Source organism: Flavobacterium algoris (genome assembly GCF_048158525.1).
Classification (GTDB): domain Bacteria; phylum Bacteroidota; class Bacteroidia; order Flavobacteriales; family Flavobacteriaceae; genus Flavobacterium; species Flavobacterium algoris.
On the sequence record NZ_JBLNKT010000008.1, the window covers coordinates 57,672 to 115,342 of the forward strand.

The following is a 57,671-nucleotide window of genomic DNA, read 5'->3' on the forward strand; positions in this document are numbered from 1 at the left end:
CCTCAGTTAGAGCTGTTTTTTTAGCCGTATTTTGTCCATAACAAATACTTCCAATGCAAAGTAGCAGATAAACCAGCCATTTATTTAACATCATAATTGTAAAATATAACGGTTTTGCCTTCAATTCTGTAACTTAATTTAAGCGGAATTGTAACTGCTTGAAGGGCTATTTTTTTGTCAGTATGTGTAAAACTACCCGTAAAGAGTTTTGAAGTATCCACACCTTCTACTTTAATTTTTATATCATACTGACGCTCTAGTTCTGCAATAACCTGATCTAAAGGAATTCGATTAAAACTCGATTCTTGTTGAATCCATGAAGGGTTTTTGGCATTAAAATCTTCAACATTTTCAATAGAGCCATTTATAACTCGGAATGTTCTTCCAGAAGGCAATTTAACGGTTTTATTATTGTAAGTCACACTTACTAATCCTTCATAACAATTTACTTCAAAATAGTTTTTACGTTCTTTTACATTAAAATGTGTTCCCAGAACTTTTACTACTCCAACCTTTGTATTTACACTAAAAGTTTGCCCTTTTTGTACCTTAAAATAAGCTTCTCCCTCTAAAGTCAAATCTCTTTTGTCTGCCCATTTTTTTTCATTAAAAGTCAACTTTGAAGCGGAGTTTAATATTACTTCAGAATTATCAGGTAGTGTAATCGTTTTTGTTTGTGCTATTTGAGTTTCGAAAGATTTAGTGTTATTAAAAAATAAGAAATAAGCGGAGGTTAACATAACAACCAGAACAGCGGCTACTCTATAGAATGTTTTGAAATTTAAAGATCTAACTTTTGTTTTCTTTTTAGAATGGTTTTTGGTCTTAAAAGCTTCCAAGGCAGCTTGGGCATCTACTTTTGGAGTTTCCAATTGTGATGCATAATGAGCAATTTTTTCAAGTGTTTTCAAATCTTCAGATTGTTTTAAATCTTCAATATCTTTGCTTGAAAGCTCATTATTTAACCATTTTAATATTTCTTTTTCATTTTTCATTTTATATCTCTATGTTTATAAGACAACTAAGGTTTAGATTACCCTACAGCTGAATGACTAATTTATATATTTTCTATTTGAGCTTTTAATATTTGTAGTGCACCAGACATTCTTTTTTCTACAGTTTTTTGAGAAATATTGAGTAATTCAGCTATTTCTCTGTACTTTTTTCCATCTATTCGATTCATTAAAAATACTTCTCGCTGAGCTTCACTCAATGACGCAATAGCTTTTGTAAGTTTTTGTTTGAATTCTTCTTCTTCGAATAAATATTCAGGACTTTGATTATTGGTGTCTAAATTTGGAGCGTCTTTAGCATACCTTAATACCACTTTTTGATGCTTTATAGTATTTAGAAATAAATTATTAATGCTGGTAAACAAATACGTTTTTACTTTACTAAAGTCAATTTTGGAACAATTCTCCCAAATTTTGGTAAACGCATCTTGTACTAAATCTAATGCAGCGTCATCATCACCACATTTGTAATACGCAAAATTATTTGCAGATTGCACATGCTTTAGGTAAAAATCCCTAAAGTGATTTTCGTCGCAAAGTGTACTTTTTTCGTCGCTCATGGAGTATTAATTCATTTTTTGTAGGCTGTAAATGTAAATTATTTTTTCAAAAAGCAATTGCGTTAATTACAATTGCTTTTTATGAAAAATAGTTTAAAACATAATTGTTTGATTTGTATTGTTTTATGGATTTATTTGTAAAATTTTATATTTTTTTTAAAATTTTGGTAGGGTAAAAATAAGCGTAGTTGTCTTACCAATAGAAAGGCGCTAAAAAACATCGCTTGTAAATATAAAAATACATTAAATTTGAAAATTATGAAAAAATTAAAAATTGTTACAGGAATTGCATTGATGGCTATCTTAGGTTTTACATCATGCCAAAGTGAAGTTGATGATGTACAGGGAGAAAATCCAAATACGAATTCGGCGAACTCCACTACAACAACTAACCTGAAACGTACTTCGATGTATGATGGTTCATTTGATAATTTCTTGGACGGGGCATCATGTTCTTCTATTGTATTGCCGGCATCCGCCAGAGTAAATGGGATTCAGGTTACTCTTTTAAGTCAATTGGATTACCAACAAGTTATTACTATTTTAGGACAGTCTAATAATGACCAAGATACCGTTGTATTCCAATTTCCTTTAAGAGTTAGATTAAGTAATTATACAGAGGCCACCGTTAATAATCAAACCGAGTATAATACTATTCTTAATGCATGTACATCTGCGGAAGCTTCTGGTCAAGATGCTATTTCTTCTGTAAATATTAGCTTCCCAATTACAATTTTAACGTATAATTTAAGTTTACAACAAACAGGAAGTGTGGTCATCACATCCGAACAACAATTATATACGTATATGTCTAACGTAAGCAGTACGGAATTATTTTCAGTAAACTATCCAATTTCAGCTACAATTGCTGATGGAACGAAAACAACTGTTTCGAGTGATGCTGAATTGCAAGCAGCTATTACTGCATCTATAAAGACAGAAGCAGCGATGAAAGCAGCAGTTGAAAATTCAAAAAAATTAGAAACGATTTTAGTTAATGGAAAGTTTAAAGTAGATTCATTTATTAGTGCAGGAGTTAACTCGGCAACAAATTATAAAGATTTCACGATAGATTACGCAAGTAATTTATCAGTAACTGCCACAAATCTATTGGGTACAACTGTGAGTGGAACTTATGCGGTAAGCTCAGAATTAGATGTTTTTCTAAAACTAAATTTTTCAGGAAATGCTACGTTTGCTTTATTGAATAATAATTGGAAAGTAACAAGTTTTACTGCTACAACAATAACATTGCAAAGTTCAACTAATGCAGCAGTTACATTAGTATTAAAACAAATATAGGCTATATCTCAGTTGGAACTTTTTTAAAGAACAGCTTCTGAACTTAATGTAGCTGTTCTTTAAAAATAAACATATAATACAAAAGGGAATAATGAAAAAAGTAATTATAATTCTAACAATGGGTTTAGTCCTATTTGTGTCCTGTTCAAAAGATGATGCTCTTGATACCAGTGAAACTATAAATCCTGTTACTAATAAACAAACAACCGGAAGTTCTTCGAACGATTTATTATCGGATAAAAAGTTTACCAGCATGGTTGTAGAAGTGGTTTATGTTCAGGGCTTTGAACCATCAACAACTGCTATTAATAATTTTGTGTCTTTTCTTAATGCTAGAACTTATAAACCAAACGGAATAAGTATTGTAAAAAGGGCTATTCCTTCAACTGGTAAAGCAACTTTTACCGACAAGGAAATTGTAGCAATCGAAGATGCTAACCGAACAAAATTCAATACATCAAATCAAATTGCAGTTTGGTTATTTTTTACAGATGGTAAATCCATTAATGATACCAGTACATCCGTTATTTTAGGTACAGCTTATAGAAATACATCTTTGGTTATTTATGAACAAACAGTTCAAGGTTTGAGCGACAGCCCATTTGAGCCTAATAGAAGTTTATTAGAGACTACAGTCATTAGCCATGAGTTTGGACATATTTTAGGGCTTACTAATTTAGGAGCACCTTTACAAAGTAACCATGAAGATACTTCACATCCAAAACATTGTAATGTAGAAAGTTGCTTGATGTATTGGTCATCGGAAACTGGCCATGGTATTGCTAATATGGTTTCTGGTGGTTCAGCTCCACAACTGGATGCACAATGTCTTGCAGATCTTCGTGCCAATGGAGGAAAATAATTTAATGAAAAATTAAAAAAAATATGAAAAAGAAGAATTTCACAATAGCATTATTTTTGGGAATTGTATTCTCAATAAACGCACAAATGAAAACAATGCATAAATCGAATGCCGGTATAAAAGGAGGATATAATTTAGCTGCGGTAAGTTTTGATGGAGATGGAGAAACAGAACAACGTCATAGCTTTCACGTAGGTATTTATGGAGAGGAATTTATAAGTGAAAGCTTTTCTATCCAACCTGAATTGTTGTATTCTCAACAAGGATATGTAATTACAAATAGCAGTGGGACTTTTACCCAAAAACTGAATTATATCAATTTACCGCTAATGCTGAAAGCCTATCCTTCTCAAAACTTCTTTTTAGAAGCAGGACCACAAATAGGATTAGCTGTTTCGCATAAAGAAGAATATGACGGACTTTTTAGTAGTTCACAACAGTATGATCCTAATAGTTTTGATTGGGGAGTTAATTTTGGAGGAGGTTTTAAAACGGATTCTGGAGTAAGTTTAGGCGTACGCTACCATTTAGGTTTGGGAGATTTATATGATGACGGGAAAGCAAAAAACAGAGTTTGGCAATTTTCAGTAGGTTTTGATTTATAGGTTTACAAACAATAAAATTCAAATGCCCAAGAATTTCTTGGGCATTTTTTTTAATATATTTGAAAGTAAGCTTAAAATGAAATTTTATAAATTAACCCAGCAGTAAATTCTCTGGTCAATCCGTCAGGTCTAATATCTCTCACAACAAATGGTGTTGCCAATGATAATTCGAGGCTGTTTTTAGAATTAATCCTATACACACCAATCAAATTTCCGTTAATAGTCAATCCATTGGAGCCTATAATGGTTTCCCTTTTTCCAAAAGCATTTTCAAAACTGTCTTCTCCTAAATGATAAATGAATAGTACATTAGGTTTGAAAGTAAATTTTTTATTAATTGTTTGAATCGTATAAGTAGTGCGGAATAAAGCATCTGATTTTCTTTCGAATAAATTAGTGGAAGGAAAATCATTTGTATCAGAAAACTCCTTGAAATAGGAATTTTTATTGTTATTAAAAACAGGAATTTGGATTCCAGTATTAAAATCCCATTTTTTATAATTGAGATTAGCACCAACAATCAAGTCAAAAGTTCCTAAACTCGATTGATAATCCAATGGAAGAGAAAAGCCATTAATTTTTTGATTCGAACTAGTAAAAGGTATTTTAAATCCTAATAGCGTACTCCATTGTGTTTTCATTTTTTTTTTTCCAATTGTAATTCCCAATCAAATAGCCATCACCCAAAGCTCCTCGTTTACCAAAACTTCCGCTTGCGACTGAATATGTGATTTTAGAACTCAGTGATAATCGTTCATTCACAGTTTTTGCATAGGTTATGTAAGGTGAAAAATAAGTGACATCGGCTTCTCCAGCGCCAAAAATACTTCCTATTTCAATCCCATTTTTGAATTCTTTCTCTGATGTTTGAAAACTATGTCCAATAGAACAAATTCCAGCATCACTACAACCTTGTGAATAAGATAGCGTATTGCTAAATATTGCTATAGCAACACTAAATAGTAATTTTTTCATGAGTTTGGTTTTAATTTTTAGATAATTGTGCTATTGCAAAAAGATGATTGTATTGCTGACAATGAATCAAGACATATTTATAGGCCGATACGTCAACTTGTGAAGGAATAACATACACTCTTATGGAAGTCAAATTTCCTAAATTCACAAAATCCGAAGGTGTAGCTGTTTTGGAAAGATATACTTTTAAATCAGGTCCATTAGAAATGCTAAAGTTTTTTAATAGTACTTCATTTTTATCGGCATTCAAATAAATTTTGGCTGAACCAGTAACAGTTATTACTGAGGTTGGAGTGAAATTACCTATAAATATAGGAGGTGTACTTTCAGGAATTGGAACACTTAGTTCAGGATTATGTGTCAAATCACCTTCGACTTCACAAGAAAATAGAATTAGAAAAAGCGGGAGTATAAAAACAAATTTTTTCATTGTCAAAATAGATTTTAATTCATTCGTAATTGATTACTCAAATATAAAATGAATCAAAATCATACTTTGTCAGCTACTTTACATTTTGTGGAATTTATATGGAAGATGATTTTGAACTGTATTATTAAGCTTTATTGTTTTTTAGGGAAATAAAAAATACGGGTATTATTTTATAATTCGGACTCTGTTTTAGGAATGTGTTTCATACTCTTTAAATAAAACTCGATGTTAATTTTTAATTTATTGATACGAGAATAATCATTTCCATTAAAAATGATGTAAAGTACTGTAAGAGCAGTAATTATGTAAATAACCACACCTGATGTTTCAAAAATATTAAAGGATATTATTGAGATAACGATACAAAATAATAGTCCAAATATTTTTAATGAATTTTCAGGATTTGATTGGGTAGTATTATTTTCAATAATTTCAGGTAACTGGTTTAATAATGAATCAATATCGGGTTCGCAAATTTCATTTTTTTTTAAATCGGCAATCAAATCTTCAACAGTTTTTATTTTCTTGTTTTTAGAATAGAGATAAGGGAATATCTCCGAGATAAAATTTTGATTTCGTAAATCCTGGATATTTCCAATCAACATTTTAACTTCATTGGGTAAATCTTTTCTTATAGCGATTTCTTTTTTCAAAGCACTGAAAGTTGGTGTCGTTAATGAATCTACGTTGTTATAAATATATTGAGTTAATTCGTCCTCTGATAAATGATGTAATTTTTCTTCTAATGCGCTGTTATCATTCATAATTTTGTGGTATTTATTGATGAATATTGGATTGATTTCTATTTATTTTACAAAAGTATTTCCTTTGTTTATTATTACTTTACGGGAAACCTCATTGACAATAAAAATTATTTTAAAATCTTTAAAAAATAGCCGAAACTTAGAAATAACAAACCTTCAAATTATAAATTCAATAAAATAATAATATCTTTGATTCAAATTAAATAATGATGATCACTATCGAAAAGCCAACTCAGTTAGAACTTTATTTCCAACAGTTTCGTGAGAATATAATTGGAATTAATCAAGAGTTTGAATCACCTTACGGACAAAAACAAATTATCTATACGGATTGGACCGCGAGTGGTCGTTTGTATCGTCCCATTGAAGAGAAATTGATGAATGAGTTTGGTCCTTTTGTGGCCAATACCCATACTGAAACTACTGTTTCGGGAACAGCTATGACAAAAGCCTATCATCAAGCTAGACATATTATTAAACATCATGTACATGCTAATAATGATGATGTTTTAATCACTGACGGAACGGGAATGACAGGTGTTGTCAATAAGTTTCAACGTATTTTGGGTTTGAAAGTCCCAGAAAATTTGAAGGATTTTATTACTATTCCTGCCGAAAAGAGACCTGTTGTTTTTATTTCACACATGGAACACCATTCCAATCAAACATCTTGGTTAGAAACTATTGCTGATGTTGAAGTAATTCCATCCACTGAAGATGGATTGTTCAGTATTGTAAATCTACAAGTGTTATTAGAAAAATATAAAGACAGAAGCTTCAAAATAGCTTCTATTACTTCTTGTTCAAACGTTACTGGAATCAGAACACCTTATCACGAAGCCGCAAAGTTAATGCATCAACATAACGGACTTTGTTTTGTCGATTTTGCCTGTTCAGGACCGTATGTGAAAATAGACATGCATCCTGAAGATTTGGAAAGTTATTTAGATGCAATTTTCTTTTCGCCCCATAAATTTCTTGGAGGACCGGGAACTTCTGGTGTTTTGGTTTTTAATAAAAAATTATACCAAAATTTGGTTCCAGATTGTCCAGGCGGAGGAACGGTAAGTTGGACTAATCCTTGGGGTGAACACAAATACATTGATAATATTGAAGATAGGGAAGATGGTGGAACTCCAGGATTTCTTCAGGTGATAAAAACAGCTTTGGCTATTCAGTTAAAGGAGAAAATGGGAATTGAAAATATTTTGAAAAGAGAACATGAAATCGTTGATTTTGTTTTTGAATCTCTTGGAAATATATCAAATATTAAAATTCTTGCCGGTCAGCATCGAGATAGGTTAGGAGTAATCTCTTTCTTTGTAGAAGATTTACACTTTAATTTGGGAGTGAAATTATTGAATGATAAATTCGGAATTCAAACTCGTGGCGGTTGTAGTTGTGCGGGGACTTATGGACATTTTTTATTGCACGTAGATCAGGAAACTTCGCATAAACTCATTGATGAAATTACCTTGGGTGATTTAATTAGAAAACCGGGTTGGATTAGAATGTCAATTCATCCTACAACCACTAATGCCGAAATTGAATTTGTTTGTAATGAAATTAAAGCATTAGCTGAAAACCATAAAATTTGGGCTTTAGACTATAATTACAATTCAACTACAAATGAGTTTGTACATAAACAAGCACAGTCTTTAGAAGATGAATTGGTTAAAAATTGGTTTTCATTATAATACGGAGGTTCTAAGGAATTAGACCTTTAACAAATAAAAAAATCACTTATTCAAAAGCAATGTAGTTTTTGAATAAGTGATTTTTTATTTTCAGGAAATTATTTTTTTCTGTGTTTCCATCTTTTATGTGTCCAAAAATAATATTCAGGAGCTTCAAGGATTTGCTTTTCGACTTCTTGAATAAAAGTATGTGTAATCCCAAAATCCGGAATTGATTTAGGATCATCAGTAATAGGAATCAATGTTGCTTGATAATAGCCTCTTTTTATTTTTTTTACTTTTGCAAAAACAACATTCAGATCATATTTCTTGGCTAACATTTCGGCCCCTGTGTGAACGGGAACTTCAATACCCATGAAAGAGTCCCAATGAAATATTCTATCGGCTTTTGGGGATTGATCACTGGCTAAACCATATACAGAAAGAATATTTTCTCTTTGGTTTTGTGCAATCAATGGAATAGTTTTATTGGTGACAACTAATTGTGTATTGTATTTTGATCGAATATCTCTAATGAGTTTGTCAAAATATTTATTATTTATTTTTTTATAAACTCCTACACCCTGATATGCTATTTTTTGGTTAAGGGTAATCAACCATTCCCAGCTCGCATAATGGGAAGCCAAAAGCATTATGCTTTTTCCTTTCTTCTCATATTCTTCAATCACTTCCAGATTTGTGATTGTAAATCTCTTGTTCATTTCTTCAGATGAAATGGTCATGGTTTTAATCATTTCCAAAAACATATCACATAAATGGTGATAGGATTTTTTCTCTATAATAAGACGTTCTTTATCACTAAGATGAGGTAGTGCCATCGCTAGATTTGCTCTTACTGTCTTTTTTCGGTAGCCAATGATGTAATAGACTAAAAAATAAATAGCATCAGATAATAAATAGAAAATTCGAAAAGGAAGAATAGAAACAATCCAAAGAAAAGGATATGCTATAATAAAAATAAGAAATTGCATGCAGTAATTTTTTTTACAAATATAATGCAAAAATGAACATCCGTATAAATTTTGATTAGTAACTGTATGGTTATTTGAGAATGACTATATTTACGATTCACAATAAACTAACTTTATGAATGTCATTTTAATTGCAATAATTGTTGTAAATATTTTAATTAGTTACAAGGGATTTAATGATCTTTCCTTTTTTAGAAAATACGAATTTCATGTTGGAAGTATTCGCTCAGGCGAACAAATAAGAATGGTTTCGTCTGGTTTTCTTCACGCAGATTTGCCACATTTGATTTTTAATATGCTTACGCTTTATTTTTTTGCACCAGTTGTTATCGAATATTTAGGTAGTATCTCGTTTGTGTTAGTTTATTTTGGGAGTTTAGTTTTTGGGAGTTTGTTGACCATGCTTTTTCATAAAAACGATTATAGTTATAGAGCAGTTGGAGCTTCAGGGGCAGTAACGGGAGTTTTATATTCAGCAATATTATTACAACCCGATATGATGTTAGGAATATTTTTCATTATTCCAATTCCTGCTTATCTTTTTGGAATTTTATATTTATTGTATTCTATCTACGGTATGAAAGCTAAGAATGATAACATTGGTCATACGGCCCATTTTGGGGGCGCTGTAGGCGGATATTTGATTACACTTATAAAAGAACCCCAATTGTTCATAGATCACACTTTAATGGTCATATTACTGGCTATTCCTATAGTTGTTCTTTTTGTGATGGAAAAAATGGGGAAACTATAATGGCACAACTTTTGAAAGAGAATTACAACAAAAAACAATTAAAATAAAATTAAGATGAAAAAAGCTGTACTAATTCTATCTATCATGTTCATGTCTATGTCATATGCGCAAGAAGTTAAGCAAGTTCCACAAATAAGTGTAAATGGAGAAGGGAAAGTAAAGGTTGTTCCGGATCAAGCGACAATATTAGCTACTATTGAAACAAAAGGAAATAATGCCAAAGACGTTAAGAAACAAAATGATCAAAAGATTGAAGCCGTTTTGAAATTTATAAAAAAAATGAACTTAGCTCCTGCGGATTATAATACCCAACGTGTTTCTCTAAATCCAGAATATGACTATGAAAAAAAGAAACACAATTATAATGCTACACAAACTATCGAAATATTATTGAAAGATTTATCAAAATATGATGAATTGATGGAAGGATTGGTAGACGAAGGAATTAATAGAATTGATAATGTTACCTTCCAATCTTCAAAATTAGTACAATATCAATCAGAGGCAAGAAAACTAGCTATGAAAGATGCTAAACTAAAAGCAGAGGACTATGTTTTTGTTTTAGGCCAAAAAGTGGGGCGTGCGATGACTATCTCTGATAATTCTCAAACCTATTATCCGCAACCTATTCGATATGCTGCTATGAAAATGGAAATGAGCGATGCTCAGGCTCCAAGAGAAACGCTTGCTGTTGGTGAAATTAATATTACTGCTAATGTTAGTGTGAGTTTTATTTTAGAATAGAAATAGTAGTAAAAATCATAAATTGAAAAGTCCCGTGTCATTCTAAAAATGAGACGGGACTTTTTTTGAAATAATATTAAGTCTATCTTAATCGAATTTCATTTACTAGTATTTACTAAAAAAAACTCTTCAATTGCTTGAAGAGTTTTAGTGGGGAGAGCAGGATTCGAACCTGCGAAGTTTACACAGCAGATTTACAGTCTGCCCTCGTTGGCCGCTTGAGTATCTCCCCAAGACTCAACAAGCATTGCTTATTGTGCTAACCGGGTGCAAATATAGAAACTGTTTTGAAGTTTCCAAACTATATTTACACTTAATTTTAGTATTATTTTTAAAGTATTGGTATTGAATAAAATAAAAAAATCTCCACTAGGGAGATTTTTTGTTTTATTCAATTAAAGGAAGTTATTTTGCTAAAAGTGCTATTATTTTTGCTCTTAATTCGTCTCCTCTTAAATCTTGTGCTACTACATTTCCTGAAGCATCAAGAATAAAAGTAGCAGGAATAGATTGAACTTTATATTGAGCAGCTATAGGCTCATCCCAAAATTTTAAATTAGAAATATGATTCCAAGTTAATTTATCTTTTGTAATAGCTTCTTTCCAAGCCTTGGCATCTTTATCTAAAGAAACACCAACGATGTTAAGTCCTTTAGAATGTAATTCTTTATATATAGCAACAACATTTGGATTTTCTTTGCGACATGGTCCACACCAAGATGCCCAAAAATCAACTATTGTAACTTTTCCTAAACATTCTTTCAGGGAAATTACTTTTCCATCAGGATTAGGTCCAGAAAAATCTGCTCTTCATTTAGTTTCAACAGCAGGAGCAGCTGATGGAGCAGTAGGGGCAGCAGCACCTACAGAAGGAGATTTCATTTCCGCAAGTTTAGCTTTTATGGCTTTACCTGGTTTTGTGTTTTTTAATGACTCTTCTAAGCTTTTGTACATTTTTTCTGATTTTTTAGTATCAGCACTTGGATCATTAAGCATTCCTTGGATTATTAAAGCAGAAATGAATGATTTTGGATGTGTTTCAGCATAAGCTACATATTTAGCTTTAGAAGCTGTACCTACTTCTTCTTGAATTTTACCAAATTCTTTCATCAATCCATTGATTAGGGCTGTATCTTTAGTTTGTTGAGCAGTATTCATTGCTTGCATGTTTTTCGTCTGAAAATCCATTAATTTTTTTTGAACTTTAGTGATTTCTTCATTGAAAGCAACATATTCATCATTATTATAAGTTCCAGATACTTTAGATTTTTGTATGCTGTCTTTGTTTACAACTATGGTAATATCTCCATTTTCTAAAATAAAAGGTATTTTTCCTTGAACTCCTTCTACTTGTATTGTGTGAAAAGAAGGTTCTACAGCTTTTCCTTTAATTTCAAATTTACCATTTTCAATTTTTACGGTATCAATTGCAGTTAAGCCACTACCATTTTCATTTGGTGTTTCTAGAATTACTGTTTTTCCATTTTCAAATCCAGTTGCAGTTCCAGAAATGGTGTATTTATCTTTGGTACAAGAAGTCAGCATTACAACAGCCGAAAGGAATAAAATTATTTTTTTCATTATTAGTTAATTAAGTTAAGTGTGCAAAAGTATTTAAAATTATAAATTATATATAATTTTACTACCTAAATTTTTGTTATAATTTTTTATTCTTAATAAGTATTTAGGACTATTAAAAATAAAATAATTTGAATTACTGTAGTAACCCTAATTTGAAATTTTTTTAAATTATTATTTCTAAATAATAAAATATATAATTTGTTGATTGTCAATATCTTTATTAACTATAAAATTAAAGTTCAGGAATTGAAAGTCAATATAATTAAAAAACTAGACTGAGCAGAATAAAAATTATCAGCTACATTTAATATGCCTAAGGATTATTTTTTTTTAGGATTAATGTATTTAATTTCACACTTTTCAATACTATAATCGGCATGTTCTAATTCATTTATAGTAATCTTAATATCTAAATTGATTTTTCTCAATTTTTTGTTTAAATCAGAAGATATTGGATTCGATTCCAGATTTAATTCTATTTGATGTTTTTCTTGTTCCAGAACATCTAGCGTTTCTTTTGCTTTTTTATGTTGGGATTTAAATAATAGGCAAGGATCATTCATAATTTTTACTTTGTAGGTTTATAATTACTAAGAAACGCTAAATTATTAAATATAAGTAAATTAAGCAAGCTTATTTTTTTACATTTTTGTAATATAAATAAACTGTTTTAAAATAAAAAAGCATCCCAGTTATAGGATGCTCATGTTTTTTTATTGGAAAAAAAAACTAGTCTTGATTAAGAGTTTTTCTCCATGTAAAAGAGTTAAGGATATGTCTTTTAGCAAATCTCCCAGGAGAATCAGCATTTACCATTTTCACATAAGTTGCTTTAGGAACACTAATGTATTCATAAACGCTTCCATTTGAAAAATTGATAATCAATCTACCTTCAACAAATTTATAATCCGTGATAGTGGAAGTTGAAATAGTTTCAGTGTATTCCGGTAAATTTTGTTTTATAGTTTCAGGATTGATACTTACCAAAAAGTGATAAGCTTCAATAATTTTTTTACTATTTTCTTCTGCAGCTTTTAATCCTTCATCATTTCCTTGAAATTTGTCAGGATGCGCTTCTTTCATCGCATTACGATAAATCGTTTTTAAATCTTTAAGCTCAGCAGTTTTTTCTACATTTAGTAGTTTGCGGTATTCAACTATTTTTTTCATAAATAAGGTAACTACTTGTCTTTTACTATAAAATCAATATGATTTGATTTCAAAAGCGACAAATTTTTTGCAAAGGTACACTTTTTTTTAAATTTTTAGTTTAGGACTAAAAAAAAATCAAAAAAAGGATTGCTTTTTTTGATTTTATATCAGTTTAAACAACACATTAAGAGGTTATTGTTGTGGCTTATTGTTTGCTTTGTCAAAGTTTTTTGACTTTTTTGGATATTTATTATAACTAATATCGCTTGGATTTTCTATTATGCTTTTAATGGTAATCCAATCACCAACAGCATGTTTTTGAGCCATTTTATAATCTAAAAGATATTCACCACAAAAAAAGTTGTTGTTTTCATCTTTTTCCATAATTCCGGTGTAAACACCTTTTTGTAACATTCTTTCTTCAGAAGCTTTGGTCATAATCAATTTATTTAAAATAATTCTAGTTGGCAAAGTTAATCAATTATTGTTTGTCTTGTTCTATTTTAGACTTTCTGATTACCTTTGTTTCATGCAAAAAATATTTCGCCCTAATCCTAATTCATTCAAAAACACCTTTTGTGTATTTCATGAGGAGTCTTTAGATTCGTTAAAAGGATTGTCTGTTCAATACCAAAGCAAGTCTGGAAGTAGTTATTATTATACAACATTAGGAATGTATCGCTTGTCTAATCATTGGGGAAGATTAGCTAATAGTAAATGGCGATTAGAACCTTTGGAACCTGAAACCGAGTCTAAAATTAAATTAGGTTTTGCTTTTTGGGCTAATTTTTACCCAGATAACGCAGTTGAGGAATTGTATTATTTAGAAGCAAATTATGTAAAAAAAACGGTTAGCTATCAACATAAAAATAATCCGAATTATGATAATAAGGCAATCCTTCGGACTAGTTTTGAAACTACTAAAAGAATCAAGCAAATTCGAAATTTACTTACCTTGACTTCATGGGCTAAATATTTTGAGTATGATGACTTGGATTTTTTGCGTCAACAAATTATAAATGAACTAATTTTTACTAATAAATCTTTAGATGAAATAAAAAGAGAAATAGCTTAATCATTTGTTGCCACTAATATTAAGTCATCAGTTGTTATGGGTTTTGATAAATAACCCAAAATATCCGGATACGTTTTAGTTTTGTTTTTATCTTCAACAGCTATAGAAGAGCTTACAATATAAATATTTATTTTTTTGTTTATTTGAGATTTTATCAATTCCATTTCTTCCATGAATTCCCATCCATCCATAATGGGCATATTAATATCCAATAGAATAATATCAGGATATATTCCTTTGTTTTTTAATGTATTATGCAAGGTGTCGATAGCTTCTTTTCCGTTTTTAAATGAAAAAGCGGTTGAAAACATCTCTGATCTTTGAATAATTTTATTAACTATAATTTGGTAAATAGCATCATCATCTACTACCCATATTACTTTTTTTGTCATTGAATATAAATTTTAAATGTTGTGCCTATATTAGGTTCGCTTTCAACGGTTATATTTCCTCCCATTGCATCAATTTGATTTTTTGTTATAAATAAACCAATTCCTTTTGAATCTGCATTGTTGCTAAATGTTTTATACATCCCAAAAATCTTATCTGCATTCCTTACAAGATCAATTCCAACACCATTATCTGATATTTGAAGGACATTCATTTTATCTTCCATAAACCACTTTATTATTATTTGAGGTTTTCTTTCTGGGTGTTTATAGCGAATGGAATTAGAGATGATATTATAAAGTACGCTTTCCAGATATGCAGGATTATAATTTACCATAATATCCTCTGGCATAATAGTTGAAATGGAAACTTCATTTGATGTGATTTGATCTGAAAGTACTTTTTGTACAGTATGAATGTATTCTTTTAAATTTAGGGATTCAGAAACTAAACCAATATTTGTTCTTATATTTATTACTTCATTCAGGTGAAGCATCGTTTCACTTAGAGAACTTGAAACTGATTTTAATAATTGTATCATTTGGTTTTTTTCATCCTCTGATTCAGAAGATTCAATTAAACTCATTATAGATGCAATGTTACTGGTATGTGACCTTAAATTATGGGAAACGATGTAAGAAAAATTAAGAAGTCTTTTATTTTGTTCTGTAACTAAATTGAAGGAATTATTTAAATCTTTTTCGGCTTCTTTAGTTTTGGTAATATCAATCATGATACCCCTTAAACTTACTGCTTTACCATCTTCAAAAATAACGTTTACAATATCTCTTAACCATACAACAGCTCCATTTTTAGCAATCATTCGATATTCAAAATCATGATTTAAACTTTGGCTACTTTTTGTTATACAATAGTTTAAGGTCCATTCTTTATCTTCGGGATGAATATGGTCAGCCCGAAAAGTTTTACTTGCTAACCATTCTTCTGGACTATATCCTAATATTTTTTCTACTTTTTTACTGATAAAAGAAAAAGAAAAGGTGTCAATGTCACATTCCCATACAATTCCGTCAATTGTATTAATAAGAGACTCAACTCTTTGTTTTGTATCAAGTATAATTTTTTCGGTAGCTAGGCGTTCTGTGATATCCTCAGTAGAAACAATAATTCGTTCGAATGTTTTTCTATAACCTCGAATTACATTCCATCTTAAATTAACATCTCGATATTCTCCTTCGGTGTTTTTTATTCTGGAGTCTATAATAAATTGTTTTTTACCTTGAGTAATTGCAATTAAATGTTTGATGAAATCATCTGTAGATCTGAAATCAAATAGATTAGATTTGTTATTGATTAATTCTTCTTTGGTTTTGACTTTATGAAGTTTAAGGCAGGCATTGTTGATGTTAATTAATTTAACTAATGAATTGCATTTTGTAACTACGTCTGGGTTGCTATAAAAGTAGTTAGAAACGATTTCTGCTTTTTTATTAATTAGATTTAATTCTTGAAGGTATTTTTTAATTTCCGAAAAATCTTCTTCTCTTAAAGGCAGGGGTGAGTCATCAAATAAACTTTTAAATCGTGTTTCTGTTCTTTTTATTAGTTCTTCTGTTTCTTTTTTTAACGAAATATCTTCAATTATTACGATATGGCTTGTTACTTTTTCGTTTACTTTCCAGAGTGGAGACACCGTAAGATTTACCCAAATAACAGTGCCTAATTTTGTCACATACCGTTTTTCCATAGCGTACGTTCTGATTTTTCCTGTCCTTAGTTTTTCTAAATTGATCAAATCATCTTCTAAATCATCGAGGTGAGTAACGGATTGAAAATTTTTCTCTTTCATTTCCTGCTGTGAATATCCTAATAAGTTGCAATATTGTTTGTTAATCTCAATAAAATTACCGGAATAGGAATCTATATAGGCGATTCCGACAGCTGCCTGGTCAAAAATAGCTTCAAACTTTATCTCAGAATTTAAAAGTTTTGTGGTTTGGGTGCTTACTAAAGACTGAAGTTCTTCGGGTATTTTTAAAAGACTAAATATTAAAATACCAAAAAGTGCTGCTAAAATAAATCCTATAATTGCTGGAATTAAAATTTGATAATAAAGATAATTTTGATGCTTAGATATCAGGTATAATTTCCAGTCACCATCGGGAATAAAGGTAGAGATGTTATATTTTTTAGAAAAATCACTTTGATTGGGTAAATAAAAAACTTCTTTTTGGTTAGCAGTGTTTTTCTTTGAAAATTGAAAATAATATTTTGAATCGTCAACATTATTAATTCCCGAACATTTTAAAAAAGTATCTAATTTAATAATAACAGCTGAAAATCCCCAAAATTTATTATTTCTAAAAACAGGAAATCTACCTACAATTCCCATCCCACCTTGTTTTAATTTTAGCGGACCAGCAAAATACATTTTTTGATTTTCAATAGATTTTAAAGCTTCTTTAAGATAAGGAGCTTGTAAAATATTTAAATTCATAGCTGCTTCATTCCCTTTAATAGGATAAATATATTTTATCACCCCTTTAGGAACTAATTGAACAGCGCTAATACTATTGTTTGATTCCATCAGTTTTGATCCTACGTAATCAAAATTTTCAGGAACTCCTTTGTCATTAATTGTTAGCGCTAATGTCAAGGTAGTTGTATAACAGTTTTTAAGCGATTGCTCTATATTTTGATTGACAACATGAAGGATCGTATTCATTTCTCGTTGCTCATCTTCTTTTATAAGTTTATACTGTTGTGAGACTATAAAACAAGCAATATAGCTTAGAAATAGAAATGTAAGTAACCCTGTAGTCTTAGGTCTATTTAAGAACCAACTGATGAATTTAGGGTGTTTATTATGATCCATTTATGCTATTTAGAAGATTGACGAAGTTGAGTTATTTAGAAAATAAATGTATAAAAAAATAGAATAAGAGCATAATGTTTTCTTAATTACGGCCATGTTATTGATTTTTAATGCATTATATTGCTTTTTTATGATAAATTGTACTTATTGAAATATTATATTTAAGATAAAAACTATTAATTGTAAAAAATTGTATGTGCAATTGTATTAAATTTCAATTTATAATGGAAAAATCGAAGAATTGAAAATACTATTTAAAAAAATGATTCCTATTAAAAAACAGAAATTATCAAATTAAAAACAATTTGAATTTCAATAAATAACCCGAACTTTGCATCTGGTTTTAAATCAAATAATTGATTTAATAATTAATAAGGAAAAGACAATGAGTAGAAATAACGAAAGAAATATAAAAAAGCACAACGATAAATTGCATAAAGCACAAGATAAAGTAAAACAAGCTGAAATGCTTCGCAAGGAAAAATTAAAACAAATCGTAAAGAAGTTCAATGAAGATAAGTCTTCAGAAAATAATTAAAGATGGAAAACAATAAATTTGCAGATTTAAAAAATGGTGTTCAAGAAATAATTGATTTGATTGCCAATAAAAAAGCCAAAGAAGCGAACAATAAATTAGTTGAAGTTAGCGAGGAATTAGACGAATTACTTGACTTTGCAGAAGAAGATGAAGATTTAATTGAAATTAGTAAATACCAAGTATTATTGAATCAATTACACCAAAAAATAATTGCGCTTGACGGACAAGCAACGGGTACACTTTAAAAATTATTTTAAAAAATGATTGTAAAAAAATGCTACTGCGGTTCTCAAAAAAACTTTCCGGAATGTTGTGAGCCTATTATAAAAGGAATTCAAATATCCCCAACTGCTGAATCCTTAATGCGTTCCAGATATTCAGCTTATGCAACACATGAAATTGATTATTTATTGGCAACAACACATAGCTCTGAACGGAAATACCATTCTAAAGTTGAAATTCTAAATTGGGCAATTTCTAACCAATGGCAAAAACTTGAAATTATAAATGCTACCAAGAATACAGTAGAATTCAAAGCCTATTTTCTGGATAGTAAACTTCAAAACCAAATTCATCACGAACTATCTACTTTCAAACTCGAAAATGAGAATTGGTTTTATGTTGATGGTAAATTTTTCAATTAGCTTTCTTTTTAATAAATAGCTTACTTATTCTTGTCATTATGTTTTTAACTAAAAATTAATAAACGTTTGTCTAGACTACATTTTAAAAAGATGTAATTTTAAAGTCTATGAAAAATGACAATAAAAAAGGATTTTATTTCAAGCAATACGAAGCCGCATTTCAGTCTCCGTTTGATAAACTCTTTGGTATTTTTAAAGAGTTAATCACACATACTTCAGGAGATTTTGATGAAGCAATTGACTGGTTGCGAGAATTAGACAAAGAATATAAACTCACCGATGAACACTATACCATTGATGATTTTATCGAAGATTTAAAGAAAAAAGGCTACATCCGTGATGAACTCAAAGATGATGGTACTTCAGGAATTGGAATTACTGCCAAAACGGAGCGCGCCATTCGGCAACAGGCTTTAGACAACATTTTTGGAAATCTAAAACGATCGGGAAGTGGCAATCATAAAACCAAGCATTCCGGAAACGGAGACGAGCATACCGGAGAATTTCGGGAATTTCATTTTGGTGATGGATTGGAGCGAATCTCCTTAACGGAAAGCTTGCGTAATGCCCAAATCAATAACGGTGTCGATAGTTTCATGTTGACCGAAAATGATTTGGTGGTAGAAGAAACGCAGTTTAAATCCCAAATGAGTACGGTTTTGATGATTGACATCAGTCACAGCATGATTTTGTATGGTGAAGACCGAATCACGCCTGCAAAAAAAGTAGCGATGGCTCTTGCTGAATTGATTACGACGCGTTACCCAAAAGATACTTTAGACATTCTGGTTTTTGGAAATGATGCCTGGACGATCGCAATCCGAGATTTGCCATATTTAAAAGTAGGGCCATTTCACACTAATACTGTTGCTGGTTTGCAACTCGCCATGGATATTTTGCGTCGAAAACGAAATACCAACAAGCAAATTTTCATGATTACCGATGGAAAACCAAGTTGCGTTCGGGAGAAAGATGGCTCCTATTATATGAACAGCAATGGACTCGATGAATATATTGTCGATAAATGCTACAATCAGGCGCAACAAGCTCGAAAATTACACATTCCGATAACCACTTTTATGATTGCCAATGATCCGTATTTGCAGCAATTTGTAAATCGGTTTACCGAAGCCAATCAAGGAAAAGCATTTTATACCGGACTCAAAGGGCTTGGCGAAATGATTTTTGAAGATTATGAAACAAATCGTAAAAAAAGAATAAAATAAAGGACTAGAAAGAATACAAGAAAAGATAATTCACATTATGAAAATAGAAAAGATAAAAACACTCGGAGAATTAATAAAATCAGGTTACACAAGTAAAAGCATCAAGGATGAATTGCGTTCCAACCTTAGAGACAAAATAAAATCAGGAAAAGCTACTTTTGAAGGCGTTCATGGATTTGAGAATACCGTAATTCCAGAATTAGAGCGCGCTATTTTATCGCGTCATAATATCAATTTGTTGGGTCTTCGGGGTCAAGCCAAAACGAGATTGGCACGCAAAATGATTGAATTGCTCGATGAATACATTCCATTTGTAACTGGTTCCGAAATTAATGATGATCCTTTAAATCCAATTTCGCGTTTTGCCAAAGATATAATCGAAATCAAAGGGGATGAAACTCCAATTTCATGGTTGCATAGAAGTGATCGTTTTTTCGAAAAACTAGCTACGCCAGATGTTACTGTTGCGGATTTAATTGGCGATGTTGATCCAATAAAAGCGGCCAATTTGAAATTATCGTATGCGGATGACCGCGTGATCCATTTTGGGATGATTCCAAGAGCGAATCGTTGTATTTTTGTCATTAATGAATTACCCGATTTACAGGCTCGAATTCAGGTTGCATTATTTAATATTCTACAAGAAGGGGATATCCAAATTCGTGGTTTTAAGTTGCGAATGCCACTGGACATGCAATTTGTTTTTACCGCAAATCCCGAAGATTACACGAATCGTGGGAGTATTGTAACGCCATTAAAAGATAGAATTGGTTCCCAAATTTTGACGCATTATCCGGAAACCATTAAAATTGCTCGAACTATTACAGAACAGGAAGCAAAATTGGATGCAGTACAAAGCGACATGGTTTACGTACCTTCATTAGCGCGAGATTTATTGGAACAAATCAGTTTTGAAGCAAGAGAAAGCGAATATATTGATAATAAAAGTGGCGTAAGTGCCCGATTGAGTATTACCGCTTTAGAGAATTTATTAAGCACAGCAGAAAGAAGAGCATTGAAGTCTGGAGAAGATAAAACAAGTTTGCGTTTATCTGATTTTATGGGAATCATCCCTGCAATTACCGGAAAAGTCGAATTGGTTTATGAAGGAGAGCAGGAGGGAGCAGCCGCTGTGGCGCAGCATTTATTAGGTGATGCAATTCATACTTTTTTTCCTGCTTATTTTCCAAAAATTGAAAAACTAGAAAAGCAAGACGAAAAAACACCTTATACCGATATCATCGAATGGTTTTTTGCCGAAAGTGGGTTTGAATTATTAGATGATTGTTCCAATGAGGAATATGAAAGAATTTTAGGAAGTATTGTTCCGCTTGAAATATTAATCAAGAAATACCAACCAAAATTAGAAAAGGAAGATAAATTATTTATGAAAGAATTTATTCTTTGGGGATTAGTTGAATATAAAAAACTGAGTAAGGACCGCTTTTCGGAAGGTTATCAGTTCAAGGATATTTACGGTAGCTTTATCAGTAAATTATAAAATAAAAAAGGGTTTAGATTTTTTTCTAAACCCTTTTTTGCTAGAATTCAGCTATAATCCTGCAAGGTTTCCAAAACCTTGTAGGTATTTTTTTTTAGATTTACCCTACCTACAAGGTCAAAAAAGACCTCGCAGGAAAACCATTTAATACAGTTTATTGGTAAAATAATACTAATTCGGGGTATATAAGTAATAGCTAAAATTTAATGGCGTATTTTATTAAAACTCTAAATTTCTTTGCCACAGATTTCAAAGATTAGCACGGATTAATTCGTCACGTAGCTTTAAAAATCTTTTAATCCTTCCAATCTGTTGCAAAAAAACTCTTTTTAATACTTGCAAAATATCTTTCGTTCTACTTAAATGCCTTATTAGTATTAAAATTGATGCTTTAAGGAGACGAGTTTACAATATAATTTTTTATTTATTTCATAATGAGGTAATAACGGTTTTTATTAGTCTACCTTGTCCCGTTGGCAGTCTAAACTGTCAATGAAAACAGACATGGAAAATAGCTTTGAGGATTTGATTGCGACTTATATTGAAAATAAAGTAGGCATATCCGAACATTTTTTGAGTACCGATTTGGCCAATAATTTAAAACAAAACCTGCTTACTTTGAATCAGGAAAGTTTATTAATGGCTGCCGGAATCGGGAATTCTGAAAAACTTTCTTATGATGGTGCGATACGAAGCGATTCTATTTATTGGTTGGATAAAAAACACAACAATGCATTCGAAAATGAATTCTTTGCTCAAATAGAAGCATTTATTCTTTATCTGAATCAAAGCTGTTACGCGGGAATAACGGGTTATGAATTTCATTATTCGCTGTATGAATCGGGTGATTTTTATCTAAAACATTTGGATCAGTTCAAAAATAATCCAAGCCGAAAATACTCCATGATTAGCTATTTAAACAGCGATTGGCAAGAAAGTGACGGTGGCGAATTGCTGATTCATCAATTGGATAACAATCAGAAAATTTCGCCTACTCAAGGAAAAACCGTTTTCTTCAAGAGTGATGAATTAGTTCATGAAGTTTTGGTTACGCAAAACACTAGAATGAGTATTACAGGATGGTTGAAGAGTGATTAATTTCTAAAAAAGAGTTTCTTGTATGCCCTCTGATTGTGAATTGTTATTGAATTTAAAGGTGTTGATTACAATAAACTGTTTTATAGTGTCTTCAAACTTTCGCAAAACAATACTGTCACACAAAAAATCTATAACTATTGAGGTAAATAAAGTTTTAGCTCTTTCGAGATTTTCCGGAGTTAATCTTCGCGCAATGGAAAGATGCGGATCATTGCTTTTTTTCATATTTTGAATATGAAGTGAGTCTTGAATTCGTTTCATTATGGGTTTCAAAATACTTTTAGAATCTTTGTGGGGCGAAATAAAAAAGGCGCCATTTGGATAGGAGCTGAATTCATTTAAACATATTTTAACTGGTTGTAAAGTGTCACAAAATCGATTCAGTTGATTTTTAATAATTTCAATTTGTTTATCAGTGGCCTTAAATTCACAAATGGTGATATGGCCAATAGAATTTTTACTGTGAAACCAACCCACTTCCTTGGCCAATTGTTCTTTCATCGATTTAACCAATGAAATAATTGCCTCGGAAGGATATATAGCAACAGAATACTCCTTTTCCATAATTTTAATGATTTATGCAAAAGTAAAGAAATAGCTATTGGAATCTTTTGAAGATTTTATAAATCTAGAGCGTGCATTTTTTTTAATCGATATTTTTTTAGTTTACAAATAGAATTTTTTTTAAAGCTTTTCTTTACTTTAATAAAAAGACAATGTAGAAACATAAAATAGTAGTTTTACAGTCAAAATATTGTCTATGTTATTTCTAATTCTAAGCATCATATGCAGTGTGACTGTTGGTGTACTATTTAAATTTTCACGCAAGTATGCTGTAAGTAATACTCAAATTATAGCTTCAAATTATGTAGTTGCTCTTATTCTTTGTTATTTGTTCTTTAGTCCAGAACTTATTGATGTGGGAAATTCAGCACCTTGGAGTATTTATATAACTATTGGTATTTTGTTGCCATCTATATTTCTTTTTCTGGCTGCATCCATAAAACACATGGGTGTCGTAAAAACGGATGCTGCTCAACGACTTTCGTTGTTTATACCTATTTTGGCTGCTGGGCTACTTTTCAAAGAAGATTTTAATGTGTTAAAAATTGGTGCGCTTGTGGTTGGTTTTCCGGCATTATTGCTTATTCTCGCTAAACCTTCTCAAAACACCGAAAATAAATGGATATATCCAGCAGTTGTTTTGCTTGGCTTTGGAGTTATAGATATTCTTTTTAAACAAATTGCCCTTTATACAAGTTTGCCATACACTACTTCATTATTTGTTGTTTTTGGGATAGCACTGCTAATTATGGTTGGGGCTGTTATTTATGAATTGGTAATCAGTAAAGTACCGTTAAATATCAGAAACATTCTTTTTGGGGGTTTGGTTGGTATTTTCAACTTTGGAAATATTCTTTTCTATTTAAAAGCACATCAAGCATTTGTTCAAAATCCGTCAACTGTTTTTGCAGGGATGAACATGGGTGTAATCATTATTGGAAGTCTTGTTGGGATTTTTATTTTTAAGGAAAAATTGACCAAAATGAATTTCGCAGGTCTTTTTTTAGCTTTGGTAGCGATAATTTTAATTGTAATCTCACAGACAATTTAAAGGAAACCAATTCAATCTATTACTAAATTGGGAATGAAGGCGTCTATTATATTTGGTTTTCGTTGTTTAAAATTTACCGTAAATACGCACAATATAATTTCCATTTAAAAATTGTTTTGGATCAATTTGGCTTTGTAAAACAACTCCGCTATGAGGAGTTTCGAGCAATAATTGGGCTGCTTGGACTAATGGTGCTGCGGTAGTTGTTTGGATGGCTCTCAATTGATGTTTCCCTATTTTTTGAGGAAGTATACATTTTGCAATTTCTCGTCTGCGCAAAATTCCAGCTGCATCTTTACCTTCTACTGTAGCATACAAAACGATTTTATCGTCTTCAATATGAGGAATTACAGCTTCCATTTTTTCTTGCAAGCTTTTAATGGTGTCCGGAGTATTTCCTAAATTAATAAGTTGTTCTTGTACCCAAGCATAATGCCCGGGATGTCGTAAAGTCTTGTAGTCAAGCGAACGCACTTTCCCTGATAATGCCTCCGGTAAATCTGCCGCACCGCCCGAAGTGAGATCCTCTTCATAAGCAATGCCGTCAATAATAATAGTGGCTCTTTCTGATAATGCAGGCAGCGTAGTTTTTTTAAAATCTCTTAAGACGATGGTTTCTTTAATATATTCTGTAGCGACTCCCACCGGACTCCAAGTAAAGCCATAATAATGGGGAGTAACGGCATGATTGGTCAGCGCGCCAACTTTAAATTCTAGCTTATCCACTGTATTAACTTTAAAATCAATGCAAAACTGTTGAAAAAGCCCATTGGCCAGCAAGTCGATGTAGCCGGGAGCCAGACCAGTTTGAAGTACAAAACCGGTTTTGGCCTCTTTTGCCAAAGCTATAATTTCTTCGGTTTCTAAAACATATTCTGTAAGGTTAGCATAATGCAGATTAAAATCTTTGGCAAACTGAGCCATCCTTGGTGCTTGGCTGCCCGGCAGGCAGTCGAGAATGATATCTCCTTGGCGCAAAATTACTTTCATTTCATCCGTTAAGCCATTTTCGGCAAGGTGGAAGTCCTTAATGAAACCCGATTTTGTTGTTCCTTCTTGAATCCAATGTGCTACTTTTTTTGCTTTTGAATGGGTTCGGTCACCAATAAAAAGAGTAGGGGGTACTTCACTCCATTCCATCAATAACAAACCAACTGCTTCGGCAATTCCACCGGCTCCAGCTATAATAATATTGTGATGCTTTTTCATGTATTAAAGGTACTATTTTTTCTTGATTTAGTATTTGAGATAATATAGTAATTTGTTAGTTGTGGAAACGATTTCCCTGTCAAGGATAGCAACGAAAAGTACGCAAAGGAAAAGGCCTTTTATAAAACAAACCCTGAAACAGCGACCAAAGGAAGCTCGTTCCGGGGTTATGTTTTATGGGCAACTTCCTCCGGACTTGTAGTGAATAGCCTGCCCGGACAGCATAATAATGCAAAAAGGACTGTATCCGTATTAGTATAGTTGAGTTTACTAAGTTACGGTGTCCTGATTAGTAAATTCGCTATTTTTATTTGTTAAAATAAATCTTCTAATATAATTCTTTGATATTGATGCAGAATGGGTGGTTATGAAAAATTGAAAGCTATTGATGAAGAGAAAATCATCATTTGCTTTTCTTCAAAGCCTCAATTAATTCTGCCAAATCTACCACACCGTAAGTTGATGAATAGTCTGATACGGCATAAGGCAATATAAGGCTGTTGTTGTGAATAATCGAACCGCACGAATAAACCACATTTGGGACATATCCTTCCCGTTCATCTTCCCGTGGTGAAAGCAGGGGGTCTTTAAGTCTCCCAATTTCCTTGGATGGATCATCAAGATCAAACAACGAAGCGCCTATGCAATATCGTCTCATGGCACCTACACCATGAGTAATTACCAACCAGCCTTCTTTGGTCCAAAGTGGCGACCCACAATTTCCAATTTGTGTAAATTCCCATATATATCGCGGCTCCTGGAGGATTACTGGATTATTCCATTGCGTAGCTCTATCAGAATACATAAGGTAATTGTTGACACCATCAATTCTGGATAGCATTGCATACTTGCCCTTGATTTTTCTAGGGAATAATGCCAGATTCTTATTTTGAGCACCGGCTCCATACAAGGGCATTACGCGGAACGTATAAAAGTCTTCAGTAGAAATAAGTTTTGGGAGAATGACATGACCATTATAAGCTGTATAAGTAGCCATTACTCTATCTGATTGATCATCATCCACAAAGCGCACAAAACGAGCATCTTCAATACCACGACTTTCAGAATCTGATATTGGAAAAATAACACGTTCGGTGATATCGGAATCGTGTTTGAATTGTAAATCATAAAATGAATCCGCCAACCACATCACTTCTTCGAGTGCAGTTCTCCTCTCCTGACGAATCATAGGATCGCTTAATGCTTTATTTATCACATTTTTTAATGCGGCATACTCAAATTCATCGGGCAGGTCTTGCATAATACGGGTTGAGTATTTATCCGAAGTATGCATCTCAGCCAATTTCATCAGAAAGCGTTCTTTGTTATATAACGATTTGTGAACAATTTCTGCTTTATCAATGTTATTGCCAATTTTCATGATATGCAGATCATTATTCTTATCCAAGATTCCCCTTCTAAAAACAATTGATGAGATATGACCTTCTCCAGTAGCTCGGAAAGAAATGATAACTCGTTTCTCCCCATTTTCGAGGTCTGATTGATCAAAATCTTCCACAATAGATGGGTTGAAAAAAGCTGCAGATTCTATAGCATACTCCATTGTACAGTAAGAACCAATGAGCATTTTTCGTTCCTCTGACAGACCGTCGTAATTGATTTGCATCCCTTCAATTATCCCTCTAATTTTTTCGCAATGCGTGAAGAAGACGCGTGAAATATTTCGATGCCTTCTTGCAAATTCCCGAAGTGTATGTTCTAGAGTGTCTATGACTTGTTTTTCATCCAACAGCATTATACGGCTCACCATCTGTTGGGTTCGCTGATCACCATTCATAAAATATCGAGCTACAACTCTCCTGGAATCAGGTGTGAATATTATATTTTTTCGGATTACTGGAACTCGCATAGTTTTATTTTATAATTTATAATAAAATAAGTGCGCCTTTTTATGTAGTAATAAAAAGGTGTTTAAGTATTTTTATTTCATAGCTCAGCTCTGGTTTTAGATTACCGTCAAGGTATCTTTTTTAAACGTATGAATTCCCGTTCCGAGTTGTTCTATTTCTAAACTTGTTCGAAGAGTTTTGCTAATCAAGTTTATTCACTTAAGAAATTGGGAATTTTAAAAGCTCAAACTTCAATTAAGTGATTAATTCAAAATTACAAAAATAATAATGAAATAAGTGTTAATGTTTAGTTTAGAGTGTTAAAGCTTTTTTAAGAGTGCTGGTTGATGGGAACCGAATTTTAAATATTGATCTCGATTTTGTTTTGATGAGCTATTTGTGCGGGTTATTTTCTTTGTTGCAATTTTGTGTTTTACTTCCCGATGCAATAAGTAATAATCGTTGTTTTTAAAGGGATTAAAAGGGTAGAGGTGTACAAAAGAAGTACGGATTTTGATTAAGTAGCTATCTTTAGTGTTAATAAAAACAATTTATATTTTTTATTCATTCAAAAACTGCTGGGTTATATACTTTTTTTTATGATAAAAAACGTTCTTTTTGTGATGGAAAGAAGATTGAAATGAAACGCTTAGCTTTTAACAACTTTTCATCAATTCTGTTATGTACAAAGCGAAGTTGCTTTTCATTCAACTCCAATACATGTACAAATTTATCATTTATATTTTAATTAATTTTTACTGCCTTAACAGTAATTAGGTTTTTTTTTTCTAAAATTATATACTTTGTTGAGTTTTAGTAATATTTTTACCGCTATAACAGTAAAATAACAAAGTTTTTTAATGATTTAAACCGTGAGTATTATTAAATTGTATATTTTTACCGTTAAAACAGTATATAATGGATGATTTTGATTTAGGTGCTTTAATTAAAAACCATCGAAAAAAAGCAGGATTGACACAACTTGAACTAGCCGATTTAGCTGGAGTAGGTAAGACCACTGTTTTTGATATTGAAAAAAATAAAGAAACAGTTCGTTTGAATAATCTTTTTGCAGTACTCCGAGTGCTAAATATTAAAGTGGAATTTAAAAGTCCTTTAAATAAATAATTATGAGAAGAGCAATTGTATTTGCACACGGAAAAAGAGCTGGAATTTTAACGGAAATTGCTGCTAACGACTACCATTTTGAGTATGATGAAAATTATGATGGTGAAGCGGTTTCATTGACTATGCCTACAAATCAGAAAAAATATAGCTATACATTCTTTCCACCCTTTTTTGAAGGGCTATTGCCTGAAGGAGTAATGTTAGAGGGATTACTACGAATTGTGAAAATTGATAAGAAAGATTATTTCTCTCAACTGATTGCAACTGGAAATGATTTAGTAGGTTCAGTAACGGTTAAATTGATGGAAGATGAATAGATGTCCTATTACATATGAATTGTGCGGTATGGATAAGTACAGTGAAAAAGGACTTCGAATGATAGCTCCTAAACTGACTTATTTAAATGATTTACCCTATACAGCTGTAGAACTTCGTCAGGAAGCCGCTAATAGAGCTAAAAAGCTATCCATTCAGGGTGTGCAACCAAAGCTTAGTGCAGCTATTTCAATAGTTGATCAAGAATTTAAAATTGTGGATCAATTTGGAACCTATATTATAAAGCCTCAAAATGATTTATTTCCACAATTACCAGAAAATGAAGATGTGACTATGCGAATGGCTAAAGTGTTTGGTTTGGACGTACCATTTCATGGTATGGTATATGCTAAGGATGGCAGTTTGTCTTATTTCATTAAGCGTTTTGATCGTTATGGGAAAGGAAAAAAACTGGCAACAGAAGATTTTGCTCAATTAACAGGAAATACAAGAGATACAAAATATCGTTTTACGATGGAGAAACTCATTCCAGTAATTGATGAGTTTTGTTCGTTTCCTGCTATTGAAAAAGCTGATTTTTTCAAAAGAATACTTTTTTGTTATGTTACAGGTAATGAAGATATGCATTTGAAAAACTTTTCCTTGATTACCAAAAATGGAAAAACAACCCTTACACCAGTATATGATTTTTTAAATTCTACGATAGCTGTAAAAAATCCTGAAGAAGAAATTGCATTGACTTTGAAAGGGAAAAAAAATAATTTAAAAGCTTCAGATTTTACAGAGTATTATGCAAAAGAAAGACTCCAACTCAATGATAAAACGGTAGCAATAATCTTAGAACAAATGCAACAAGCAATTCCTAAATGGAAAGAACTACTTGAAATCTCTTTTCTATCAGAGGATATGAAAGAAAAGTATTTGAATTTATTGGCAACTAAAACACAAATGTTCAAATAGTCTAGATTTAAAAAATGCGGTGATTAAGTTAATTATTCACCGCATTTTTTTATTCTAAAATATATCTTTTAAAAATTACTTCCAATAGGATAGTGCTCATCCTCATAATGACCAACTATCGCAGAAACCTTTTCTAATTCTAAATGCTCTTTTGGTGTCAAAAAATCAAAACCACCTTTTTGCGTAGCAGTATTTAATAAATCATTCATTCTTTTTTCAGCTACTTCAAAATCTTTATGGGTTATTATATTTTTCATCTTGGTGATTGCTGTTTATATTAATAGCAAATTTAACTTTTATAACGGTGGTTTTATTTGATTTTCCTAAAATGTATCTTTTAAAATATAATGCGTACTTCTTCCACCTGAATTGGCTTTAACCAAGATACCTTTATTTATTAAATCGGTTATATCTCTAAGAGCAGAATCTTGGGAAGTTTTGGTTATTTTTGCCCATTTGCTAGTGTTTAAGTTGCCTTCAAAATTATCCATCAATTTATTAAGCATTTTTTGCTGACGCTCATTATTTATTAGGCCAGCATTTTTAAGCCAAAAATGATGCTTTTTAACTACTTTGTCAACTATTATACTTGAGTAAAGAATACTGTTTTTTAAACATTCTAAAAACCAAATGATCCATTCAGTTATATCTAAATCACCTTTTTGAGTTCGCTCTAATATGGTATAATAACTTTTCTTTTGTTTGTTTATTTCAGTTGACATACTGTAAAACCTTTGATTTACTCCATCGGCTTTTGAAAGTTGCATATCTGTAATAGCCCTGGCTATCCTTCCATTCCCATCGTCAAATGGGTGTATAGTAATAAACCATAGATGAGCTACAGCGGCTTTTAGTAACGATTCTACATTTTGTTCGCTATTGTACCAGTCTATGAATTGTTTCATTTCTGATGCTAATTGCTGTGCTTTAGGAGCTTCATAATGCACTATTTCCCGACCCATACCTCCTGAAACCACTTCCATAGCACCTGAACGCCAATTGGCGACTTCAATTTTATGCATACCACTTCTTCCTGTTGGGAATAGTGCAGCATGCCAACCAAACAAACGCTCACTTGTCAAAGTTTTGTTGTCGTTTTGAGTGGCATCTAGCATTAATTCTACAATTCCATCCACGTGTCTATCTGAATGTTCTAGACCGGAATATTCTAATCCGAGTCTTGTTGCAATTGAGGATCGAACTAGTTCAGGATTTAATATTTCCCCTTCTATTTCAGACGTTTGTAGTACATCTTGAATCAAGGTTTCTAAATTGGCTTCGCCTTTTAATTCGAAACCGAGCAATTCAACTTTGCCCATAAGTTTGCCTTGCAAGTTCCTAACTTCGCTTAATAACGAAATAAAATCTTGCTCATTCCACTGTAAATTAGGCCAATTTTTAAGTTGATGAATGTAGATTGCCATTGATTTTAGATTTGTGCGGTAAATATAGTAATTATTCTCCGCAATAAATGCGGTGATTAAATTGTTTTATCACCGCATTTATAGATTAAATGTATTATTAAGATAATGGTACATTCGTTCTCATATTCTTACTTCTCCAGGCTATTATATAACTAATAAGGAAATCTAGATAAAAATTACCATTAAGTCTCTAACTCTCGAACTATCCCAAACAAAAGGGATTTATATTTCTGGAATGGTTATTTCACCTGATTTAACCAAAGTTAAAAAAGTCTATATTAAATGCTGGTTGACTGAATATTTTTTACATAATTAATAGTGTTATTTTAATTTTATTTAACGTATTATTTTTATTTACGTTATAGTGACTAAGCGGTAACATGTTTTTTCAGTTTACCAAAAGTCTCAAACTCTATATACTTTGAATTAAATAATTCAACAGGCATTTTTTTCTGCAATAACAAGTGAAAATTTTCTTCGTGAGTTGAAACAATTAATTGTTTACCTAAAAATAAGATCATACTTCTAAATAAATCGATAAATGACAAAATGTTTATAGTATCCATTGATTGAATTGGGTCATCAATAAAAATGCAATCTATAAATTTTCCAGATTGTGGATTTTTAGTTTTTAAAGCTCTTGCGAGAAATATACTTAAACTTAAAATGTTAATTTGAGCAGTACTAAAATACAAAGACGGTATAGATTCTACTCTTTTCCCTTCAATATACTTTATAGTGTAAATTTGAAGACGTGGGTTTTTATCTGCAAAATCACATTTAAACTCAATTTCACTATAATCGGGATGTGGATCTATTTTGCTGTAAATTTTATTTATTAAATCTTTGTAGAAAAAACTATTAATTGTTTTTTCTAAATATTTTTTCAAATTGTTTTTTTCATTAATTATTTTTCCTTTTACAATTACTAATCTTCCAATTTCATCATAAAGATCTTTTATTTCTTTTTGATTTTTTTCGGCTTCAGTAACTTTTAGACAATCATCTTTTAGTTTATCAACAATCATATAATTTTCGTTGATACTTGATAATAATTGTAGTTTTTCTTTTTCAAAATTTTTGATTTTTTCAAACTCAATATCAACTTGATTTTTATCGATACTAACTAAATCAATTTTAAATTCTGATTTAATATATTGTTCAAAATTTTGAATATTTTTTTTGATTAGAGTAATTGCAGTATCTACTTCATTATACTTTTTTATAGCCTCTTCTTCGGTTAGAGTATTTGCCAATAGTTTAGAATCTATTTCGCTAAAGACTTTTAAATTTTCTTCAACTTCATTTTTTAGTTTATCAAGATATTCATTACTATTCTCAATAGTTTCTTCTAAAATGACTAGGCTAATTTCATTTGTTTTAAGAGTATTAGAATAAAATTTTATTACTTCATTGTAATCATCAACGGTTTTTAGCTCTGCAATACTTTTTAAAACGATATCCTTATTTGCAATTGCACTTTTTATTATATTCTGTTGATCATTTAACGTAGTTTTATTCGTGTTCGTGACATTACTGATTTCTAATATTTCTTTTTCATAAACGGTTATCTCTTTGCTTACCTTTTCTTCAAAATCTTTAAGATTGATATTATTTTCAAAAAATTGATTGATTTCTTTTATCTCATTTTCAGATTTAATTAACTCCTGAATTTTTTCATCTTTCAATTCTGCAAGTCTAATTAATTCATTTTCATTTTTTAATTTATCTTTCTCAAAAGGCTCAATTACTTTTTTTAGATGTTCTTTTAGAATAGATTTATTTACAGAAAGATCATCAGAAAACTTATTAATTTCATTTTCTAACTTTAATTTACTTTCTAAACTTTCTTTTACTATTTTACCTAATAATTTATTTTCAGTGATTTTAGTAGATAGTTCATTAAACGATTTATAGGTATGATTACATAATGGACAATCCACACTATTGTTTTTAGAAACAATTTCTAAACCTTTAGAAACAAAATCTTTTAATTCATTGTTCAGTTCATTTTGTAAATTAATTTTTTCATTAATCGTTATGATCTCTTCTTTTGCTATATTAATTTTATTCTCAATTGCAATTATTGAAGTTATTAAATCTTTATTGTCTTTGAATTCTTCTGAATCAATCAAAACCTCAATGTCAGTATCGATTTTATGGTTAAAAAAATGATGTTGAGTTAACTTAAGTTTTATCCCCTCAATTAATCTTTCTTTTTCTGAAATAGATTCATTTAAAACGTTAATTTGTGGTGTTAATTCTTCATTATTTTTGTTTAAAGTAGCAAATCTTTCTATTTGAAAAGGAATGTTTTTTAACGTAGTTTGTTTGACAATTAACTCTTTTTGTAATCTATCTAAATCAGTAACATTTTTTTGATTTATTTCATTAAGATCATTTATTTGTTTTTCACTTTTGAGTTTTTCACTGTCATAATTATTATAAATCTTATTTCTCTCATTGATTTCATTCTCAATGGTTAAATATATTTTAAATTTTTCTTTGAATAATAAATATAATTTATTCAATTCTAACTCTTCGCTAATTTGAGTTTTTAGCTTATTATCTTTTAATTCGCAATTTTCCTTATATTTAATTTTAGTAACTACATCATTTAGATCATTCTTTACTTTTTCTAAATCAACAATTTTATTTCGATTATCAAAATAAGTAAAAACTCCTTTATTGTTATCATCAGTGCTATCTGGAATGCCATTATAAACAATGTCAATATTTCCAATTCTTAATTTACCTGTCTCAATTTCTATCTCTAAACTTATTATTCTTGACTTAATTTTCTGGTCTAAAAAATCATATTTTGTTTGAGTAAATGTGTCTTTTTCAATTAAATCGATTTCTTCTTTTTTGTCCTTTAAAAATTGAAGTGCTTTATTTATTTCATCAAATTTTTTGCCCTCTTCGTCAAAATCAATTTCTAATTGATTTTTTTGTTTTTTTTCAATTTCTGTATTTAATTCTTTCGTTTTAGATTCAATAAAATCAAATAGTATTGTTAAGTTCTTTAATGAATTATTGTAAGATTTAATTTCGGGATTAAATTCCACAAATTTATCGTACCGTAATTCTGCTTTTTCTTCTTTAATAAATGTGTCAATTAAATCTTGGCTTAATATAACTTCTTTAAAATATGCATTGTCTGGAATTCCTTTTGGGTTATAAACTCTTCTAGTATTGATTGTGTTTTTAAAGACACCTTCTGTTGTTTCAACAATGACTTCTCCTTTACTAGAAACATTATTTAATAAAACATCACCATTATTTTCTTTTCTACTCTTATTAAAATCGGGCATTCTATCAAATCGTTGAATTTGATGAGTTACCCCCCATTCGACAGCATCGTAAAAGGAAGTTTTTCCAAAACCATTTGGTGCATATATGGATATAAAATCAGCTGTTGTATTATCAGGAAGCTCAAAATTAAATGTTGAGTTTTCAACTTTATTAAATGCTCTAAATCCTGAAATTTGAACTTTTTTAATTTTCATTTTCTAGTTGTTTTAATAATTCTATTAAATCTTTTTGCTTACTAGTATCTCCATTAATAATTTCATCTTTTGGGATTAACTTCCATAAATTCTCATTTATTGGCGAATAGTCCTCTTGAATTGAATCATTTGTATCTGCAATAACTTTTATTAAATCAGTATTTGTAATATGCTTTACAATTAACCCATATGCTTTTTCATCTGTTAACTCCGTTTGGAAATTATCTTCAACAATCTTTCTATTTGAAAATCTATTATTTTCAATTTTGTTTTTAAGTTCTTTTGTGGCAATGTCTTGACATAAATAAATGATATAAATATTCCATTTATCAACAGTATCACTAATTTTACTTTGATATTTAAGAGCAACTTCTTCTGAAATTTTCTCCCAATTGTCGTTTTCTTCAAAATCTTTACTTAATCCGTAAGCAAAGAGTACACTAATATTAATGTTTATCTTTTCTATGATGAATTTGAAAATTAAACTTTTATAGGTTTCTGATAGATCTTTTAGTATGTTTTCTTTATAAGCTAAATAATTCTCCATATATGCTATTTAATTTACTTAATAATTCTGCTTGATTGGTGCTGTCAAAATCTTTAAACTCTTCACTTTGTTCTACTATTAGAAATTTTTTTAAAAACTCAAAATGAATGAATGTATATTTGTCAAAAACAAATTCTTTCGCTTCTCCGGCTGCATCATCAATAAAAACATCTCCAAAATTACCATTTTGATAATCCTTCTTTAAAGTGCCAATACTAGGAATAATACTGTCTTTGTCTATTTTGTAATGTCCAATTCTTTCTTTTGCAGGAATATCTTTTGTATTAATTAATACTGTTCCATTAACTTGCAAATCTCTTAAATCACAATTCATACATTCCTTTAAAAAGTCACTTCCTTGCCATTGTGAATTAGTGTTTTTATAAATTAATCTAACCTTGTTGAATAAATCTTCTAAATCTGAAAAGCTATGGACTTTATTTTTTGCAATATTCATTATAACTAAAAATTCTAACCAAGTAGCATAAATTATTTCATCATTTAAGGTAGCTAAATCCGCATTGTTTAAAACAAGTCGTTCTTTAAAAAAATCTTTTATACCAATAGGAGTAATATCACTATTAATTATTTGATTAGCCTTATTTTTTAAAAAGTTTCGTGTAAAAACAATATCATTGTCATCAGGTCCAGCATCTATATTAAATACTTTATCTTTTACGAAACTGAAATTTGCTAAATAAGGAGGTAGTAGAATATTTAATCTATCGCTAAATTCTGTGACGATTTCATTGAAATAAATAATTGGCAAAAAATCAATTTCATTTTGTTCTGAAACAGTTTTTGTCATTTGACTTTGAATTCCAATTAATTTGAAATAATTATCCTTTAATTTTACGATTCCACCGCCAGACATTCCGACAATTGTATTTTGTGTTTGATGATCTAATAATCTCACGGATTTTTTAAAATCTAAATCATTAGAATTTTGAGAAATTGTATAATTGGTAAATTGCTCTAGAAGGTTTCCTTGATTAGCTTTTCTTTTGTCGTCAGGAAAACCACATAAGTAAGTATCGTTATTTATTGTTGTGTTTTCTGAAATATAGAGGTCTTTTATTTCAAATTTCTTGTATTCATCAAATCTAATTTTTAAAATAGCAGCATCAATATTTTCGTTTGAATGAGGGAAATAAGTTTTACCTTTAATTAATTCAAAAGGTATTTCTTCTGTTTTCCAACTGTTTTCAAATATAAATCGAGTTACCTTAATTGAAGTATTATCTACTTTGTCAATATAAGTATCGTCTTCTCCTTTATTTTGTAAAATGTGTCTTGCAGTTAGAATGTAAAAATATTCTTCAGTCATGGGCTGGAACAACACACCAGTTCCTCCATCTACAATTACGCTGTATTGTTTAAAATTTGTTATTTCCATTTTATATGTATTCCGATATAGAACTTATTTTTAAATTAGGAAAATCTTGTCTGTCTTTATCTAAAAAAATAAATCCTGGTAATTTTCCGTAATTGAAATAAATAGTGGCATTAGGGTTCTGATTTACAATTCTAGAAAAAGTTCTTTTATTTGGTAGATTATCGCTTGTGCCATCACTACTTATAATGTAATTATCAGTTTTAATAATTTCAAGTAATTCTTTATTTGTATTTCTACAACTACCATGGTGCGATACTTTTAATATTTCTGAAATAAGTGGATTTTCTTTGTTAAATCCTAAATCGGTTAAAGATTCAATTATATCAGTTGGATGTGAATCTCCAAGAAACACATAGTTTTTTTTATTGAAAGTTAAAATAAAAGTAATTGAGCTTCCATTAGGTACACTATCATCTTCATCGAATTTATATTCTTTTAAGCTTTCTTCAGTTATGAAATCAGAAAGGGGAATTACCCAATCTGACTCTTCTCCACTTGTAAAGTAGTTGTGTTTTGGTTTTTTAAATTCATTTAATAACTTTTCTAAGTTTCTTTTTGTTGGTGTGAGTATTTTAATTTTTAAACCATTTATTTCACTAGTTAGTTCTTTTGAGATGATTTTTTTATCCCAAATATTTTTTTCTATTAAATAATCTTCGAATTTTTTTGCTTGAGGTACACTCGTAAATGAATTGTCGGAAATATCTAAAGTTAGTTCTAATTCTTCATTTTCCTTAAGATTAAAACATTCAGCAATAGTCTTTCCAGAATTAAACCAAACTTTATCAATTAATTTGAAAGCATCTTTATCTTTGGCAAACCATCTTAAAATTCCTCCGATGTGATCGTCATCAATATGAGTAAGTATAAGCAAATCAATTCTTTTGTTTTTGTTTTTGATCGATTCTATCAACGTAAACAAGTCGCCTTTTATTTTTGTCCTATTTTCATAATAAGTTGAGCCTGTACCACCATCAATAAGTATATTTCGTTCTGATTTTTCAGAATCTAAAAATGACAATAGTATTGAATCTCCCTTAAATGCTTTTAATATCTTGATATTCATGTGATTTATTGTTTCTCTATAATCTTAATCTCTTCCTCACTCAATCCATACAACGCATAAATAATTAAGTCAATTTGTCTCTCAAATGAACTTATATTTGATTTAGAATCTATTTTCTTTAACTCCATTATTTCATTTATAAGGGGGATTATTTTTTCTACTACATCTTGATTGTTTTGTGGGAAAGGAAAATATTTTAAATCTTTTATTAAAATTTTTGGAAATACATCTTTATTGGAGTTCCCAGAAGCTCTTAAATGATAGAAACAGGCAAATTTTGAGTTAAGAATTGCTAAGAGTATTTTCAATTCAGTAATATTATTTGATTTACTTTTTATAACATCGACAGAATTTGAAAAAACAGCTTCGTGAGATATTAATGAAGCGTGGATTTTTCCTTTAGATGTTACTTCACGAACTACTAGTCTGTCAGACTGATCAAACCAATCGGGTTGTCGTGGTTCTGCAATCCATTTGCCGTAATTAACATATCCACCTTTCCAATTTGTAAAATAAGGAAATATTTCGCTACCTCCAATTAGAGGCTTATGGGTTGATGTTAATTTTTCAGATGAATGAAAAGATTTTAATTTAGATTCTTCACCTGTTTGAGGAGGAAATCCAATCCCTTTTTTATATATTTTAATTCCCCAAATTACATTAAAAAAATTCATTACAGGAGGATTTGAATTCCTAAGTCTATTCAAAAATTCAACTTCTGTTTGATCTGATTTGACATTTAAATTATATCCTGTTTCTTGTGAGATATTATTGATTTTAATTTCATTTACAACTTCTCTTTTTAGTGAATAAATTGGTAAATATGTCGCAATTGTTTTGTAACACTCAATTATACAAGTCTCTACAACAGCTTCTTCAAATGTGTTTTTCGGGCAATTTGTTATCGAATTAAGAAAACCATTAGTTATTAAATATTTTCTAAAATTAATATCGTAAGTTGATGCATACCAAGCGTTAGGAATTATGTATGAAAGCGTTGATATTTTATTTCCTATATTTATTCCAAGTTCTGTAAATAAAGTATATGATTCAATTTGATAGTTAGATACTTTATACCGATTTCTCAAATATGCGTCTTCTAATTTATTAAAAGCAACTCCATAAGGCGGATTTCCAATCACCATATCAAACCCTAAAAAATCACCCTCATCATTCAAAACATCAGGAAACTCAAAACGCCATTCAAAAGCATTTTCATAAATCTTGTTACTTTTTATTTCCTCAATTTCGGTTTCTTGTTTTTTTATCTTTTCGGCTAACTCTTTCTTGTATTTTGTTTGTACTTTATTTAAAGTTACGTCAAATAATTGTACAGATTCATATTTTGTATAGTATTCATTTTGATTTTTAATCAAATCTTTTATTTCTTTACCATGCTTGTTTATTTCGCTTCTAAAGTTAGTTTTTATATCTGCAATTAGACACTCCATTTCACGCTTTTGTTCTTTACTTTCGGCATTGCGATAGGTGTTAACGGCATTTTTATAAACTTTTATAGAAAGTTTACTTTTCTTTAATGCTTCTTTTAATTCGGCATCCAATCCAAAGCGGGAAATTAAAGAATTCCCACATTTAATATTGATATCAATGTTAGGTAAGGTTTCCAATTCATTAGAATTGGTTTTATAATACGCATTTTTCAATAATTCAATCCACAAACGCAGACGGCAAATTTTGACTGAGTTGGGGTTAATATCCACGCCAAACAAACAGTTTTCAATAATGGTTTGCTTTTCGTGAAACAAAGTTTCCTGTATGCGTTGGCTTTCTTTATTCTTAGGATTGTAGGAGAAAGGGATGCCATCTTCGTCAGTAACGATCAATTCATCATTGACTACTTCAAAATGGTATTCTTTCAGCCGGTTGCCATTATGGTCTTGCAAAACCCGTAAATCATTTTTTATGGCAATGATTTCATTCAAAGCTGAAACTAAGAAGTGTCCGGACCCCACTGCAGGATCACATATTTTTAGGCTATTTATAATTTCGTTAGCTTCTTTTCTATCCTCAATTTTATCATAAAGGGAATCAAAATCGTTACAATCCCAATTTTTGGTTTCATTGAATTTTTGTATCACGGCTCTACGAATCGTTTCTTTACACATATACATCGTAATGAAACTAGGGGTGAAGAACGAGCCATCTTTGTAGCCATTGATTTTTTCAAATATCAATCCTAATACTGAGGCATTAATAAGGGTTTTGTTGTCTTCCTGTATGTCCTCACTTCCCTCACTGGCAAAGTCATAAGCATCAAGGAATGAAAAGAAATAATCCAAAGCTTTTTTAGTACCTGTATTTTTTTTGCCTTGATTGTCTTTAATTACTGTTGCTGGGAGTAGAGGTAAGGTGTTGTTATCTTCCAGTTGTGAAATAAACAACGTTTCATGTTCTAAATCTGTTGGTTCAAAAAGAGAACTGTTTAAGTAGGGTACTTTTGCAAAATCAGTGAATACTCTTTCATTTCGGTCTTCTGGTTTTTTTGCCAAAACCTGAAAGAATAAACTATTAAGGTTGTCATAGTCTTTTATTAAATGGGAATTCAAAAAAGAATAACTTTTGTCTCCTTTATGGTAGGTTATCAGTTGCGCTTCCAGTAATTTTAAAAACAAAATCCGATTCACCCATGTAATAGTTAGTTCTAGTGCGACCGTAAAAAGCCGTTCTTCATTAGTCTCTCCGTATTGTTTTGGGTTTTGTAATCTAGATATTTTATCCAAACTATCCAATTGCTCAATAGCATTCTCTAAGAGGGAACCTGAGTTTCTTTTTCCTTGTTTGTGGCGTTCAATTAGTTTTTTACCACCTTCTTTTACTTCGGTTAAACCAATGATATGCAGTAATTCACTATAAAAGTTTTTATCTAGTGAATTGCTGTCATTGGCGAAAGATAATTTTAGTAGGTGTTCAGGCGAAAGTAATTTAAAAAGTGCAACAAGCGATTTGTCGTCCTCTTTATCAGCGTTTCGCAAAGGTTTATCATATTTACGAATATCAAAATGGGCAAATTCAATAGTGTTTTGCAAAGCTTCAATAAAAGGCTTTGCAATCTCTTTGTAGAAATAATCTGTTGTTTTGCCGGATAATCTTCCTTCCTCAAAATCAATAAATTGTTTTGCAAAGGGTTTATTTTCTGCAAATAACTTATTGAAGAGTTGGGCGTCAAAAACAAACCATTCGTGAATATTAGTAACAACTAAATGTTTTAATTCGGTGTTTTTATGAGTGATGCGTTCCCGCATGTAATACAAAACTAGCTCTTGTAAGGCTTTTCCATTCAGGTTTGCAACAGTAATCATCTCTGTTTTGTTGACTGGACTTTTGGCTTCAATGATTACTCCAACATTCGTTTTGGCATTTTTCCCGTTGTGAATCACTAAATCATTACGTCCTTTTGTATTCACAGAATAGCTGGGATCGTAATAAGTTTTCTTCAAGAAATCAATCACTAAGTTTTTATGAAACTCTTCGCTTTCCTTTTCATTGATTGAATCTAAAATCTGTATCAAATTCGTTTTAAAACTCTCAATGTGAGTACGGTTTGGTTTGATTTTAAGAAAAGCTTTGTTCAGTGCTTTACGAGGTTCTAGAAGTATTGTATTCATGGGTTTTTTGACTGTTCTTTGTTTTGTTCCACTGCAATGCTGCAACAAGTGATTTTTTTGTATTAAAATATTTATAAATGCTAAAGTATCGAATATATATTGAAGTGTAATGAGGAAAAACGTAAATAGTAAAGAAATATCTTTCTTTTAGTATGTTTTTAGTTGTTATTATTTATTCTGGGACTATAAGCTAGTAGCCGAAGTCGGTTTCCTGAAAATAAAGGCAATACATTTTAATTAAAAAACATTTATACATATATACTTTTATACATATATACTTTTATCCATACATATATAAATATATACTTTTATACATATATATATATATAAATATATTACCCTTTTGTTTGACTATCTTATTCTTCTATTTTACCTGAAATTCTGTAAGTTTGTTTTTCTCCAAATTTTGCTTCAGTATTATAAAACAAACCCGAGAAACTTCCGTCTTCTTGAAAAACTATTGTATTTTGGTGTTTGCATAGTAAATCTAAATATCTATTACGATCAGATTCAAATTCGGCTTCAGTAACAACAATAACTCTTATTTTAGTATATGGATCCATATTTGTTTTTTATAATAATTTTAAATTACATAGATAAACTTAGAATACAGGAAAATGTATTTTTTCATAAGTTTCAATAATAGAAGTTATTTCCAAAAATTCAATTGCAATAGGGTCGTTGCTTTCCATTTCGTCAGTAACAATTTCTATAAGTTCATTTAAACGAATATTAGAATTAACATAAGTTTGGAGTGTGATGTTTTCCATTTTAAATTAAGTTTTTTAATGATGTGTACAGAGTAATACCTTTCACCAAAATTGAATAGCTATTTGATTCTCAATTTTTTGGGTTTTCTTTTGCTAAATCATAAGAACTTTGTAAGTTAAGTAAATGACTTGCTGTTCCTCCAAATACTTTTTCTAATCTTAAAGCCATATCGGGAGTAATAGAAGTCTGACTATTTATGATATTTGAAAAATTAGCTTCGGTAGTTCCAAGCAGTTCAGTAATTTTGCGAATAGTCAATTTTCTACCCTAGACAAGTTCCATGTGTAGAATTTGTCCGGGATGTATTTTTTTCATTTTTCTTTCCATGATGTATATTTTTGACCCAAATTGAATAGCTATTTGACTTCTATTTTTCCTAATTCTTCAAAAACATGGTTTGCAAATTTTTTAGAGTCATAATCCTCAATGCATGCTACCTCTTTTTCTAAATAGTTTTTCACGATTTCTTTTAAGAGTTTGTTAATGTCCATACCGTAATTCTTTGGAAATAATTCTAAACATTTTGCTATTTCGTTTAGATCATAAGTTATAATTTCCATGTAATTTTTTTGTGCTCTCCAATAGTTTCGCAAAAAATCGTCTGTAACATTTTTGTATTCCATATTTTTATTTTTTTAGAGATTGATTAAAATTAATACTTCTGATAGATTTCGTTTTTTGTATTGCATCTATTTGATAAAGAAGTTCAAATTTTTCTTGAGGGCTTCCATTTTTCAAAATGTTTTGATTTTTAAATTTTTCAAGTTCTTTCCGGTTATACTTGAAATGTTCGTCGAATGTTTTTTCATTCATATTAATCCATTTAACCCTATCGAATCCAACTTGATACTCATTGTCACCAATTGTTCTACTAGTTGATTTTTCGTTACAGGTAGGGCTTAATTTCAATCTTTGCGTTTTATCTTTTCTGGAAACGATAATGTGTATGTGAGATTGTAAGCCTATTTTATATGTGCCTGAAATTGTTTTTCGATCAAGAACTTCTTTGTCTGTTCCTTTAAATTTTCTAAAATGCTCAATTTTGGCAAAATAGACTAAATCATCTCCCGTGTTAATTCCTTTATCTTGCCGGTTGAAATTTAAAGCATAATTGTCCATTATTTTTCTGCCATATTCTCTAATAAGCCGATTAAATTTTTCGAGTTCTCTCAAGTTAAAATCCCAAACACTTGTAATTTCTCTTTTTTCAGATGCCAAAAAAGCAATATGTTCTAATTCATTTTCGCTAAAACTGATTGTTGGAGCAAAATATTTCGCATCATTTGCACCTAATTTTCTTTTATTGTTATCAATGGAACTAATAGCTTCTATTGTACTAATATTTATTTCTGAATCATTAAAAAAACCTTGTTTCCTGCTCTCTAGTTGATAAACATCATTCGTTGAAGAAGTTTTTTTAATGATTTTGTCTAAATCTTCATTTTCTTTTTCTAAGTAAATAGCTAATTTAGAACAACTCCCTTTATTGTCAGAACCGAGTGAACTATGCGGTTTAGATATTGGCATTATGAAAAGATAGATTTAAGTTTATCAATGGTACCGGACTTGTTTTTCTCATCTAATAATAGACAAATAGCTACAATTGCTTGTCTATTTTTTTCTAATTCAATTGCTATAAGTTTGTTTCTATCAGCATCATTTTTTTTAATTTCATTCATCCTTTCTGAATGCTGATTTAAGAGTTTATTTATTGCATTTATTAATTTAAGAACTTCCTCTTTATGGGAATTTTGATAATTGAAAATATCTTGCCTCAATGGTTTCAAAATATCTCGTTCCTGTACTTTAAGAAAAGAGACAATTCTTTTGTCTAAAGTAGAAATCATTTCAGAAGGATTTTTGTTTGCAGCATCTTTAGGATCGATACCTGTTTTTTTGAAATAATAAATCATCTCTTTAACAAGTGAACCCAAGTTCATTCGCAAACTTTCAGATAATTTTCCAAGTTCTGTATGCGCTTTTTCATCTATAATGATACTTTTTTTAGTCATAATTATAATTTTCAAAACTGTAAATCAGTTAGTTATATTTTTATTGTATTTAGATTATAAAATCTTATAAATTTCATTCTTAAAGAAAGCCTTATTTTCAAGGCTTCGGCCTCGCAGAGCAAGTAGGATAGGGGTTTTTCCGCCCCTGTCCTACTTGCTACTCTTTTAGAGACAGTGAGATTGTGTTTCCATAATTATCTCTAAGGTCAAAGACATCAATCAGAAGCTTTAAATTTTTGTTTTTTTGATATAGTAAGTTTATTAATCTATGTTCATTTGAATCAAGTTTTTTTGGAGTGTAATTGATGTTTTCTAAAAAATAGTCAGCAATATCGAAACCATTGTTTCTATCCTCAACATTGCCTTTTAATTCTAATAAATTTGAAATTTGAATATCAAATCCTTTACTTTTAAAATACTCACACTTAGATTTCCAAATACTGAACGGACTTCCATTAGGACCACATACACCCAAATCTGGATATAATATAATTTTTCGTTTTTTTAGAACTTCCATTTTTGTTTCATTTAAGCCATTTAGACTACCTGCAGCCAACCAGATATATTTTTTGAATAAAATGCTCATTATACAAGCGGTTTTTTCGGATTCAACTATTGCAATGCTATTTTCGTTACCGTTTATTAAATGTTCGCCGAAAAAGCATTGGCTGAGTTTAAAACCTTTTATTTCATCCCATTTTATTTTTAACGAGTGTACCCAATTAATGTATTTAGTCCTTTTTCCGGATTTATTGTAAATAATTATTTTTCCTCCTCTGATAAGATTTTTTTCATCGATCTGCCAAAATACAGTTCCGAAATGCCAGAAATTTGCAGTTCCTATTTTATATTCATCAACTATTTTTTCTACCTCTTGAATATCAAATTTTGAAAACAGGAAGGATATGAAATTATTTTCTGAATGGTATTTAAAGGTTTCCAGTAAGTCCTTTTCATTATGATATGAAATTTGCTCTTGTTTTACTGATTTGGCTTCGTAGGGAACATGAATTTTATATTCTATGTTATTATCAATAAAATAAGATTTAGGAGTATAGTGATACCCACAATTTATTTCTCTGTCACATCTTCCGACTATCAGAGAAACATATTCCTTTGATTCTACATCAATATAGAGCACCATTGTTTTTTTATTACAGTTTGGACATGGATGTTTTGTTGATTTTTTATGTAATGAATATTTATGCATAATTTACTATGGTTTCACTTTCTTCACTTTCTTCACTTTCCAGTAATAGCAAGGGCTTAACAATGCTACATAGCTTCACTTTGGCTTCATTTTGACTTCACTTTGAAAAGCAATAATGAAATACTAAATTGCACTTTCTTCACTAATTTTGCACAAACTAGTGTTTTTAAAATACTGTAATTCAATATTTTAGTATTGAAAGTGAAGAAAGTGAAGAAAGTGAAGTCTATACTGTTTTTTCATAACTTCCGTGTGCAAGCCGTTTGAATAATTTGAGGTCTTTTAAGTAGGTTTTAAATTGTCTGTCAGAAACTCTGGGCTTGCCTTCAATTAATTTACAAGCTATTTTTATCCCTTCTGCAGTTGTAAAAGTTTTAGGGAGTTCGTTTAAAATATTTTTTTGAAGTTCTGTAAGGGTTTCGAAATAATTCTTTTTTAAAATCTCTGCTCGTACTTGAATAGCATTGTGGTAGAAATAGTCAAATAATTTGATGGCACCTTTAATAGAAGATACATCTACTTGGTTTTTTGATTCGCTTTGTACTGTTGAATGAATTAATTGAAGAATTAATGCAAAACGCAGCACATATTGTTGCAGTTTTATTTCTACGCTTCGTTCATAATCAAAGAAAAACTTGTCGGGTCTATTATTTTGCCATCGGAATAAGTACTCTTTTGCATCAGTTTCCATTGTGAAAACATTAGATATATTAGGATCATCGTCCCCTAAATCAATTAAATTATGAATAAGTGTAGTGTAATTATTGAAAAGCACTTTATTTACTTGTTCTATATTCCAACGTAATATTTTCTCCTCGTTTGGATAAACAAACAGTAATCGATCCATAAAGCCATTAGTTGATCTTCCATCTTTTCCAAAATCCTTTAAAACCGAAATTTGAGTGCTACCAATAACGCTTAAGCAAGGATCTTCTAATCTCAGCGATTTCCCCGAAGCTCTATCGGTTGTAATCTGTGTTCCGCTCCATAAACTTAAATAGGTTTCGGCTTCTCCGGAACTATTGTAACGGTTAAAATTCTTTAACCATCCATTTAATTCATCTACATAAATGCAAATACCTCTCTTGTTAGAACTGTGATGAAGTATTAATGCTTCGGGAGTAAAATCACTTAATAGATACCTCTTTAAGATTGGTTTTTTTTCCTTGTTTTTATGTTCTGAATTTTCAGAATTACTTTTTTCGTATTCAACTAATTGATTTTCATAATCTGCAAATAGTTGACTCTCTTTAATTTGAATAGGGTTGAAGCAAAATTTTAAAGCTTGCGTCTTTGCATCTCCTGGTTGCCCAACAATTACCATAAATAGGTTTACTTTTTCTTGCCATCCATGTTTTACTTCAAGTTTATGGGATTTACCAATTGAAGCCGAAGCAGCCGAAAGAATGCCTGCGCCAAGATAATCTATGGGAAATAGGTGCTTATTATGTATCTCTATAATTATCTCTTGTATGGGTTTTGGATAAATTCCGATTGGGAATAAGTTTCCTTGGGTTTCTTTATGTTTCAAAAAATCAATTTCCAGATCAACGATATCAATTCGTCCTTCTTTTTCTATATCTTTGTTTTGCGAATCAAAGATTTTACCCTTTTTACTTTCCTTAGTAAGAAGGGTATTGTTTTTTAGATCGATCATAACTCAAATATTATTTTTTTGAGTTCACATAATTTGCTGCCTCTTTTTCAATTTGAGAAATTGATTTAGACTTATTTTGTAGTAACCATTCGTCAATCTCGGATTTCATAAAAAAAAGTGTGCGATTATTTGGTTTTGAATAAGATAGGATGTTATGATGCACAAGCTTGTACACATAACTTTTTGAGAACCCCGTATAGTTTACAACATCGTCAACAGTGAAGATTTGTTTGTTAGTCCCAATGATCAGTTTCTCTAATTGGGTTAATTTTTGAATAATTGCATTGCTTTCCATTAGTGATTTGTTTTATCGTTATGGGAGCAAATGTCACTAAAGCGTAATAGAAAAATATTAAGATATTAAGACCTTAATGATTTTTAATCTTTTCAAACATAGATTTCAAGATTTTAATATCATCTCGTTCTTTTGTAAACTTTCTATATTGTGCCATAGAAGAATATATTGCATTGGCCTTTATTGTACCATTTTTGTTCGCAATTTTCGCTGAATATTCAATAGTTGATAATTGTATTTTTATATCAAAATAAGTTTCTAAACAATCAATAAAATATTTAAACAGAATATTGTCCATTTCAAGATGAATAATTGAATTATGACTTTCCCAATCATTTTCAAAAACTTCAATAAATTGATTTAATGAAGTTTTATTCTGGTCTATCAGCATAATTTTCTCCAGGCTTTTATAAAGATTACGTAAATCGCCGTTGTTGATACTGATTTGATAATTTCCGTTTTTATTCCCATGTTTGTTAACATTCTTAGATTTAGTTAGAATCATAACTTTTTCATGGATTTGAGACTGTAGTATTTCGAGATGATTTTCATATTTTTCTAATGCTTCGTTAATATCTAATAAAAAAGAAATTTTTTTATTATCAAAATTATTAACTTCGATATTTACATTGTCTATGTGATTGATTAAAGCACTTTTAAAAATAGACAAAGGATAAGATATATGTTCGTAAATTTTGTCTGACAAAACTAAAAGCATGTGAGAATGAGTTTCTTTAGGGTACTCTCTCATCTCTAAATAAAATGCTAATAATTTAGAAAGTTCCGCTTTACAATTAAAAGCAAGTGATTGTTCAGTAATGGTGTTTGATTTCTCCTCGTTCTTAACTTCTTGATGATCTTGGAAGGGGAGTGGCTCATTACTTTCAATTGTATAATCATAATGTATATAAAAAAAATGTTTTAGTGTTGTACTGTCAATATCTTCAAATCGAAAATAATATGTGTAATTAGAAAGAAATAAAAAGAATTGTGATTCGTTTAACCTTCCTATTGAACTGAATGTTTTTGCATTAATTTCACTTAAATGTTTGTGAATTTCATTTACAGCTTGATAATAACGTTTGTTGTATTGTTTAAAATATGGATAATGTAGCATATTTTTTAAATATTAATGTTAGGGATTAGATTTGATGCTTCTTTCATTTTTTGATCAACAATTTTGGCATAAATTGCTGTAGTGCGTATTTCACGATGCCCTAATCTTTTAGAAACAGTATAGATGTCAGCTCCATTTTCAAGTAATAGAACAGCATTTGTATGTCTGGCACTATGAAAAGTAATGTGTTTTGATATTCCGGCTCGATTGCACCAGCGTACAATTTCGTTATTATAAACAGCACTGTACTTTAGGCCTGTAAAAACTCTATCTATCGGTGACTGGCGTGTTTGCAATAATTCACGAGCTTGAATAGAGATATAAAGGTATTCAACTCCGTCTGTTTTTTCTTGTCTAAAATTGACTTTGCTAACATCACCTTCATCTCTAACTTCTGACCAAACTAGGTTGTTAATATCAGACCAACGCAAACCTACTAAACAGGAAAAAATAAAAGCTCTTTTAAGAACTTCATATTTGCAATCTGTTTGTGCTAATTGTTGTAATTCTTGAAATGTTAAATACTCTCTTTGACTTTCTGCTTGCTCAAAGGATTTTACTTTGGATGCATAATTAATAGAAATATTACCCTCATCAAAAGCACTTCTAAGTGCTGCTTTAAATTTATTAAAATAAGAGTATTTGGAATTAAGAGATAGGGGGGTATCACTTTTTGTTTTTGCTTCTTTATCAAAATAAATACGAACTCGTTTAACGAAATTTTCATCAACTTCTTCAAATAATAAATTTGGACTGATACATCTTTTTAAATGAAGTGAAGTAGCTGCCCAATTTGAATAATTTTTAGGAGAATCAATTTTTTCTTCAGTTTTCTCCATAAAAAAATCTAAAAAACTTCTCTTTGATTTAGCAGTGTTTTTGATGTCAAATTTACCTTGAAAGTATTCCGCTTTTCTGATTGATAATATCTGTTCGCTTAAAGTATCAATTTCTTTATTCTCTTTTTTTTCAGCAGCCGTCTTGGGTTCTTGATAGGGATATAACTTTAAATACTCAAAATCTCTTAAATGAATCCTCTTTCCTTCGATATTTAGGGTAGAGCCTTTGTAGTATTCTATATATAGACTTAACTTGCCATTTTGTAACTTCTTTTTCTTTAAAGTAATATTCATAGGTGTACATATTTACACCTTTTTTGTCGTGAGGTGTACATTGAGTGTAACAAATGTATAAATTAAAGATAACATAAGAAAGTAAAAATACTGCTAAATCAATGGGAGTCAACTAAGAGAAAGTATAAGAAACTTAAAGAAAGTGTATTTATTTCCCGATGCAGAAATTCGCAAATATATTTCCCAACAATTCATCATTTGTGACTTGCCCCGTAATCATTCCAAATTGATACAACGCTTCTTTTATATCGAGAGCCATCAAGTCGCTTGAAAGATTGGTTTCCAGTCCATATTTTACTTTTTGTATTTCATCTAACGCTTTTAGTAGGGAGTCGTAATGCCTTGTGTTAGTTACGATTGTTTCATTATTTCGTAAAGAACCTGTATTCACAAACGAGAGTAATTGATTTTTTAAATCCTCAACACCTAGTTTTTCTTTGGCAGAAATAAGTAAGATTTCTGGAATCTCTGATTTGATATTTTGGATTTCAGTTTCGGTCAGTTTATCGGCTTTGTTACCAATAATAACAAGGGGCTTCAATGGAAACTGATTCTTAATTTTTTCCAGTTCCACTTTCAACTTTAACCCTGAAATTTTAAACTCGGAACTGTCAAAAAGAAAAACGACCACTTGTGCCTGTTCTATTTTTTCGAAAGTTTTTTTAATTCCAATGCTTTCAACCACATCTTCGGTTTCCCTAATTCCAGCCGTATCGATGAATCGAAAACCAATTCCGCCAATGACCAATTCGTCTTCAATAGTATCACGTGTTGTACCTGCAATTTCCGAGACAATGGCGCGTTCTTCATTCAATAGAGCATTCAAAAGCGTCGATTTGCCTACATTGGGTTCCCCTACAATCGCTACAGGAATTCCGTTTTTAATTACATTCCCAACAGCAAACGAATCGATTAATCGCTTTAGCACAAACTCGATTCTATTTAATAATTCATGAAATTGGGTTCTGTCGGCAAATTCCACATCTTCTTCGGCAAAGTCGAGTTCGAGTTCGATGAGTGATGCAAAATTTAATAATTCTTCCCTTAATTTGGCTATTTCATTGGAGAAACCACCACGCATTTGTTGCATTGCAATTTGGTGGGAGGCTTCATTATCAGATGAAATTAAATCTGCAACAGCTTCGGCTTGTGATAAATCAAGTTTTCCGTTTAGGAATGCTCGTAATGTAAATTCGCCGGCATTTGCCATACGGCAGCCTTTTCGAAGCAACAACTGAATAATTTGCTGTTGGATATAAGTAGAACCGTGACAGGAAATTTCTATTGTATTTTCGCCGGTATAAGAATTTGGACCTTTGAAAATTGAAACCAACACTTCGTCCAAAGTTTTGTTGTCATCTACAATATGACCTAAATGTAGCGTATGCGTTTTTTGGGTGGTTAAATCTTTGTTTTTAATGGATTTAAAAACAGCATTACCAATAGTAATGGCATCATCTCCGGAAATTCGGATTACTGCTATTGCTCCAGCTCCCGAAGGAGTTGCCAGTGCCACAATGGAATCGTGAGGAATCATATTTTTATTCAATTTTATGCAAAAGTAAGTAAAATTGACGTGGCAACAAGACCTGCTTATTAAAGCATTAACTTTATTTTTAGTTAAAAATAAGCCAAACTGGTAATTATCATATTATTTCATTATTTGTTTCGTAATTTTATGTAAATATTTGATTTGTAGTAAATTAATATGAGTCATGAAAAAAATTCTATTTCCCACTGACTTTTCGGATGTTTCTAATAATGCCTTCATCTATGCATTAAAATTGGCTGAAATGATACATGCTGAAATTATTACGTTGCATGTGTATCAAATGTTACAACCTAAATTTGCAGATTTTTCAGCTTATTTATATGAAGTTTATGAAGTTACAGAGTTAAGTAATTTTGAGAATTATAGAGACGAAGTTCCTGTTTTAAGAAATATTGCCGAAAAAAATAGTCTGGGACACATCAAGACAAGCCATGTTTTAGTTATGGGTAATTTTATTCACGAAATTCAAAATTTAACGCAGGAAGAAAATATTGATTTTGTAGTTATGGGTACTAAAGGGGCAACAGGATTAAAAGAAACGTTCTTAGGCACAGTTACCACCAAAGTCATGGATGATGTTAAAGCGATTGTATTTGCAATTCCGGCACATTGCCAATATCAACCCATAAAGAGAATACTTTTTGTGACACAATTTAAGCCAAATGACTTTAAAGCATTTAAGAAAGTGATGGAATTGGCTCATTTATTTCAGGCACACATTGATTGTTTGTATGTTCAGCAACACCAGCATGAAGCTAAAAATGATTTTGCTGACGATTGGAAAACTATTGTTGAAAAACAGGATGTAACACTCCATACTATTGTAAGTAATGATGTGGAGAGAATTATTTTAAATTTTATTGAATTGAATAAAATTAATACGATTGCAATGCTTGTATATCATAGAAATTTCTTTGAAAAACTATTTCAAATCAGTCTTTCAAAAAAATTAGCTTTTCATGCTGACGTGCCAATTTTGGCTATTCATGAATAAAAGATATTGAAATATTTATTAAAATATAAATAGTTTACCTGATTCTAAATCAACATCTTAGGTTAAGTTTTTTTAATATAAATACCTGATGATTATCATGTTAAATATTTAGTTTTATAATTAACTTTGATAAATGAAACTATATTAATACTTAATAAAATGAAAAGAATTCTATTTCCAACAGATTTTTCTGAAGTAGCCACTAATGCTTTTGTGCATGCTTTAGAATTTGCAAAAATAGTTCAAGGTGAACTCATTTTATTGCATACATTTGATTTGCCTGTATTTGATAATCAGTTTTTCCCTGAAAATTATGCAGTTATTTATGATTCATTGGAGTTAGCTCAATTTGAAATGTTCAAAGACGAAATTCCTAAACTGCGTGCCATAGCCGAAGAGCATAATCTCGACAAAATTAAAATGTCGCACAGGCTTATGGATGGTGATTTACTTTTTAATATTAAAAGGGCGGTGAAAGAAGATAAAATTGATTTTGTTGTAATGGGAACCTCTGGCGTTACTGGATGGGAAGCTTTTTTTGTGGGAAGCAATGCTGGTTCTGCTATAATTGGTATTGACGTTCCTATGTTGTGTGTCCCCTTGGAAGCAAAATTTAAAAAAATCCAAACGATAGGTTTTACAACCCGTTTTAGACCTAAAGATAAAAAAGCACTTAAAACAGTATTGGATATTGCTAAAAAAATGAATGCTAAAGTGAAATGTCTCTATGTAAAAACCAGTAGTTCTGATGTTTCAAAAGATACTATAGATAAATGGGAAACCGAGTTTATGCAAGAACCCATAGAGTTTTTTGTTATTACCAGTGATGAAATAAAGGAAACCATATTGGATTTTATTCTCTACAAAGACATCGATGTGTTAACGATGCTTACCTATAAAAGAGGCTTTTTTGAAGGATTGTTTAAACCAAGTTTCACAAAAAAAATGGCACCTAATTTTGATATACCAATTTTGGCTATTCATATCGATTAAAGATATTTTATTTGTAGGAATTAGATTCAATTATTCCTTCTTCTATGTTGGATAAATTGTTGTTGTAAGCACTATATTTGTAGTTCATTAAATGAATTATGGAAGTATACAAAGTAAAAAAAGAAGGCTTTTCAATAGCGCTAAATGCAATCAATAAAAAGTACAATAGTATTAGCTTTTTTCGGCTACTCACTATTGTACTTTTTTTAGTGTCCCTTTATTATTATATTAAAACAAACGGAGCTGTTTTTATTGCTATGGCCGTGTTCTTTTTTGGATTATTTATCGTTTTGATGCGTTTTCATTCTAAGTTAGTTTTTCAAAAGCAAATCAAACAAGCATTATTGGATATTAATGAAAATGAAATATCCTATTTGGAAAGAAAAAAAATCCCTTTTGAAAACGGGCAGGAATTCAATGATTTTCATCATCCTTATGCGTATGATTTGGATATTTTTGGAGCGCATTCTTTGTTTCAAAATTTGAATAGAACCGCCACATTCATTGGAAAAAAAACATTGGCAAAACAACTTTTAATGCTTTTGCCAAATGAGGAGATTATTAGAAATCACAAGGCTGTAAAAGAATTATCCGAAAAATTAGATTGGCGTCAGGAGTTCTTGGCTTTAGCCAAAGTAAGCAACGATAATAAATCCAGTTATGAAGCTTTATTACAATGGAATAAATTCGAAAGTACGCCGTTGTCAAAAATGAGTATATTGGTTTCTTTTATTGCGCCAGTTCTCTTTCTTGGGACTTTTACTGGTTATTTAATCACATCAAATTCAGCGTTTTTATCGGTATTATCGATTCTATTTGTTTTTAATTTGGGTTTTTTAGGCAATTTTTTTAAGCGAATTCAAATTGAAATTGAAAATGCATCCAACATTGATAAAATCATTAATCAATATGGTTTATTGATGCAAAAAATCGAGAATGAATCTTTTCAATCCGAGAAACTAATCGATTTGCAACAAAAACTAACCTTCAAAAAAGAAAATGCCAGCATCCATTTAAAACAATTGGCTTCATTATTTTCTAATATGGATACCATTGGAAATTTTGTGACGGGATTGTTATTCAATGGAACATTTTTATTTAATTTTCATGTTTTAAAAAGCTTAATTCAATGGAAAAAAGACCATACTGAAGCTTTGGAAGATTGGATGGAAGTTTTAGGTGAATTTGAAATGTTGAACAGTTTAGCAAATCTTTCGTATAACAATCCTAAATTTGTATATCCTACATTGAACACCAATTTTGAAATAGATTTCTCCAATTTAAGTCATCCGTTACTAAATGATAAAACTAGAGTGGGGAATGATGTGAGTTTTCATCCCGAGTCCTTCATGATCTTGACAGGTTCGAATATGTCAGGCAAAAGTACTTTTTTGAGAAGTTTGGGAATTAACATGGTTTTGTCAGGAATGGGTTCGCCAGTTTGTGCCAGTCAGGCTAATGTGCATCCGTTACCCGTTTTGGTTTCCATGCGATTATCGGATTCATTATCGGATAGTGAATCGTATTTCTTTGCCGAGATAAAACGCTTAAAGCAAATTATGGACGAGTTAGAAAATAGACCTGCATTTGTTTTATTAGATGAAATATTGCGAGGAACCAATTCAGATGATAAACGCAATGGAACGATAGAAGTGGTGAAAAAAGTAATTAGCAAAAAAGCAATTGGAGCCATTGCAACGCATGATATAGAAGTTTGTTTGACTACAAATGACTATCCAACGATACTTATCAACAAATGTTTTGAAGTGGAGATTATTAATAATGAGCTGCATTTTGATTACAAACTACGCGACGGCATTTGTAAAAACAGAAGCGCTACGTTCCTAATGAAAAAAATGGGAGTGATTTAGAATACTATTAGATTTCAATATCTTTTCTCGACAAAAAAAAGGTTGATCCCGAAGAAAACAAAAAACCGCAAATTCCAAAAGAAGTTGCGGTTTTTTAAATATAAAAATGGTTTGGTTAATAGCGTATTTGTTGTACAATGGTAAGTATTATATTTGAATTTTAAAAATATAAATATAACAAAATCAAAATAAAATGTTAACTGTTTAGCATTACCGGCATCACAAGCATGGTTACAGTTTCACCTTCTTCTAATCCATCAACAGGAGTAAGGATTCCGGCTCTGTTTGGCAATGACATTTCAAGCATAATCATATCCGATTGCAAGTTAGTCAACATTTCAGTTAAGAAACGAGAATTATACCCTATTTGCATATCATCACCTTGATAATCACAAGTCAATCTTTCTTCGGCTTTGTTTGAGTAATCAATATCTTCGGCAGAAACATTCAACTCGGCACCAGCGATTTTCAAACGAATCTGGTGTGTAGTTTTATTCGAAAAGATAGCAACACGACGAACAGAACTCAAAAATTGAGAACGGTCAATCATTAATTTATTTGGATTTTCTTTCGGGATTACCGCTTCGTAGTTTGGATATTTTCCATCAATTAAACGACACATTAAAACATAATTATCGAAAGAAAAAGTGGCATTCGAATCGTTATATTCAATTTTAACTTCAGCATCTGAAGTACCAAGAATATTTTTTAAGATGTTCAAAGGTTTCTTTGGCATAATAAAATCAGCCACTTGCGAAGCCGTTACATCAGTACGCGCATATTTTACTAATTTGTGCGCATCGGTTGCTACAAAAGTCAATCCTTGTGGCGAAAATTGGAAGAATACACCAGACATTACCGGACGTAAATCATCGTTTCCGGCAGCAAATATTGTTTTGCTTATGGCTGTTGCCAAAACATCAGCAGGAACAAGTGTTACAGATGGGTCGTCTAAGTTTACTGATTTAGGAAATTCAGCACCAGGAGCATAAGCCAAAGCATATTTTCCGGAATTGGAACTGATTTCAATCGTACTGTTTTCTTCAACTGTAAAAGTTAATGGCTGCTCAGGGAATGTTTTAAGGATTTCCAAAAGTAATTTTGCAGGAACAGCAACACTTCCTTTGCTCTCCGAATCAATTCCTAAAGTAGCAGACATTGTAGTCTCTAAATCGGATGCAGAAACCGTTAGCACATTGTGATCTAAATCAAATAGAAAGTTATCTAAAATAGGCAAAGTATTACTACTGTTGATCACGTTACCTAAAACTTGTAATTGTTTCAATAAGTACGAACTCGATACTATAAATTTCATCTGTTTTGTTTTATTTTTTAACGTATTTCACTATATTCAAAATACGATACATTTTACAAATATATCGTAAACAATTCTAGTTTGGAAACTTTTTTATTAACATCTACTTGCTGTATTTTCTTTTTCGAAGGAAAGTAAATAGAACACCAAAAAGCAACAAAATTAGAATTGGAAGCCCGATAGTTATGAATTGCGTAACGGTATAGTTTTCATAAACTTTTTCTTTATCCAATAATGGCAAATCAAGATCCTTGCTTCGAATGTTAATAAGTCCGTTGTCATCCAGCAGATAATTGACACAATTTATTAAGAAATCTTTGTTGTCATACAAATTTCCAGATCTTTGATCGTAACCTAATTCTACCGGTTGCAAGTTTTTATCCAATTGATTTTTAATTAAATCTCCATCAGAAACCACGATCATTTTATTGTCTTTTCCTTTGATTTCAAAGGTTTTTTGGTCAAAAGGTAAAACTCGATTTTCAAACATCGAATGAAACGAACCTTCCAATAAAACCGAAAGGGGAATATTTCCTTTATTCAGGTAATCAGTAGGCGAAGTTTCTTCGGTAACACTATTTAAATTTATTTCTGTTGGTGTACCTGTTTTTTTCGAATATTGAGAGGACTGTAACAGTATCGTTTTCTTAATTCCGTTTTTCAACGTATCGATAGGATTGGCAAAATCAAATTTAATTCCGCCTAAATTTTTCACAATCGGATGCGTACCGTTTGGATAAACCTGAGGTGCATACTTCCAATTGAATTCCTGAAATTGAGTGGCACTTCCTTGTTCTCCGGTAGCCAGTTTTATGGGACTTCCTCGTTCGTCTTTAATTAAATCGGGGTTGATTCGAATGCCATATTTGAAGAACATATCATTCAAATTCAAATCTCTTGGATACGCCAGCGTTGCTCCGGCTGAGTTGTATAAACTGTCCATTTCAACAGCAACTTGATCTACAAGCCACAATGTTTTACCGCCATTTACAATGTATTGGTCTAAAACTTGTTTCTCCGCATCCGAAAAAGTTTCGGTTGGTTTAGCAATAATTGCCAAGTCGTATTTTTCTAAAGCTTCTAAACTCCCTATTGGATTTTTTGCAACCGAATCTAAAGTAAATGGACCAATATGATAACTTTCTCTTACTTGCATGAGAAACTTAGCCATTAATACATCCTGAAGCTCGCCGTTCCCTTTGATGACAGCGATTGTCTTTTGTTTTTCTTTGGTAATTTTATTCAAGGCATCTGCAATTGAATATTCCAGATGTTGTACGGAACCAATCACTTTTTGGGTAGTCGAAGCACCCATTCTGTTTTTCAACAAAGGAATATTGACTTCTTTATTGTTGTAAACTGCAATCGCCCAAGGAAAAACCATTGCTTGGGATTGTTTTCCTTTGTCGTCAACCGTTATGTTTATT

The 57,671-nt window shown here is 30.7% G+C and carries 58 protein-coding genes, 1 tRNA gene and 1 pseudogene (2 of these 60 cut by a window edge); 20 read left to right on the forward strand and 40 right to left on the reverse strand.

The window, feature by feature from the left end; all coding sequences use genetic code 11:
* From ACM55I_RS06395 to ACM55I_RS06405, 3 genes are all read right to left on the reverse strand, one after another.
* Positions 1 to 94, reverse strand: partial view of a TonB-dependent receptor plug domain-containing protein gene (locus ACM55I_RS06395; RefSeq protein WP_416845924.1) — the beginning only. It extends 2,444 nt beyond the left edge of the window; only the first 94 of its 2,538 coding nucleotides appear in the window; the start codon lies at positions 92 to 94; the stop codon falls past the left edge of the window.
* Positions 81 to 995 (reverse strand): FecR family protein, encoded by a 915-nt coding sequence (locus tag ACM55I_RS06400; protein WP_416845925.1) that lies wholly within the window; start codon positions 993 to 995, stop codon positions 81 to 83. The genes ACM55I_RS06395 and ACM55I_RS06400 overlap by 14 nt, the downstream gene beginning before the upstream one ends.
* 62 nt (positions 996 to 1,057) lie before the next feature.
* A complete protein-coding gene (locus ACM55I_RS06405; protein ID WP_416845926.1) occupies positions 1,058 to 1,573 on the reverse strand; it encodes an RNA polymerase sigma factor in 516 nt (171 codons plus the stop codon).
* A gap of 258 nt (positions 1,574 to 1,831) precedes the next feature.
* Here ACM55I_RS06405 and ACM55I_RS06410 point away from each other — a divergent pair, with 258 nt between their 5' ends.
* From ACM55I_RS06410 to ACM55I_RS06420, 3 genes are all read left to right on the forward strand, one after another.
* Positions 1,832 to 2,875 carry a hypothetical protein gene (locus ACM55I_RS06410; protein ID WP_416845927.1) on the forward strand — a complete coding sequence of 348 codons (1,044 nt, stop codon included), beginning with the start codon at positions 1,832 to 1,834 and terminating at the stop codon, positions 2,873 to 2,875.
* A 91-nt stretch (positions 2,876 to 2,966) separates the two neighbouring features.
* Positions 2,967 to 3,737, forward strand: coding sequence for a membrane metalloprotease (locus ACM55I_RS06415; RefSeq protein WP_416845928.1), 771 nt, complete (start codon positions 2,967 to 2,969; stop codon positions 3,735 to 3,737).
* A gap of 23 nt (positions 3,738 to 3,760) precedes the next feature.
* Entirely contained in the window at positions 3,761 to 4,342 is a 582-nt protein-coding gene (locus ACM55I_RS06420; RefSeq protein ID WP_416845929.1) for a porin family protein, read from the forward strand.
* A 71-nt stretch (positions 4,343 to 4,413) separates the two neighbouring features.
* Here ACM55I_RS06420 and ACM55I_RS06425 read toward each other — a convergent pair whose 3' ends face one another.
* From ACM55I_RS06425 to ACM55I_RS06440, 4 genes are all read right to left on the reverse strand, one after another.
* Positions 4,414 to 4,983 (reverse strand): hypothetical protein, encoded by a 570-nt coding sequence (locus ACM55I_RS06425; RefSeq protein ID WP_416845930.1) that lies wholly within the window; start codon positions 4,981 to 4,983, stop codon positions 4,414 to 4,416.
* On the reverse strand, positions 4,949 to 5,317 hold the full coding sequence (locus tag ACM55I_RS06430; protein WP_416845931.1) for a hypothetical protein: 369 nt from the start codon (positions 5,315 to 5,317) through the stop codon (positions 4,949 to 4,951). Before ACM55I_RS06430 ends, ACM55I_RS06425 begins: the two co-directional genes overlap by 35 nt.
* A gap of 10 nt (positions 5,318 to 5,327) precedes the next feature.
* The gene (locus ACM55I_RS06435) at positions 5,328 to 5,747 is read right to left on the reverse strand and encodes a DM13 domain-containing protein (RefSeq protein WP_416845932.1); all 420 of its coding nucleotides are present in this window, start codon (positions 5,745 to 5,747) and stop codon (positions 5,328 to 5,330) included.
* Between the two features lie 170 nt (positions 5,748 to 5,917).
* Complete coding sequence (locus ACM55I_RS06440) at positions 5,918 to 6,511, reverse strand: hypothetical protein (protein WP_416845933.1); 594 nt, start codon at positions 6,509 to 6,511, stop codon at positions 5,918 to 5,920.
* A 209-nt stretch (positions 6,512 to 6,720) separates the two neighbouring features.
* Here ACM55I_RS06440 and ACM55I_RS06445 point away from each other — a divergent pair, with 209 nt between their 5' ends.
* A complete protein-coding gene (locus tag ACM55I_RS06445) occupies positions 6,721 to 8,208 on the forward strand; it encodes an aminotransferase class V-fold PLP-dependent enzyme (protein ID WP_416845998.1) in 1,488 nt (495 codons plus the stop codon).
* Positions 8,209 to 8,306: 98 nt separating this feature from the next.
* On the opposite strand, the gene ACM55I_RS06450 is transcribed toward ACM55I_RS06445, so the two are convergent.
* Entirely contained in the window at positions 8,307 to 9,179 is an 873-nt protein-coding gene (locus ACM55I_RS06450; RefSeq protein WP_416845934.1) for a lysophospholipid acyltransferase family protein, read from the reverse strand.
* Positions 9,180 to 9,294: 115 nt separating this feature from the next.
* Between ACM55I_RS06450 and ACM55I_RS06455 the strand changes: the two genes are divergently transcribed.
* Together ACM55I_RS06455 and ACM55I_RS06460 are read left to right on the forward strand one after the other, a co-directional pair.
* Positions 9,295 to 9,933 carry a rhomboid family intramembrane serine protease gene (locus tag ACM55I_RS06455; protein WP_416845935.1) on the forward strand — a complete coding sequence of 213 codons (639 nt, stop codon included), beginning with the start codon at positions 9,295 to 9,297 and terminating at the stop codon, positions 9,931 to 9,933.
* Between the two features lie 54 nt (positions 9,934 to 9,987).
* Positions 9,988 to 10,677 carry an SIMPL domain-containing protein gene (locus tag ACM55I_RS06460; RefSeq protein ID WP_416845936.1) on the forward strand — a complete coding sequence of 230 codons (690 nt, stop codon included), beginning with the start codon at positions 9,988 to 9,990 and terminating at the stop codon, positions 10,675 to 10,677.
* Positions 10,678 to 10,828: 151 nt separating this feature from the next.
* Here ACM55I_RS06460 and ACM55I_RS06465 read toward each other — a convergent pair.
* From ACM55I_RS06465 to ACM55I_RS06490, 6 genes and pseudogenes are all read right to left on the reverse strand, one after another.
* A tRNA-Tyr gene (locus tag ACM55I_RS06465) sits at positions 10,829 to 10,909 on the reverse strand.
* Between the two features lie 173 nt (positions 10,910 to 11,082).
* Positions 11,083 to 11,469, reverse strand: a pseudogene (locus ACM55I_RS06470) (TlpA family protein disulfide reductase); the annotation flags it as partial.
* Between the two features lie 18 nt (positions 11,470 to 11,487).
* Entirely contained in the window at positions 11,488 to 12,258 is a 771-nt protein-coding gene (locus ACM55I_RS06475; RefSeq protein ID WP_416845937.1) for a DUF4369 domain-containing protein, read from the reverse strand.
* 320 nt (positions 12,259 to 12,578) lie between these two features.
* Positions 12,579 to 12,821 carry a hypothetical protein gene (locus tag ACM55I_RS06480; RefSeq protein WP_416845938.1) on the reverse strand — a complete coding sequence of 81 codons (243 nt, stop codon included), beginning with the start codon at positions 12,819 to 12,821 and terminating at the stop codon, positions 12,579 to 12,581.
* Between the two features lie 166 nt (positions 12,822 to 12,987).
* On the reverse strand, positions 12,988 to 13,428 hold the full coding sequence (locus ACM55I_RS06485; protein ID WP_039107412.1) for a KTSC domain-containing protein: 441 nt from the start codon (positions 13,426 to 13,428) through the stop codon (positions 12,988 to 12,990).
* A gap of 174 nt (positions 13,429 to 13,602) precedes the next feature.
* Positions 13,603 to 13,848 carry a hypothetical protein gene (locus ACM55I_RS06490; protein ID WP_416837345.1) on the reverse strand — a complete coding sequence of 82 codons (246 nt, stop codon included), beginning with the start codon at positions 13,846 to 13,848 and terminating at the stop codon, positions 13,603 to 13,605.
* 91 nt (positions 13,849 to 13,939) lie between these two features.
* On the opposite strand from ACM55I_RS06490, the gene ACM55I_RS06495 reads away from it, so the two are divergent.
* The gene (locus tag ACM55I_RS06495) at positions 13,940 to 14,485 is read left to right on the forward strand and encodes a hypothetical protein (protein WP_416845939.1); all 546 of its coding nucleotides are present in this window, start codon (positions 13,940 to 13,942) and stop codon (positions 14,483 to 14,485) included.
* Here ACM55I_RS06495 and ACM55I_RS06500 read toward each other — a convergent pair.
* Both ACM55I_RS06500 and ACM55I_RS06505 read right to left on the reverse strand, forming a co-directional pair.
* On the reverse strand, positions 14,482 to 14,877 hold the full coding sequence (locus ACM55I_RS06500; RefSeq protein WP_416845940.1) for a response regulator: 396 nt from the start codon (positions 14,875 to 14,877) through the stop codon (positions 14,482 to 14,484). The two genes, ACM55I_RS06495 and ACM55I_RS06500, sit on opposite strands and share 4 nt — an antisense overlap.
* A complete protein-coding gene (locus tag ACM55I_RS06505) occupies positions 14,874 to 17,711 on the reverse strand; it encodes a PAS domain S-box protein (protein WP_416845941.1) in 2,838 nt (945 codons plus the stop codon). Before ACM55I_RS06505 ends, ACM55I_RS06500 begins: the two co-directional genes overlap by 4 nt.
* Before the next feature lie 385 nt (positions 17,712 to 18,096).
* Between ACM55I_RS06505 and ACM55I_RS06510 the strand changes: the two genes are divergently transcribed.
* The 6 genes from ACM55I_RS06510 (at position 18,097) to ACM55I_RS06535 (ending at position 22,718) form a co-directional block, all read left to right on the forward strand.
* Positions 18,097 to 18,249, forward strand: a complete 153-nt coding sequence (locus ACM55I_RS06510; RefSeq protein WP_152556954.1) for a hypothetical protein — start codon at positions 18,097 to 18,099, stop codon at positions 18,247 to 18,249.
* A gap of 2 nt (positions 18,250 to 18,251) precedes the next feature.
* Positions 18,252 to 18,494: a hypothetical protein gene (locus ACM55I_RS06515; RefSeq protein ID WP_416845942.1), complete on the forward strand. Its 243-nt coding sequence runs from the start codon at positions 18,252 to 18,254 to the stop codon at positions 18,492 to 18,494.
* A 15-nt stretch (positions 18,495 to 18,509) separates the two neighbouring features.
* Positions 18,510 to 18,893, forward strand: coding sequence for a YchJ family protein (locus tag ACM55I_RS06520; RefSeq protein ID WP_416845943.1), 384 nt, complete (start codon positions 18,510 to 18,512; stop codon positions 18,891 to 18,893).
* Positions 18,894 to 19,000: 107 nt separating this feature from the next.
* The gene (locus ACM55I_RS06525; protein WP_416845944.1) at positions 19,001 to 20,119 is read left to right on the forward strand and encodes a vWA domain-containing protein; all 1,119 of its coding nucleotides are present in this window, start codon (positions 19,001 to 19,003) and stop codon (positions 20,117 to 20,119) included.
* Between the two features lie 37 nt (positions 20,120 to 20,156).
* Positions 20,157 to 21,620, forward strand: coding sequence for an AAA family ATPase (locus ACM55I_RS06530; protein ID WP_416845945.1), 1,464 nt, complete (start codon positions 20,157 to 20,159; stop codon positions 21,618 to 21,620).
* 492 nt (positions 21,621 to 22,112) lie between these two features.
* A complete protein-coding gene (locus ACM55I_RS06535; protein ID WP_416845946.1) occupies positions 22,113 to 22,718 on the forward strand; it encodes a 2OG-Fe(II) oxygenase in 606 nt (201 codons plus the stop codon).
* Between the two features lie 3 nt (positions 22,719 to 22,721).
* On the opposite strand, the gene ACM55I_RS06540 is transcribed toward ACM55I_RS06535, so the two are convergent.
* On the reverse strand, positions 22,722 to 23,282 hold the full coding sequence (locus tag ACM55I_RS06540; RefSeq protein WP_416845947.1) for a 2'-5' RNA ligase family protein: 561 nt from the start codon (positions 23,280 to 23,282) through the stop codon (positions 22,722 to 22,724).
* A 196-nt stretch (positions 23,283 to 23,478) separates the two neighbouring features.
* Between ACM55I_RS06540 and ACM55I_RS06545 the strand changes: the two genes are divergently transcribed.
* Positions 23,479 to 24,333, forward strand: coding sequence for an EamA/RhaT family transporter (locus tag ACM55I_RS06545; RefSeq protein ID WP_416845948.1), 855 nt, complete (start codon positions 23,479 to 23,481; stop codon positions 24,331 to 24,333).
* A gap of 66 nt (positions 24,334 to 24,399) precedes the next feature.
* Here ACM55I_RS06545 and ACM55I_RS06550 read toward each other — a convergent pair whose 3' ends face one another.
* Complete coding sequence (locus ACM55I_RS06550; protein WP_416845949.1) at positions 24,400 to 25,542, reverse strand: saccharopine dehydrogenase family protein; 1,143 nt, start codon at positions 25,540 to 25,542, stop codon at positions 24,400 to 24,402.
* A gap of 403 nt (positions 25,543 to 25,945) precedes the next feature.
* Complete coding sequence (locus ACM55I_RS06555) at positions 25,946 to 27,340, reverse strand: glycoside hydrolase family 130 protein (RefSeq protein WP_416845950.1); 1,395 nt, start codon at positions 27,338 to 27,340, stop codon at positions 25,946 to 25,948.
* Between the two features lie 970 nt (positions 27,341 to 28,310).
* On the opposite strand from ACM55I_RS06555, the gene ACM55I_RS06560 reads away from it, so the two are divergent.
* Genes ACM55I_RS06560 through ACM55I_RS06570 form a run of 3 tightly spaced genes read left to right on the forward strand, consistent with a single transcriptional unit; the run spans position 28,311 to position 29,756 of the window.
* Positions 28,311 to 28,520, forward strand: coding sequence for a helix-turn-helix transcriptional regulator (locus tag ACM55I_RS06560; RefSeq protein WP_416845951.1), 210 nt, complete (start codon positions 28,311 to 28,313; stop codon positions 28,518 to 28,520).
* Positions 28,521 to 28,522: 2 nt separating this feature from the next.
* Positions 28,523 to 28,837, forward strand: a complete 315-nt coding sequence (locus ACM55I_RS06565; protein WP_416845952.1) for a HipA N-terminal domain-containing protein — start codon at positions 28,523 to 28,525, stop codon at positions 28,835 to 28,837.
* Positions 28,830 to 29,756 (forward strand): HipA domain-containing protein, encoded by a 927-nt coding sequence (locus ACM55I_RS06570; protein WP_416845953.1) that lies wholly within the window; start codon positions 28,830 to 28,832, stop codon positions 29,754 to 29,756. Before ACM55I_RS06565 ends, ACM55I_RS06570 begins: the two co-directional genes overlap by 8 nt.
* Positions 29,757 to 29,824: 68 nt before the next feature.
* On the opposite strand, the gene ACM55I_RS06575 is transcribed toward ACM55I_RS06570, so the two are convergent.
* The 19 genes from ACM55I_RS06575 to mnmE form a co-directional block, all read right to left on the reverse strand.
* Positions 29,825 to 30,013 carry a hypothetical protein gene (locus tag ACM55I_RS06575; protein WP_416845954.1) on the reverse strand — a complete coding sequence of 63 codons (189 nt, stop codon included), beginning with the start codon at positions 30,011 to 30,013 and terminating at the stop codon, positions 29,825 to 29,827.
* A 66-nt stretch (positions 30,014 to 30,079) separates the two neighbouring features.
* Positions 30,080 to 31,180, reverse strand: a complete 1,101-nt coding sequence (locus tag ACM55I_RS06580; RefSeq protein WP_416845955.1) for a Fic family protein — start codon at positions 31,178 to 31,180, stop codon at positions 30,080 to 30,082.
* Between the two features lie 368 nt (positions 31,181 to 31,548).
* Positions 31,549 to 34,689, reverse strand: a complete 3,141-nt coding sequence (locus tag ACM55I_RS06585) for an AAA family ATPase (RefSeq protein WP_416845956.1) — start codon at positions 34,687 to 34,689, stop codon at positions 31,549 to 31,551.
* A complete protein-coding gene (locus ACM55I_RS06590; protein ID WP_416845957.1) occupies positions 34,679 to 35,236 on the reverse strand; it encodes an ABC-three component system middle component 1 in 558 nt (185 codons plus the stop codon). Before ACM55I_RS06590 ends, ACM55I_RS06585 begins: the two co-directional genes overlap by 11 nt.
* Positions 35,214 to 36,632, reverse strand: a complete 1,419-nt coding sequence (locus ACM55I_RS06595; RefSeq protein WP_416845958.1) for an ABC-three component system protein — start codon at positions 36,630 to 36,632, stop codon at positions 35,214 to 35,216. Before ACM55I_RS06595 ends, ACM55I_RS06590 begins: the two co-directional genes overlap by 23 nt.
* 1 nt (position 36,633) lies before the next feature.
* Positions 36,634 to 37,698 (reverse strand): MBL fold metallo-hydrolase, encoded by a 1,065-nt coding sequence (locus tag ACM55I_RS06600; RefSeq protein ID WP_416845959.1) that lies wholly within the window; start codon positions 37,696 to 37,698, stop codon positions 36,634 to 36,636.
* A gap of 5 nt (positions 37,699 to 37,703) precedes the next feature.
* Complete coding sequence (locus ACM55I_RS06605; RefSeq protein ID WP_416845960.1) at positions 37,704 to 41,324, reverse strand: DUF7149 domain-containing protein; 3,621 nt, start codon at positions 41,322 to 41,324, stop codon at positions 37,704 to 37,706.
* A gap of 356 nt (positions 41,325 to 41,680) precedes the next feature.
* On the reverse strand, positions 41,681 to 41,887 hold the full coding sequence (locus ACM55I_RS06610) for a hypothetical protein (RefSeq protein ID WP_416845961.1): 207 nt from the start codon (positions 41,885 to 41,887) through the stop codon (positions 41,681 to 41,683).
* A 39-nt stretch (positions 41,888 to 41,926) separates the two neighbouring features.
* Positions 41,927 to 42,094, reverse strand: a complete 168-nt coding sequence (locus ACM55I_RS06615; protein WP_416845962.1) for a hypothetical protein — start codon at positions 42,092 to 42,094, stop codon at positions 41,927 to 41,929.
* A 70-nt stretch (positions 42,095 to 42,164) separates the two neighbouring features.
* Positions 42,165 to 42,353, reverse strand: a complete 189-nt coding sequence (locus ACM55I_RS06620; protein WP_416845963.1) for a HigA family addiction module antitoxin — start codon at positions 42,351 to 42,353, stop codon at positions 42,165 to 42,167.
* Between the two features lie 98 nt (positions 42,354 to 42,451).
* Positions 42,452 to 42,718 (reverse strand): hypothetical protein, encoded by a 267-nt coding sequence (locus ACM55I_RS06625; protein ID WP_416845964.1) that lies wholly within the window; start codon positions 42,716 to 42,718, stop codon positions 42,452 to 42,454.
* A 4-nt stretch (positions 42,719 to 42,722) separates the two neighbouring features.
* Positions 42,723 to 43,622, reverse strand: a complete 900-nt coding sequence (locus ACM55I_RS06630) for a DUF5712 family protein (protein WP_416845965.1) — start codon at positions 43,620 to 43,622, stop codon at positions 42,723 to 42,725.
* Positions 43,622 to 44,107, reverse strand: coding sequence for a BfmA/BtgA family mobilization protein (locus ACM55I_RS06635; protein WP_416845966.1), 486 nt, complete (start codon positions 44,105 to 44,107; stop codon positions 43,622 to 43,624). The genes ACM55I_RS06630 and ACM55I_RS06635 overlap by 1 nt, the downstream gene beginning before the upstream one ends.
* Before the next feature lie 157 nt (positions 44,108 to 44,264).
* Positions 44,265 to 45,317 (reverse strand): DUF6371 domain-containing protein, encoded by a 1,053-nt coding sequence (locus ACM55I_RS06640; protein ID WP_416845967.1) that lies wholly within the window; start codon positions 45,315 to 45,317, stop codon positions 44,265 to 44,267.
* 226 nt (positions 45,318 to 45,543) lie between these two features.
* Positions 45,544 to 46,974 (reverse strand): DUF3987 domain-containing protein, encoded by a 1,431-nt coding sequence (locus ACM55I_RS06645; RefSeq protein WP_416845968.1) that lies wholly within the window; start codon positions 46,972 to 46,974, stop codon positions 45,544 to 45,546.
* A 10-nt stretch (positions 46,975 to 46,984) separates the two neighbouring features.
* A complete protein-coding gene (locus ACM55I_RS06650) occupies positions 46,985 to 47,269 on the reverse strand; it encodes a helix-turn-helix transcriptional regulator (protein ID WP_416845969.1) in 285 nt (94 codons plus the stop codon).
* Positions 47,270 to 47,342: 73 nt separating this feature from the next.
* Positions 47,343 to 48,386 (reverse strand): hypothetical protein, encoded by a 1,044-nt coding sequence (locus ACM55I_RS06655; RefSeq protein WP_416845970.1) that lies wholly within the window; start codon positions 48,384 to 48,386, stop codon positions 47,343 to 47,345.
* Between the two features lie 5 nt (positions 48,387 to 48,391).
* Positions 48,392 to 49,519: a site-specific integrase gene (locus tag ACM55I_RS06660; RefSeq protein WP_416845971.1), complete on the reverse strand. Its 1,128-nt coding sequence runs from the start codon at positions 49,517 to 49,519 to the stop codon at positions 48,392 to 48,394.
* Between the two features lie 148 nt (positions 49,520 to 49,667).
* Positions 49,668 to 51,056: a tRNA uridine-5-carboxymethylaminomethyl(34) synthesis GTPase MnmE gene (gene mnmE / locus ACM55I_RS06665; RefSeq protein ID WP_416845972.1), complete on the reverse strand. Its 1,389-nt coding sequence runs from the start codon at positions 51,054 to 51,056 to the stop codon at positions 49,668 to 49,670.
* A 178-nt stretch (positions 51,057 to 51,234) separates the two neighbouring features.
* Here mnmE and ACM55I_RS06670 point away from each other — a divergent pair, with 178 nt between their 5' ends.
* The 3 genes from ACM55I_RS06670 (at position 51,235) to ACM55I_RS06680 (ending at position 54,929) form a co-directional block, all read left to right on the forward strand.
* On the forward strand, positions 51,235 to 52,065 hold the full coding sequence (locus ACM55I_RS06670) for a universal stress protein (protein ID WP_416845973.1): 831 nt from the start codon (positions 51,235 to 51,237) through the stop codon (positions 52,063 to 52,065).
* A 159-nt stretch (positions 52,066 to 52,224) separates the two neighbouring features.
* Positions 52,225 to 53,058 (forward strand): universal stress protein, encoded by an 834-nt coding sequence (locus tag ACM55I_RS06675; RefSeq protein ID WP_416845974.1) that lies wholly within the window; start codon positions 52,225 to 52,227, stop codon positions 53,056 to 53,058.
* A 98-nt stretch (positions 53,059 to 53,156) separates the two neighbouring features.
* Positions 53,157 to 54,929: a MutS-related protein gene (locus tag ACM55I_RS06680; protein ID WP_416845975.1), complete on the forward strand. Its 1,773-nt coding sequence runs from the start codon at positions 53,157 to 53,159 to the stop codon at positions 54,927 to 54,929.
* Positions 54,930 to 55,125: 196 nt separating this feature from the next.
* Here ACM55I_RS06680 and dnaN read toward each other — a convergent pair whose 3' ends face one another.
* Together dnaN and gldG are read right to left on the reverse strand one after the other, a co-directional pair.
* A complete protein-coding gene (gene dnaN, locus ACM55I_RS06685) occupies positions 55,126 to 56,244 on the reverse strand; it encodes a DNA polymerase III subunit beta (protein WP_039107438.1) in 1,119 nt (372 codons plus the stop codon).
* Positions 56,245 to 56,347: 103 nt separating this feature from the next.
* On the reverse strand, positions 56,348 to 57,671 hold the 3' portion of the coding sequence (gene gldG / locus ACM55I_RS06690) for a gliding motility-associated ABC transporter substrate-binding protein GldG (protein ID WP_416845976.1). It continues 362 nt past the right edge of the window; 1,324 of the gene's 1,686 nt are visible here — the last part of the coding sequence; its start codon lies off the right edge, out of view; it ends in the stop codon at positions 56,348 to 56,350.

Excerpts from the sequence above, each read along its gene's own strand:
- ACM55I_RS06400 (WP_416845925.1), bottom strand. The coding sequence starts at position 995 with ATGAAAAATGAAAAAGAAATATTAAAATGGTTAAATAATGAGCTTTCA.
- ACM55I_RS06405 (WP_416845926.1), bottom strand. The coding sequence starts at position 1,573 with ATGAGCGACGAAAAAAGTACACTTTGCGACGAAAATCACTTTAGGGAT.
- ACM55I_RS06410 (WP_416845927.1), top strand. The coding sequence starts at position 1,832 with ATGAAAAAATTAAAAATTGTTACAGGAATTGCATTGATGGCTATCTTA.
- ACM55I_RS06415 (WP_416845928.1), top strand. The coding sequence starts at position 2,967 with ATGAAAAAAGTAATTATAATTCTAACAATGGGTTTAGTCCTATTTGTG.
- ACM55I_RS06420 (WP_416845929.1), top strand. The coding sequence starts at position 3,761 with ATGAAAAAGAAGAATTTCACAATAGCATTATTTTTGGGAATTGTATTC.
- ACM55I_RS06425 (WP_416845930.1), bottom strand. The coding sequence starts at position 4,983 with ATGAAAACACAATGGAGTACGCTATTAGGATTTAAAATACCTTTTACT.
- ACM55I_RS06430 (WP_416845931.1), bottom strand. The coding sequence starts at position 5,317 with ATGAAAAAATTACTATTTAGTGTTGCTATAGCAATATTTAGCAATACG.
- ACM55I_RS06435 (WP_416845932.1), bottom strand. The coding sequence starts at position 5,747 with ATGAAAAAATTTGTTTTTATACTCCCGCTTTTTCTAATTCTATTTTCT.
- ACM55I_RS06440 (WP_416845933.1), bottom strand. The coding sequence starts at position 6,511 with ATGAATGATAACAGCGCATTAGAAGAAAAATTACATCATTTATCAGAG.
- ACM55I_RS06445 (WP_416845998.1), top strand. The coding sequence starts at position 6,721 with ATGATCACTATCGAAAAGCCAACTCAGTTAGAACTTTATTTCCAACAG.
- ACM55I_RS06450 (WP_416845934.1), bottom strand. The coding sequence starts at position 9,179 with ATGCAATTTCTTATTTTTATTATAGCATATCCTTTTCTTTGGATTGTT.
- ACM55I_RS06455 (WP_416845935.1), top strand. The coding sequence starts at position 9,295 with ATGAATGTCATTTTAATTGCAATAATTGTTGTAAATATTTTAATTAGT.
- ACM55I_RS06460 (WP_416845936.1), top strand. The coding sequence starts at position 9,988 with ATGAAAAAAGCTGTACTAATTCTATCTATCATGTTCATGTCTATGTCA.
- ACM55I_RS06475 (WP_416845937.1), bottom strand. The coding sequence starts at position 12,258 with ATGAAAAAAATAATTTTATTCCTTTCGGCTGTTGTAATGCTGACTTCT.
- ACM55I_RS06480 (WP_416845938.1), bottom strand. The coding sequence starts at position 12,821 with ATGAATGATCCTTGCCTATTATTTAAATCCCAACATAAAAAAGCAAAA.
- ACM55I_RS06485 (WP_039107412.1), bottom strand. The coding sequence starts at position 13,428 with ATGAAAAAAATAGTTGAATACCGCAAACTACTAAATGTAGAAAAAACT.
- ACM55I_RS06490 (WP_416837345.1), bottom strand. The coding sequence starts at position 13,848 with ATGACCAAAGCTTCTGAAGAAAGAATGTTACAAAAAGGTGTTTACACC.
- ACM55I_RS06495 (WP_416845939.1), top strand. The coding sequence starts at position 13,940 with ATGCAAAAAATATTTCGCCCTAATCCTAATTCATTCAAAAACACCTTT.
- ACM55I_RS06500 (WP_416845940.1), bottom strand. The coding sequence starts at position 14,877 with ATGACAAAAAAAGTAATATGGGTAGTAGATGATGATGCTATTTACCAA.
- ACM55I_RS06505 (WP_416845941.1), bottom strand. The coding sequence starts at position 17,711 with ATGGATCATAATAAACACCCTAAATTCATCAGTTGGTTCTTAAATAGA.
- ACM55I_RS06510 (WP_152556954.1), top strand. The coding sequence starts at position 18,097 with ATGAGTAGAAATAACGAAAGAAATATAAAAAAGCACAACGATAAATTG.
- ACM55I_RS06515 (WP_416845942.1), top strand. The coding sequence starts at position 18,252 with ATGGAAAACAATAAATTTGCAGATTTAAAAAATGGTGTTCAAGAAATA.
- ACM55I_RS06520 (WP_416845943.1), top strand. The coding sequence starts at position 18,510 with ATGATTGTAAAAAAATGCTACTGCGGTTCTCAAAAAAACTTTCCGGAA.
- ACM55I_RS06525 (WP_416845944.1), top strand. The coding sequence starts at position 19,001 with ATGAAAAATGACAATAAAAAAGGATTTTATTTCAAGCAATACGAAGCC.
- ACM55I_RS06530 (WP_416845945.1), top strand. The coding sequence starts at position 20,157 with ATGAAAATAGAAAAGATAAAAACACTCGGAGAATTAATAAAATCAGGT.
- ACM55I_RS06535 (WP_416845946.1), top strand. The coding sequence starts at position 22,113 with ATGAAAACAGACATGGAAAATAGCTTTGAGGATTTGATTGCGACTTAT.
- ACM55I_RS06540 (WP_416845947.1), bottom strand. The coding sequence starts at position 23,282 with ATGGAAAAGGAGTATTCTGTTGCTATATATCCTTCCGAGGCAATTATT.
- ACM55I_RS06545 (WP_416845948.1), top strand. The coding sequence starts at position 23,479 with ATGTTATTTCTAATTCTAAGCATCATATGCAGTGTGACTGTTGGTGTA.
- ACM55I_RS06550 (WP_416845949.1), bottom strand. The coding sequence starts at position 25,542 with ATGAAAAAGCATCACAATATTATTATAGCTGGAGCCGGTGGAATTGCC.
- ACM55I_RS06555 (WP_416845950.1), bottom strand. The coding sequence starts at position 27,340 with ATGAATGGTGATCAGCGAACCCAACAGATGGTGAGCCGTATAATGCTG.
- ACM55I_RS06560 (WP_416845951.1), top strand. The coding sequence starts at position 28,311 with ATGGATGATTTTGATTTAGGTGCTTTAATTAAAAACCATCGAAAAAAA.
- ACM55I_RS06565 (WP_416845952.1), top strand. The coding sequence starts at position 28,523 with ATGAGAAGAGCAATTGTATTTGCACACGGAAAAAGAGCTGGAATTTTA.
- ACM55I_RS06570 (WP_416845953.1), top strand. The coding sequence starts at position 28,830 with ATGAATAGATGTCCTATTACATATGAATTGTGCGGTATGGATAAGTAC.
- ACM55I_RS06575 (WP_416845954.1), bottom strand. The coding sequence starts at position 30,013 with ATGAAAAATATAATAACCCATAAAGATTTTGAAGTAGCTGAAAAAAGA.
- ACM55I_RS06580 (WP_416845955.1), bottom strand. The coding sequence starts at position 31,180 with ATGGCAATCTACATTCATCAACTTAAAAATTGGCCTAATTTACAGTGG.
- ACM55I_RS06585 (WP_416845956.1), bottom strand. The coding sequence starts at position 34,689 with ATGAAAATTAAAAAAGTTCAAATTTCAGGATTTAGAGCATTTAATAAA.
- ACM55I_RS06590 (WP_416845957.1), bottom strand. The coding sequence starts at position 35,236 with ATGGAGAATTATTTAGCTTATAAAGAAAACATACTAAAAGATCTATCA.
- ACM55I_RS06595 (WP_416845958.1), bottom strand. The coding sequence starts at position 36,632 with ATGGAAATAACAAATTTTAAACAATACAGCGTAATTGTAGATGGAGGA.
- ACM55I_RS06600 (WP_416845959.1), bottom strand. The coding sequence starts at position 37,698 with ATGAATATCAAGATATTAAAAGCATTTAAGGGAGATTCAATACTATTG.
- ACM55I_RS06605 (WP_416845960.1), bottom strand. The coding sequence starts at position 41,324 with ATGAATACAATACTTCTAGAACCTCGTAAAGCACTGAACAAAGCTTTT.
- ACM55I_RS06610 (WP_416845961.1), bottom strand. The coding sequence starts at position 41,887 with ATGGATCCATATACTAAAATAAGAGTTATTGTTGTTACTGAAGCCGAA.
- ACM55I_RS06615 (WP_416845962.1), bottom strand. The coding sequence starts at position 42,094 with ATGGAAAACATCACACTCCAAACTTATGTTAATTCTAATATTCGTTTA.
- ACM55I_RS06625 (WP_416845964.1), bottom strand. The coding sequence starts at position 42,718 with ATGGAATACAAAAATGTTACAGACGATTTTTTGCGAAACTATTGGAGA.
- ACM55I_RS06630 (WP_416845965.1), bottom strand. The coding sequence starts at position 43,622 with ATGCCAATATCTAAACCGCATAGTTCACTCGGTTCTGACAATAAAGGG.
- ACM55I_RS06635 (WP_416845966.1), bottom strand. The coding sequence starts at position 44,107 with ATGACTAAAAAAAGTATCATTATAGATGAAAAAGCGCATACAGAACTT.
- ACM55I_RS06640 (WP_416845967.1), bottom strand. The coding sequence starts at position 45,317 with ATGCATAAATATTCATTACATAAAAAATCAACAAAACATCCATGTCCA.
- ACM55I_RS06645 (WP_416845968.1), bottom strand. The coding sequence starts at position 46,974 with ATGATCGATCTAAAAAACAATACCCTTCTTACTAAGGAAAGTAAAAAG.
- ACM55I_RS06650 (WP_416845969.1), bottom strand. The coding sequence starts at position 47,269 with ATGGAAAGCAATGCAATTATTCAAAAATTAACCCAATTAGAGAAACTG.
- ACM55I_RS06655 (WP_416845970.1), bottom strand. The coding sequence starts at position 48,386 with ATGCTACATTATCCATATTTTAAACAATACAACAAACGTTATTATCAA.
- ACM55I_RS06660 (WP_416845971.1), bottom strand. The coding sequence starts at position 49,519 with ATGAATATTACTTTAAAGAAAAAGAAGTTACAAAATGGCAAGTTAAGT.
- mnmE (WP_416845972.1), bottom strand. The coding sequence starts at position 51,056 with ATGATTCCTCACGATTCCATTGTGGCACTGGCAACTCCTTCGGGAGCT.
- ACM55I_RS06670 (WP_416845973.1), top strand. The coding sequence starts at position 51,235 with ATGAAAAAAATTCTATTTCCCACTGACTTTTCGGATGTTTCTAATAAT.
- ACM55I_RS06675 (WP_416845974.1), top strand. The coding sequence starts at position 52,225 with ATGAAAAGAATTCTATTTCCAACAGATTTTTCTGAAGTAGCCACTAAT.
- ACM55I_RS06680 (WP_416845975.1), top strand. The coding sequence starts at position 53,157 with ATGGAAGTATACAAAGTAAAAAAAGAAGGCTTTTCAATAGCGCTAAAT.
- dnaN (WP_039107438.1), bottom strand. The coding sequence starts at position 56,244 with ATGAAATTTATAGTATCGAGTTCGTACTTATTGAAACAATTACAAGTT.